This window comes from Pseudoalteromonas sp. CNAT2-18.1 (assembly GCF_022347865.1).
Classification (GTDB): Bacteria; Pseudomonadota; Gammaproteobacteria; order Enterobacterales; family Alteromonadaceae; genus Pseudoalteromonas; species Pseudoalteromonas ruthenica.
Window position 1 is genome coordinate 1 of sequence record NZ_JAKRFR010000004.1, and the last position, 57,671, is coordinate 57,671.

The window sequence follows — 57,671 nt, forward strand, 5'->3', positions numbered from 1 at the left end:
CCGATGATAGTGTGGGTTCGCCCATGTGAAAGTAGGTCATCACCAGGCTCCTAATTAGAGAAACCCGTTGCACCAGTGCAGCGGGTTTTTTTATACCTTTAGGCCAGGCTTCAGTCTTGCAACACCCCAGTCAGGATAAATCCTGACCTACAACACCGCACCCCAGTCAGGGTAAACCCCGACCTACAACACAGCATCACCCTTTACCACACTTGTAGGCAAGGCTTCAGCCTTGCAACACCCCAGTCAGGATAAATCCCGACCTACAACATAACTAAACATCAGAAAACCCCACACCCGTAGGCAAGGCTTCAGCCTTGCAGCATCTAGTCAGGGTAAGCCCTGACCTACAACAGAGCGAAACACCCATCACCACACCCGTAGGCAAGGCCTCAGCCTTGCATCACCTAGTCAGGATAAATCCTGACCTACAACACAGCACCCCAGTCAGGGTAAAACCCTGACCCACAAAAGAGCATCATCGGTCATCACACCTGTAGGCAAGGCTTTAGCCTTGCGTCATCCTAGTCAGGGTATAACCCTGACCTACAAATCTCGAGCCTGACCATACAATGTATAGACATCGATTTACGGGCATAAAAAAACCGCTAAAAAGCGGCTTTCTTGGTTAAAACAATAAGAGGGTTACTGTTCCCAATAGGCTTGCTCTAGGCAATCCTCGCGCTCCGGTAGACCCCGGGTTAAACGCGGCGAATGTTGTACTAGCACTTCATAACTTGCTCGGTTCGCATACTTACTGATCTGGGCTAAAGAAGAGTAAGTGATCGCTTGCTGACCATGCTTGGCTGAGTTTGGCACATTTAACTTGTGGTACTCATTGGCGCTAATATCATGCAGTACAGCAGCTAGCGCGCAATCACCGGCGCCATTGGTGTTCTTAATGCTATCTGGCCCACCCATAAATGGGGCGGTATGGCTATAAGCACGCACAGGCTGTTGGCAATCTTGCTTGCGCATGGCACGTGAAAACTCATAACGGTTAAAGTCAGCGATTGCACCTGGAAGGAGTGGGTACTCAGTGGCGCGTTTATGCTGATCATCAACATAGCCGGCCATAAACATACCTTTTTCACCGGCGGTACAAATCACAAAGTCGACCCATTCTAGGGCTTTGTCTGCCGCTAATAGTGGATCTTCAAAACCGGTAATCGCTAGGCCTTCTTCTTCGTTCATAGCAAGAATATCAACATGATCATTTACAAAGTTGGCCCACCATGTAGGGTCTTGCTCAATAAGAAACTTGGTGCCGAGCGTCAGCACCACTGGTACCCCGGCTTCGTTTGCGTACTTTACCGCTTGCATAGTGGCTTCGGTCATTGTTTCGTTGCCTTGCGTGCGCATAAGGTAGGCACTAATCACCAAAGCAGATGATTCTTGGATCAGGTTCTTATCTATGGACTCAGGGCGTAAGTGATTCATTAACCCTGCGCTGATGGCGAAGGTGCGTTCGCCACTTTCATCAATCAGCGTAAAGCAACGGCCTATGGGGCCATCTACAGGTTGCAGATAATTAAGGTCTACACGGCTTGAGGTGTTACATAAAAAGCGATAAGCATAACTACCAATTTTGATATTTTCGCTCATTACGCCAAGTAGCACCGAACGATCATCAGCCAGCACTGAGTAGTTGTGCATGGTATTGCCTACGGTGCCGCCAGCAAACTCATAATCAACCATGTCGTTGAGCTTGAGCCGATCATAGAGGGCATTGGTAACGTCACTGTCAATAACCTGTGACATGCCACGCTGCAGCCCGAATTCATCTAAGAATGCCTGATCGACCTTGGCTTCAATATCCACTACGATCTGATCTATGCCTACAATGTAGCTGCGCTTCAACCGCGATTCGGGGTTGATTTGATTAGTAAGTGGATCTTTATCTTCCACCGGGAAATAATGTTTATGTCTTCGGCGACCAGGAAACTTCATGACTTACCCGTTTTCGGTGTCCATAGAACAAAAAAAGCGGCGAATTATAGCTTAATTTTGGGTGTGCAGGCTATGGTACGAACCATAAAATCCGCTAAATAGTGAGAATGTGTTAATACTAGACTCAGAAAATTCTAATAATGAGTGTAAAGCATAGTCGGGAATTTGCTGATGTTAGCGAGAGGATTCGCCGCGCACTTGCCGATATTGCTTGGTATAATTGCTGTTCCTAAGTAGTTAAAAGATACCCTATGACCGAGCTAAATGACGAATACTGGATGGCGAAAGCCTTAGCCTGTGCCGATAAGGCCGAGCAACTAGGTGAGATCCCAGTCGGTGCTGTACTAGTCAAAGATGGTGAGCTAATTGCCGAGGGCTGGAATCAATCGATCACCCTTAACGACCCGTCGGCCCATGCTGAAATGATGGCGGTGCGTGCAGCTGGAGTGGCCCTTAATAACTATCGGCTTATTGACTGCACTTTGTACGTCACGCTGGAGCCATGCTCAATGTGTGCTGGTTTACTCGTTCATAGTCGCATTGCGCGGCTAGTCTTTGGTGCCAATGATTTAAAAACGGGTTCTGCGGGGTCTATTATGAACCTAGTGCAGGAGCCTCGGCTTAATCATCAAGTTGAAGTCACCAAAGGGGTGCTTGAGCAGCAGTGTGCAACTAAGTTATCTGCGTTTTTTAAGCGACGTCGGCAAGAGCATAAGGAGAGAAAAAAGGCGCGTCAGCAACGCCAGGGGGAAGGGGGTTAGGCCTCCGCCAAGCGTTGCTTTTCTAGTTCTTCCATTTGTTGCATAGCAAACAAGCGGCGACGCCACAAAATCTTATTGTGGGTATTTTTACGGGTTACTCGACGACGATTAGTCGATGAAAATAGTACATTTCGCTTAAAGCGATGCGTTCTACGGCGTTTTAGCATAGTGTATTCTCCTTGAAAGTGTGAGAGGGGAGAGCTGCCAATAAAAACACGATTAAATGACAGTTTTATGGCGTTCCGGCCGATTCTTCCTTGGCGCTAGCGTTGTTGGCCACCAAAGCATCGTTTTCATCTAACCATACTAGGGTGTCGTAGTAGCGCCGAATATTGTCTACGTAAGTTACCGCTACGTCTCCGCGCGCATAACCGTATTTAGTTGTACGATAATAGCGTTTCTTGATCAACAGCGGTAGATATTTTTTCACATCGGCCCACTTGTCTTTATCGTCACCGGCCCGTTCGGTTAGGATCCGCGCATCATTTACATGGCCCCAGCCGACATTATATGACGCTAAGGCAAACCAAGTACGGTCAGGTTGGGCAATACGATCAGGTATGCGTTCAATAAGATAACGTAAGTACTCGGCACCGCCGCGAATATTCTGTTCTGGTTTGAGACGACTGGTAACGCCCACCTGTTTTGCCGTTGGTAAAGTCAGCATCATAATACCGCGTACCCCAGTGGGTGATTTTGCCAAGGGGTCCCACATAGATTCTTGATAACTGAGTGCAGCCAGCAAGCGCCAGTCTAACTCTTGTGCATATTGCTTAAACCAAGGCATATAAGTCGGTAAGGTATCGGCAACGGCTTCAATAAATGCCAAGGTGTTAACATAGTTAAACTGGCGTACGTGGCCAAAGTACTTCTCTTCTAAAGCATAAAGGCGCTTGTTCGCTTTCGCTTCACCGAAAAATTCCACTACCAAGGCATAGAGTGAGTCGTCGTTATCTTGGCGCAGTACCCAGCCAATTGGGTCATTACGGGTCACGGAAAAGCCGATGCTCAGATTCGGGTGGTAACGGCGAAACAGTGCCAAGGCGTGGGAGTCGGCAATGGTGTAGTCGATATCGCCGTCGATAATGGCTTGCAGTAACTCTGCTTCATCCATTTCATCGGTTTCATTCCAACTCAGTTGAGGGTACTGTTTTTTATACCGATGTAGAGTTTGCGAGTGGCTGCTGCGGGCCAGTACCGTTAAGTTGCCCTCTAAGTCATCAAAGTCGCGCGGCCGGACTCGACCTTGTTTGTAAACCAGCTTTTGACTAATGATGCGGTAACTGGGGCCAAAGCGGTACAGCTCGGCACGACTTGGAGTGTAGCCAATGCCCGATGCGACCAGGTCCAATGAGCCATTATCAAGGCGCTGAAACATATCGTTAAGGCTAAAGAACGGCACGATATCCAGCTCTACGCCTAGGTAGTTAGCAAAATCTTGGGCAAGTTCGTATTCAAACCCTTGCTCCCCTTGAGGGGCTTGGTAATAATTGCTGGCACCGGCTAGGGTGCCCACGCGCAACGTGTTGCTTTGATGAATACGCTCTAATTGGCTAGGTTTTTGCGGCTCACTGCAGCCTACGAGTACCCAGATACTCACAATTAACCAAACGAATCTCACGGCTTGCCCCTTTACCCCGATACCACCACTTATAACAAAACCAAGGCTTGGCGTCACCTCTACTTTAGCCATACAAAGTGAGGCTTATAACGATTCCCTGCAATAGCGGACAATCGTCCTTGCCAGCGGCCCTTTAGCTCGCATTTTTAACTAAATTAAGTATAATGCGCGGCAACTGTCGTTCAATCCTTAACCCCGGATGATATTACCTATGTTAATCCTGCGTGGTGCGCCAGCACTTTCCGATTTTCGTGTTCAAAAAGTGCTTACTCAATGTAAGCAAGCCAACCTTCCTGTAGCAAACGTCTACGCCGAATTTATGCACTTTGCTGATGTCACAGCAGCACTGAATTCTGACGAGCACAGCAAGCTGGAAAAGCTGCTTACTTATGGGCCGCATATTCCTGAACATGAGCCCCAAGGGACACTTATTTTAGTTACCCCGCGTCCAGGCACAATTTCGCCATGGGCGTCTAAGGCCACCGACATTGCTCACAATTGTGGATTAACTCAGGTACATCGTATCGAGCGCGGCATCGCCTATTATGTTGAAGGTGATTTGAGTGTTTGCCAGCTTAACGATGTGGCCGCCTTACTACACGATCGCATGACCGAAGCAACGCACCGCGATATGGATGATGCCGCGAAACTGTTTCGTACCGATGAGCCGCGAGCCATGTCATCGGTGGACATCCTTGGCGGAGGCCGTGAGGCGCTAGCTAAAGCGAATGTTGAACAAGGCTTTGCCCTTGCAGACGACGAGATTGATTATCTGGTAGAGAACTTCCAAAAACTCGGTCGTAACCCGAACGACATTGAATTGTTTATGTTCGCGCAGGCGAACTCAGAGCATTGCCGTCACAAAATCTTTAACGCTGATTGGACCATTGACGGCACAGAGCAGCCTAAATCGCTGTTCAAAATGATCAAAAACACCTACGAGCAAAATAGCGTCAACGTATTATCTGCATACAAAGACAATGCAGCGGTGATGAAAGGCTCAGTGGCCGGTCGTTTCTTTCCTGATTTTAGTGGTGAATACACGTATCACCAAGAAAACATCGAAATTTTGATGAAGGTTGAAACCCACAACCACCCAACCGCGATTTCGCCATTCTCCGGGGCATCAACGGGCTCGGGCGGTGAAATCCGTGATGAAGGTGCTACAGGCCGAGGCTCTAAGCCAAAAGCTGGTTTGGTAGGCTTTAGCGTATCTAACCTACGCATTCCAGGTTTTGAACAACCATGGGAGAGCGAATACGGTAAACCAGGGCGCATTGTTGAAGCGCTGGATATCATGATTGATGGCCCGCTAGGCGGCGCCGCGTTTAACAATGAGTTTGGTCGTCCTAACCTACTGGGTTACTTCCGTACCTATGAAGAGCGAGTTAATAGCCACAATGGCGAGGAAGTGCGCGGTTACCACAAGCCGATTATGATTGCCGGTGGTTTAGGTAACATTCGTACTGATCATGTACAAAAAGGCGAGATCCCGGTAGGCGCGAAGCTTATTGTGTTGGGCGGCCCGGCAATGAACATTGGCTTGGGAGGCGGAGCGGCTTCGTCCATGGCTTCAGGACAGTCCAATGAAGATCTCGACTTTGCTTCGGTACAACGTGAAAACCCAGAAATGGAACGTCGCTGTCAAGAAGTCATCGATAAATGCTGGCAGCTAGGCGATGACAATCCGATTGCTTTTATCCACGATGTGGGCGCCGGTGGTCTGTCAAATGCCTTCCCTGAATTAGTGGACGATGGCGGCCGAGGGGGCGATTTTGAATTGCGTAATGTGCCAAACGATGAGCCCGGTATGGCGCCGCATGAGATTTGGTGTAATGAATCACAAGAGCGTTACGTGCTGGCGGTAGCAGAAGAAAACTTCGCTCGCTTTGAGCAAATATGTCAACGTGAACGCGCTGAGTACGCAGTCATCGGTACTGCGACCGAAGATCGTCACTTACGGGTTTCTGACTCGCACTTCAACAATAACCCAGTGGATCTGCCGCTTGATGTGTTATTGGGTAAAGCGCCGAAAATGCACCGTGATGTCAGCACCAAGCAAGCTCAGGGTGAAGCGCTTAATACCAACGCGATTACCGTACAAGACGCAGTGCAACGACTACTGCGCTTGCCAGCAGTTGCTGAAAAAACCTTCTTAATCACCATTGGCGACCGCTCCGTAACCGGTTTGGTTGCCCGTGACCAAATGGTTGGCCCTTGGCAGGTGCCGGTGGCCAACTGTGCCGTGACAGCTGCTGCGTACGACACCTATCATGGTGAGGCCATGTCTATGGGTGAGCGCACACCTGCGGCGCTGCTTAATTATGGTGCTTCAGCGCGTTTAGCGGTCGCCGAGTCTCTGACAAATATTGCCTGTGCTGATATTGGCTCATTGAATAACATTAAGCTATCAGCAAACTGGATGGCGGCAGCCGGGCACCCCGGTGAAGACGCTGGTTTATATGAAGCGGTTAAGGCCGTGGGTGAAGAGCTGTGTCCAGCCCTGGGCTTAACCATCCCGGTAGGCAAAGACTCAATGTCGATGAAGACCACATGGCAAGATAATGGTGAAGATAAAGCCGTGACTGCGCCACTGTCTTTGGTAATCACTGCGTTTGGTCGTGTTGAAGACATTCGTAAAACAGTCACGCCACAGCTGCGCACCGATAAAGGCGATTCAACGCTCTTGCTTATCGACTTGGGTGCTGGTCAAAACCGCATGGGGGCATCAAGCTTGGCGCAGGTTTACAAGCAACTGGGTGACAAAACCCCAGATGTTGATAGCCCAGAACTATTAAAAGGCTTCTTCGAAGCGATGCAAGCGCTGGTAAGCGAAGAAAAACTACTGGCTTACCATGACCGCTCCGACGGTGGTTTATTCGTAACTGCTGCGGAGATGGCCTTCGCGGGTCACACTGGCGTAACGCTAGAGCTAGACGCGTTAGCGGGGTCTGATTTAGAGGTTCTATTCAACGAAGAGCTGGGTGCCGTTATTCAGGTTCGCAATGATGACCTAGACGCGGTGAAGGCTATCCTTGCCGAAAACGGTCTTGCTGCGCTAAGCCATGAAATTGGTACGTTGAACGATGCTGATCAGCTGATTATTAACCGTGGTGGTCATGCACTAGTGGATAATAGCCGTACCGAGCTGCGTTTAGCGTGGGCGGAAACCACTTATCAAATGCAGTCTTTGCGTGATAACCCAGCCTGTGCTCGCCAAGAGCATGATGCCAAAGCTGATGCCAATGACCCAGGTCTTAACGTGAAGCTGAGCTTCGACATTAATGAAGATGTCGCCGCGCCTTATATTGCCACTGGCGCTAAGCCACAAATGGCTATCTTGCGTGAGCAAGGCGTTAACTCACACGTTGAGATGGCGGCGGCATTTAACCGTGCAGGCTTTGCCGCCGTTGACGTACACATGAGTGACATTCTAGAGGGGCGCTTAACGCTAGAGCAATTCAAAGGCCTTGTGGCGTGCGGTGGCTTCTCCTATGGTGACGTACTCGGGGCCGGTGAAGGCTGGGCGAAGTCCATTCTCTTTAATGACATGGCACGCGAGCAGTTCCAAGGCTTCTTCGAGCGTCAAGATACCTTCAGTTTGGGTGTGTGTAATGGCTGTCAGATGCTATCAACATTGCGTGAGCTGATCCCAGGCACGGAGCATTGGCCACGTTTCGTGACCAACCAAAGCGAGCGTTTTGAAGCGCGTGCGACCTTGGTCGAAGTACAAGACAGCCCATCGGTGTTCTTCAGCGGTATGGCGGGTTCACGTATGCCAATTGCGGTGTCACACGGTGAAGGCCGTGCCGAATTTGCAAATGAGGCGGCTATTCAAACTGCAGTGAACTCGGGTACTGTGGCGGTGAAATACGTAGATAACTACGGTAACCCAACTATGCAATATCCGGCGAACCCCAATGGTTCACCAGAGGCGATCTCGGGTATGACCTCTACAGATGGTCGTGCTACGGTGATGATGCCACACCCAGAGCGGGTATTCCGCGCGGTAGCGAACTCATGGCACCCAGATGAGTGGCAAGAAGACAGCCCATGGATGCGCATGTTCCGTAACGCGCGCAAGCACATTGGCTAACTATATAGTGCTTATCCAATCTAAAAAGGCTGCCTTGGCAGCCTTTTTTGTTGCTCTTATTGATGTGTTCCAATCAGCTGCGCTTCATGAGAAACTTTTAAAATGATCACCTACCATTTGCCGCTTTAAGGAAAACTATGCTGCGCAAGCTGTTGATTGGATTAGCAGTGATAGGGCTCACTCTAGCTACCGCCTACTTATTTCGCATTGAGCTCACCTTTATGGTAGCGAAACAGTACTTTGATGCCGATGAAGCAGAGTTAACCTGTGCTGATTGGCAATGGGGGAGTGGGCTGACCACAATCACAGTCAATAAGTTATGTGTAGGTTATCGCCAGCATCGGCTTGTTATTGAGCAGGCGCGAATCACACCGCAGCATATCGATATTGAAAAAGCAGCCCTAACCCTGGCTAAGCAACAAACTCAACCATCCAGTGGTACTGGTAAACCTCAGGCGCTTAATTTGCCGCTGACAGACAGTCGTCCGTTGGTAACTGTTGAATCCCTTTCCGTGTACACGCCTTATGCCGCTGCGCCTGTGCGTATGACGGTAAGTGAGCCGCAACTCAATCAGTGGGTGTTAAATGGTGATATAGCCGGTGATATCGCCTTAACCTCGCAGCATATCGACTATGAACTGCATGCCAATCAAGCCTTAAGAGCCCAGCTTATGGCTGTGGCCGAGCCATTACTCATGCGCTTTAATATCTCTCAGTGGGCATTGCCGGAGCTACAAGTACAAGGGCGCTATTACGGAAACCGCATCGATAACCAGATCACTATTGCCAGCCAAGCTACTTGGCAACATACGCCTTGCCCGGTGCAGGTGAGTAGCCAGGGTCGCATCGAGGTGCGCTCCAAGAATATGCGTCGCTTTAGCTTAGACACCAGTGCACTGACAACGCAATTGCGAGCGCAGGCTCAATGTGACTATCAAGCCAGCCTAAAACCCTATTTCCCAGAGCTGCTCAAGGGGTCATGGCAGCTAACGTTGGCCGAACCAAGGGTGAGTATAGATAAAAGCGAGGTGGAGCTAGCGCAAGTGCTGCTTACGCATAACAGCGAACAGACTAAAGTGGGTGTCCGCTTAGAGGCGCCGCGTGCCAATTGGCGCACAGCACAGGTGGCTGCCGAGTATGCTTTACAGCTAGAAACCCAGTCGTTAGGGCGGCTTAGTGTTTCGGGGCAGGCAACTGAGCAGCGCATTAGCGGCGCCTTTAAAGGCCAGATAGCCGCGCCGGTGGCTGAAAACGTGCATGTTGCCCCCGTAAGTGCCACTGGCGAGTTCGATCATAACTTTGCTGGGGCTACTGCGCTGCATGGGCAACTGAAAACTGCACAGTTAACAATGGCGCCTTATTCTGGCGAACAGGTAGCGGTTACTGTTGATGCCACTATCAGCGCAGATAACTCGATTTCAGCGCGCTTGGAGACCGTTGCAGCTGTTGCGGCGAATGCTGATATTAAACTCCTTGATGTCGAGCAAAATTATCAGGTACAGGCAGACTTGGGGGCAGGGCGGCGCAGCGCTCAGGTTAAGGTGCAAAGCCGTATTGGGCAACTAGATTCTGCGCAGCTGAGGTTAAGTGAGCTCAGCGTTGATAGTCGAGTTGATATTGCTCGCAGCATTGATGGTGAGCACCTTATCTCATGGCAGCAGGCGCAAGCTTTGGTTAAGCACAGTTGGCAAGAAACGGCTTTTCCTATCACCGTGGTATTGCCGCCGACGCCTTTGCCTTCATTGCAAGCCATTGCCAGTCAATTGGCTCCCGAGTTGTCACTGACCGCCGGCACACTCAGTGCTCAATTGCACGGGGATGCCCGCCTTCAGCGTATGCAATGGCAGCTAGATGTGGACGACGCCAGCGTGCTTTATCAGAGTTACTTAGCCGAAAATATCAATACGTCGCCGCAAGGACAATGGAATTCAGGGCAACTTCAGCTCGATGATACTAGCTTTACTATATCCCAACTACGCGCTGGACCGGTGTTGTCACAGGTGCAAGGGCTCTGGGGTTATGACCAAGATGCCTACCTCAAAGAGGTGCAGGCCGAGGTGTTAGGTGGCACTTTGTCGCTGGATAAACTTTATGTGACTGGGCTAACGAAGCGTCGTGCTCTCACCTTAGTTGAGATAGCACAAATTAATGCCCAAAGCCTACTGGCGCTAGAGCCACAGCAGGGCATTGAGATCACAGGGGTATTGGCAGCAAAACTACCAATACGGTTAGAGGAGCAGGGAGTCAGTGTCGAAAATGGCCGTATTTATTCGCAAGCTCCGGGTAAATTGACGATTAAAGATAACGCTGCCTTCGATGCGGTGAAAGCACAGCAGGCAGAGCTTGGGCCGATGCTGGGCATGTTGGAAAACTTAGATATCAACAGCATCAACGCCGATGTTGATTTAAAAACCGATGGTTGGTTAACCATGGCGATGCAATTAAAAGGGGAAAATCCCGAGCACCAGCAAGCTGTAAATTTTAACTATAATCATCAAGAAAATATCTATACCCTATTTAAGGCGCTGCGCTTAAGTGATGAAATCACTAAGAAAGTGGAGCAAGAGTATCAAGCGAAGGAGTAAGCGAATGAGCAAACTATCGCTGGTGGCGGTGGTCGCTATGTTAACTTTAATGGGATGCACCCATAAGGTTGAGGTAGAGAGTAAAGAGCCAATCACCATCAACCTAAATGTCAAAGTCGATCATGAGATCCGCGTCAAAGTGGATAAAGAACTCGACGAATTATTCAGCGATGACAGCGAGCTTTTCTAGGAGGGGTTATGAAACTAGTTAAATGGAGTATGTTAGTCAGTGCCGCCATGTTGGCCTTCAGTGCCTGGGCGCTAACTTTAGACCAAGCTAAGGCGCAAGGTATCGTCGGCGAAACCAGCAACGGCTATTTAGCCTTAGTACAAAATAACAGTGAGGCGCAAAAGCTAATTGCCGAGATTAACGCTAAGCGTAAAGCCAAGTATTTATCATTGGCGAAGAAAAATGGTATCAGTTTGAGCCAAGTGGAGGCGTTAGCAGGCGCCAAAGCTATCGAAAAAACGACCGCAGGGCATATGGTTAAAGTCGACGGCCAGTGGCGTAAAAAGTAGCACTAGGGTGAGCACAGTGCAGTAGCACGCTGCACTTTTTGCCGCTCAAAATGCCCAGCGCTATCAGTAGGTATAGCACTGGGCGGGCAAAAGAAAGGTAAACTAGGCGATTTGTCGTTCTGCCAAGCTCAGCTCCATGGTGGCTTTAAGCAAACGATACAGGTTGATGGATGCATCGATTTCCTGTTTACGGTTCGTCAGTGACTCGATATTCAACCCCAGCGGCACATCCAGATGGGCGCAGCTACGTAAGATCAAATCTAAGTTTTCGCGGCAGATGCGCACCGACTCACTCAAGGTGTTTTCGGCATCAAGCATGCGCCACTTAGTAGCCTCAGGCACGGAAATCCCCAACCACTGCATAAAATCCAGCGTTTTTTCACCGCCACAAGGGGTGAAGGTTAAAATAATACGCTGTGGCGAGAGCCCTTGCTGGCGGCAGCTGCGGGCATAACTGGTGATTAGATCAATAGTCGCTTGCGCATCATAAACCGCCTGGGAGATAAAAAACTGACACCCTTGCGCCGTTTTGGTCAGTAAGCGCTCATGTTCATTACGCTTATTAGCGTGGCGCTCGGCAATGGTCACGCCGCCTAAAAAGAAGTCCTGGTGATGAGCGGCAATCTGGGTGTAGGCATCATTTAAGCTTAGCTTGATATCCCCTTGTGACGACGGACTTCCGACTAAGACTAAGTTATTTAAATCATGGTCATTGGCGGTGCTATCAAGCCATTGATTAAATTCATCCTGATTGCGCTGAGCTACACTTTTATAGGTGATCACATCGGCGCGTGATAAGCGCCGCAATAACTGGCCATAATCACGTGGGTCAATGGTGTGTTTGAATGGGAAGGGGCGCGGCGTACTGATGCGGCTGCTCTCGTCCTGAATGTCATAAACCACCACACCGTCATATTCAATTTCGTGTAAACGGCCAAGCAACTTTTCGGCAATTGCGCGCATTGCGACTTCATCAGTATCTGCTTTAGGTGGCGTAGTGCCAATTAAATACACGCCCTGACGGGGGTCCTCTATTTTTTCTCGCAGTGATAAAGCCATGGTTCTCATCCCCAGCAATTGACAATGAAATAACTATAGCAGCCATTTAGACGTCTAAATAGCTTTTTATAATGAAACTTACTCAACTCGAGTGAATTTGCTTCAAGTTAAACCGTTACTCAGCATGATCTGATCGTTATACCCATTATGTCGTGGCTGACATATTTGTTTACAGCAAAGTGACGCCCCTAAGGTGCGTTTGCGATGTGATTTATTGCATAATGAGGAAGCTAAAAAACAACAAAATATCAAGGTTGAAGATGAAACTTTCTCTATTAGCGACAGGTGTCGCCTTCGCGCTCACTCTTGGCGGTTGCCAAAGCACGCAAACGACGACCAGCACTCCAACGGCTGCTGAGGCCGCGGCACAGTCACAAGCGGTGTTCTCCCAAGACTATGTACTTGAAGAGCTTGATAATGGCCTGCGAGTCATGGTGGTGAAAACAGACTACCCCGATGTCGTATCATTACAAATCCCGGTGTCCGTAGGCTCACGTAATGAGGTGGAACCAGGAAAAACCGGCTTTGCACACTTCTTTGAACACATGATGTTCAAAGGCTCTGAGAAATTTCCTGCACACGTATATGCAGATATCTTGAAAAACTCCGGGGTCGATAATCGCGCCTACACCACGAATGATTACACCAATTATCACCTTAACTTCTCCAAAGAGCACCTCGATAAGGTGCTAGAAATTGAAGCGGATATCTTCCAAAACTTGAGTTACAGTGAAGAGCAATTCCGTACCGAAGCGCTGACCGTCAAAGGCGAATACTTAAAGAATAATGCCAGTCCTATCCGTAAGTTATTAGCGGCAGTGCGTAATGAGGCCTTTGATAAGCATACCTATAAACACACCACCATGGGCTTTTTTGCCGACATTGAAGCCATGCCGGACCAAAGTGAATATGGGCAAACCTTTTTCGAGCGCTTTTATAAGCCGGAATATGTTTCTTTGGTAATCGTCGGTGATGTTGACCCGCAAGCGACCATTGCGATGGTGAAAAAGCACTGGGGCAATTGGCAGCAAGGGGATTATCAAGCCGATATTCCTGTTGAACCGCAACAACAGGCGCCTCGTTATGTGCATGAGCAATACGAAGGGCTACCCGGACACTGGTTATTAGTATCATACAAAGGTGCAGCGTGGCAGCCGCAGAAAAAAGACCGCGCGGCGCTTGATTTACTCTCTCAACTATACTTTTCTGAGAACTCAGATTTGTATCAAGAGCTGGTTGTTGATAAACAAATTGCTAGCCAAATGTTCACCTACAACCCGGAAACCAAAGATCCAGGCTTGATGCATGTGTTTGTGAAGGTGGATGATGAGCAGCACCTCACCACCGTGCGCGATGCTATCAACCGCACTTATGCTAAGGCACGTACAGAGTTGGTCGATGAAAGCCGACTACAAGCCTTGAAATCGCACCAAAAATATAGCTTTATTAATAGCTTAGATTCATCACAAAGCATCGCCTCAACCCTTGCGCGGTACATGCATTTCGAGCGTGACCCTGAGGTGATCAACAGCTTGTATGCCACTGCCGATAACATTAGTACCGAAGATATTCGCACTATGGCGAATAAGTACTTTGTCGATAATAACCGCACCACGGTGACGATGTCGGCTAGTGAGTCGGTCGCAGGCTTTGCCAACGAGGTGCGCCTTGATGCTTTAGTCGCTGAGCATCAAAGTAAACCTACCGAGCGCCATTTCACCGTGCTCGATAACACGAATAGTTCGCCGCTGGTGGATGTTAACTGGTTATTCTACACCGGCGCGGCTGCCGACCCAGAGGGCAAAAAAGGTCTGGCGGCACTGACTGCGGCAATGATTGCCAAAGGCGGCAGTGAGTCACAAAGCTATAAAGATATTCAAAAGGCTTTATATCCCATGGCAGGGAGCTTTAGCTATCAAATTGACAAGGAAATGATGTCGTTTCGTGGCCGTATTCACAAAGACAATGCTGATAAATGGTATGCCTTGGTGAGCGAGCAATTGCTAAACCCTGGGTTTCGCGAAGACGATTTCCAGCGGCTGCAAAAGGAGCTTGTCGATAGCATTAAATCGGGCTTAAAAGCGTCTAATGATGAGGAGCTGGGCAAGGAGGTACTGTATAGCAAGCTGTATCAAGGCCACCCCTATGAAAGTTATAATTACGGCGACTTATCTGATCTGGAGAATATTACCTTAGCGGATGTGCGGGCCTTTTATCAGCAACAGCTGACCCAAAGTAAACTGCACTTGGGTATTACTGGAGCCATGCCAGAAGAGCTGAAAATGCAGCTGTTAACGGACCTACAGGGCTTACCAAAAGGTGAACAACGCCGCCTTAATGTGCCTGATGCTCCAGCGCTTGATGGGCGTTACGCGACTATTGTCGAAAAGTCGGCAAAATCAACGGCAGTGTCGTTTGGCTTCCCTATTGATACCACGCGATCGCATAAAGACTGGACAGCATTATGGTTAGTGCGTTCATACTTAGGTGAGCACCGTAACTCGAACGCCCAGTTATTCCAGCGTATTCGTCAGGTTCGGGGGATGAACTATGGCGACTATGCCTACATCGAGTACTTCCCTCGAGGTATGTTCCAAACTAAACCGGATGCCAACCTAGGGCGTTCTGAGCAAATCTTCCAGGTATGGTTAAGGCCGCTGCGCTCAAATAACGATGCTCACTTTGCTACTCGCACCGCTTTATTCGAGCTCGATAAACTCATTGCCAATGGCATGAGTGAAGCGGACTTTGAAGCAACGCGAAACTTCTTAAGTAACTATGTGCCGCAACTGGTAGCCAGCCAAGACCGACAGCTAGGCTATGCCCTAGATAGTCGTTTTTACGACACCGATAACTTTGTCGACTATGTGCGTGAGCAGCTCAGTAGCCTAAGCGTCGAAGATGTAAATCGGGTGATCAGTGAGAATCTACAAAGCGACAATATGCACTATGTGTTTGTTACTGGAGATGGCGCCGATATGCAGCAACGATTGGCCTCGGAGCAGGAATCACCGCTGCAGTACAACACTGAGAAACCGCAATCGCTGCTTGACGAAGACAAGCAAATTCAAAGCTACCCTTTGCGTATTCCCGCTGAGAATATAGAGGTGTTGGCGGTCGATAGCGTCTTTGAATAAGCATTAATCTGCACGAAAAGCCGCTGTTGATGAGCGGCTTTTTTATTGCTGTGTTTCTGCTATGGTTATGAGCGACAACTCATTTGTATGCCATGGAGGGAGAAAATGTCAGCCAAGCTATTATTGGGGCCTATTCTTGGCCTTGAATCAGATACCCTATACACCTTTGTCTTTGTGACCGATAACAATGTGCAGCAATGTCATGTTGCGGTGGAGGGGCATAACCTAGAGGCGGTTGAAATCGGTTCCCTCAGTGCGGGGAAGGTATGGAAAGCCCGTATCGAACTTGAAACCACAGGTTACCTGGATTACCGCATTACTATCCACGGCGAGGACGCCGCAGACCAACAAGGCCAACAGCTGTGGACATTTTACGTGCCTGAGCAGGGAGAAAAGCCGCGCCTAGCCTATGCCTCATGTAATGGTTTTTCCGATTATAAGATGATGAATGCCACAGAAAAACCTTACTATTTATGGCGTGAAATGCATGCACAACACCAGCAGGCGCCATTTTCACTGCTGTTAATGGGAGGCGATCAGGTTTACGCTGACTCCATATGGTCTCAAGTCCCCACATTACAGCGTTGGAATGAACTTGATAAAGAGCAGAAAATAACGCGCCAAGTTAGCAAAGAGATGCGCAATCAAGTGACGCGATTTTATAGCCAACTGTATTTGGCTCGCTGGAATAAAGCGCCAATGGCGGCGATGCTGGCTTCAGTGCCATCGTTAATGATGTGGGATGATCACGATATTTTCGATGGCTGGGGGAGTTACCCTGATGATTTGCAGAGTTGCCCCGTGTATCAGTGTATCTATGAGGCGGCGCGTGAGGTGTTCACTTTGTTGCAATTACGCGGCAGCGATAACCACGGTTTACTTGCCGGTGAACAAGGTTGTGACTTTTCATTTGCGCTGAGATTTCGCGATTACCATATTTTGGCCCTGGATAACCGCTCTGAGCGCAGTTTGAGCCAAGTGATGTCGGATACTTGTTGGGCCCATGTCACCGATTACCTCGATAGCCAATGCCAACAAGGAGATTTGTTGGTGATGACCGCTGTGCCTGTGGTCTATCGTGATTTTTCTTTCGCTGAGCGTGCGGTCGATGCCACCCCTTGGCAAGAAGAGCTGACTGATGATTTAAAAGATCATTGGCGGGCAAAAGAGCATGAAGGGGAGCGCGCTCGTTTAATTATGCGACTCATTGATAATGCCAAGCAACGTCAAGGCAAAACCGTGTTGCTGTCGGGGGATGTGCATGTGGGGGCTCTGGGAGTGATCAGGGCGCCACAATCTCAAGGCGTGGTGAAAATTCACCAAGTGGTGTCCTCGGGGATTGTGCACCCGGCGCCGACCTTTATGCAGTGGCTCGGGATTTGTGCGATCACCAATGACGATTTGGAATACATTGATGAAGGGGAGCAAATTACGGCTTCCATGCTGCGCCCATTTGGCTCAGCAAAGTACATTCGCGCTCGTAATTTTGTGTCCATGTGCCAAGGTGATGACGGCAAACTATGGGTCAACTGGCTCATTGAAGGCAAAGATAAGCCGAGTTATCCCATTAACTAGAGAGTAAAAAGGCCTCTTTAGGTAGGCCTTTTTTAACTACTTTTTGGCTTTGATTTTAGCCTTGGCTTTTTTGCGCTTAGCTTTGATCTTGGCCGGATCTTTTTTCTTTTTCGGTGGCAACTTAGGCTCTTTATGTTGTGGCTCTAAGCCCTTTATTTTGCGCCGTTTCAGTACTTGATCGGTATAACGCTCTATTTTGCCAACCATGGCCACATCATGGGCCTCAACTAAGGAAATTGCGGTGCCTTTTTTACCTGCACGGGCCGTGCGGCCAATGCGGTGCACGTATACATCGGCCGTGCGTGGCATATCAAAGTTGATGACATGGCTGATATCGCTGACATCAATGCCGCGTGCGGCGACATCTGTGGCCACCAAAATATTAGTGCGACCACTGTGAAAGCTAGCCATGGCTGCCATGCGTTTATCCTGTGGCATCTCGCCACGTAGCCATGTGGTTTTTATATCATTAGTATAAAGCTCGCCCACTAACTTTTCTAAACGCTCGCGGGTTTTTACAAACACCACGGCCTTTTCCACATCACTTTGTTTCAATAGATGGGTCAGTAGTGCCAACTTGTGCTCGTAATCATCGGCCAAGTGAACCCATTGTAAGATCTTGCCGCGCTCGCGACGCGAGGGCGAAGCTTCAAGTTTAGCGGGCTCATTAAGGATTCGCTCGGAGAACTTTTCTACTGCTTCGCCTTCCAAGGTGGCCGAAAATAGCAGACATTGGCGTCGGTTTTTGGCTTCCTCACAGATGCGCAGCATTTCTTTGCGAAAGCCCATATCTAGCATGCGATCGGCTTCATCGAGGATCAACATTTCCACATCCTCGGCGTGGAAGTTTTCGGTATCCAAATACTCCATTAATCGTCCAGGAGTGGCAATCAGCACATCATTGTTCTTTTCAAAGATTTCTTTATGACTGCCGTAGTTGATGCCGCCGGTCACCACGCCAATTTTTAGGTGCGTGTGGGCTGCGAGCTTTTCACACTGCTCATGGACTTGGTAAGCAAGTTCGCGCGTTGGTGCCATGATCAGCACGCGAGCGAAACCTGGGTTACGACGCGGGTGGTCGAGTAAGTATTGAATTGCAGGGATCAAGAACGCTGCCGTTTTCCCTGTGCCCGTTGGTGCACCCGCAAGTACGTCGCGACCATCAAGGGCCTCTGGGATGGCGAGCTGTTGGATGCTGGTGGCTTTGCTAAAGCCCATGGCATCAATGGCTTTTAAAAGCGCGGCATCAAGATCAAAATCGGCAAATTGCATAAAGGAGTCAAAATGAAGGACAATTGCGTTAATTATACGTGGCACATACACAAACACAAAGGGCAAAAGTGGCAGGATTTAACTTTAAACGCTTCTCCATCGCACAAGACAACGTCGCCATGAAGGTCTCAACCGATGGCATCTTGCTCGGTGCATGGGCCGATGTCAGCCAGGCGCGGCGTATATTGGATGTGGGCACGGGCACAGGGCTACTGGCGTTAATGGCTAAGCAGCGGACGCCCGACGCGTGGGTGCTCGGCATTGATATTGAACCGGATGCTTGCACTCAAGCGCAGCTTAATGTCGCTGTGAGCCCTTGGCCTGAGGTGGCTATAAGCCGCTGTGATGCTAATACCTTCACGCCCGAGCAAGCGGTTGATTTAGTGATCAGTAATCCACCGTATTTCGATAATGCCCTTAAAGCCGGAAGCGACAAACGCACGTTGGCGCGTCATACCGATAGTTTACCTTTTAGTGAACTACTGGGTGTGTGGCAGCGAGCCAGCCACAGCCAGACTGAATTGGCGGTGATTCTGCCACTATCTGGCGCCGAGCAATTAAATCAATTGGTGCTGCAACAAGGGGGGTATTTACGCCGTTGTTGTCGAGTGAAAACCACCGCCACTAAAGCCGTAACGCGCTGTTTAATGCAGTGGAGCTGGCAGCCAAGTGATTGTCACTATAGCGAGCTGGTGATCCATCAAGGCGATGATTACAGCGCCGAGTATCGCGCATTGTGCAAGGATTTTTACCTGCGTTTTTGATTTTTCAGCGCCTTTGTCTCGGTAATGAATACGTATTCAATTGCCACAGTGATGCGCTCAGTCTAGTGTTAAATTTTTGTAAATTAAGCGCAGGCTAATAACGAAAATGAGACACACTATGACAACTAAAACCCTCCTCGCTGCGAGCCTCTCGTTAGGTCTTGCAATCCCGACGACAAGTCATGCCGCCCCGACCACCTTTGTTCACTTGTTTGAATGGAGTTGGTCGGACATCGCTCAAGAATGTGAGCAGTTCTTAGGCCCCAAAGGCTACGCTGCCGTGCAGGTGTCACCGCCCAATGAGCATATCCAAGGCAGCCAATGGTGGACTCGCTACCAACCGGTCAGTTATGAGCTCTCCAGTCGCGGTGGCAATCGCAGCGAGTTCATTGATATGGTCCAGCGTTGTGGCGAGGCCGGCGTGGATATCTATGTTGATACCCTGATTAATCACATGGCGGCGGGCAGTGGTGTTGGCACGGCAGGACACAGCTATGGGGATAAATATTTCCCAGATTACAGCCCACAAGACTTCCATACTAGCTGCGCTATCAATCCTGAAGATTATGGCAATGACCGTTGGCGCGTGCAGCATTGTGAATTGGTGGGCCTCGCGGACCTAGACACCGATGCCGAGTATGTGCAAAACACCTTAGCCAATTACATTAACTCACTGCAAAGCCTAGGGGTGAAAGGGTTTCGTTTTGATGCTGCGAAACATGTTGCAGCAGATGATATTGCCAGCTTGATGAGCAAGGTGGTAGGCAACCCGGTGGTATTCCAAGAGGTGATTGATCAAGGCGGTGAAGCTGTCAGCGCTTCGGAATATCTGGCCACAGGCTTGGTCACCGAATTTAAATACAGCACCGAGCTTGGCAACACCTTTCGCAATGGCAAACTCGCCTGGTTGAGTAATTTTGGTGAAGGGTGGGGGTTTATGCCGAGCTCCTCAGCAGTGGTGTTCGTCGATAATCACGACAACCAGCGTGGTCACGGTGGGGGCGGTAATGTAATCACCTATGCCGATGGCCGTTTATATGATTTAGCGAACGTATTTATGCTTGCCTATCCCTATGGTTACCCTAAGGTGATGTCGAGTTATGACTATCACGGCGATACCGATGCTGGCGGGCCCAGTGTGCCGGTGCATAATAACGGCGAGTTAGAATGCTTTGGCAGCAACTGGCAGTGCGAACACCGGTGGTCTTATATCGCCGGTGGCGTGGATTTTCGCAATAACACCACCGAGCACTGGCAAGTGACGCAGTGGTGGGATAATGGCAATAACCAAATAGCCTTTGGCCGGGCGGATGCCGGGCATGTGGCCATTAATAAGGAAGAGTTCGCGTTGCAGGCGACGATCGCCACTGACATGGCTCCAGGACGCTATTGCAATGTACTTAAAGGTACGCTGAGTGAAGATGGCAGTCGCTGTAGCGCTGAGGTCATTACCGTACAATCCGATGGCACTATTAACCTTGATGTGGCCCCTTGGGATGCGATGGCTATTCATCATCAAGCCAAATTACCTGCCGTCGATGACGGTGACTGGCAGCGTACGGTGATCTTTATCAAGGCAGCCACCGCAAGCGGCGAGGATCTATTTCTACGCGGCGGCATTGACCACCACTATGCCAACACCACACAAGGGCGCGATTGCCAAACTAGTAACTACCAATGTGCCATGCCTATTCGTCACAACAACCTACGGAATACCACCACAGCGCCGTGGAAAATCAATGATAACTACCTTGATTGGTATGGTACTGAGGCGGGGCAAAGCAGTGATGCTCCCGGCAGTGCGACCGACTGGACCACCGACCTTTGGCCCAGCGACTGGGGCACTGAACGCACCGTGATTGTTGATGGTTATGGAGTGACAGCGCTTAATACGTGGGGGCCGCATTATTGGATGCTGGATGTTGAGATGGATTGCAGCCGCGCGGTAAATGGCTGGTTTGAAATTAAAGCCTTTGTGCGCAATGGCCAAGGCTGGGAGGGAGATATTAACCAGCCGAATAGCCCTTATGCGAGCGCAAATCATTTTGCACAATGTGGCAAAATAAACACCTTTGAATTCAATAGCGATACCGCACTCATACAAAGTTTTTAGCCTTTATTACCCAAGTCAGGAGCGGATAAATCACCCTGACTTGGGTTAGTGGTAATGCTTTGTTCCTGTTGTATTTAAATCTAACCTCACCTTAAATTTGCGTGCGGCAATAGCTACGCTGCACTGGGCAGGTTTGTAATTGCTTAAGCGCTGCTAGCATCATTTTTACAGGCACAACAATAAAGTAGACGGAGGCAACAATCACCATAATGGGGTCGGCGTAGGCCGCATACACACTTAAATCGAAATAAGTGAGCAGGGCTGCGATGAAAAATCCGGCGATAACCGCAGCGCTGATCACCGCATCCATAAACCATTGCTTGGTTTCAGCTATTACCAAAGCAGATGCACTAGCTTGGGCTTTAATCACTGTGTAAGCACCTATACAAGCAAGCAGGTTGATGACACCAAATAGCAGTGCGGCCGAAGTATTGATAGTGCGACCACCATCCATCATAGCCAGCAGGGCAGAGATAAAAGACACACTGCACATCAGTGCGATAACAAACCCCTTAAAAGCAATAACAATGGAGGGTAAGCGCTGACTTAATAAGGCACGTCGCTGAGAGCTTAGCGAATTTAGATAGGCGGCGGTAAGCAGTGAGATAGCCGTTAATAACACACTGACAAGGGAGTAAGCACCGTCAAATAAAATCACCAAGGAGTCTAACCATAGACCCAAAATGAGGCCTAATAAGGCTAGTAAAAGCGCGCTTATGCAAGAAAACAGCAATAGCTTCTGAGTATTTAAAGGAGACATCATAAACCACCTCACAATGGGAATGTGTTCAATAGCAATTAACAACTTGCTGCCAGTGTAATGTCATAGAACTCACTTCCAAAGCCGCTGAGCGACGATATTTACGTCGCTGAAAAGGCATAAACTTGCTATGGTAAATAAAACCAGCAAGATATCTGCGGCACGGTATGAAAGTCAGTCAAATTGAAATATTTCTCGCTATTAGCGAATCGGGCTCGATTGCAGAGGCGGCGCGACGAATTGGCAAAAGCCGCACGACGTTAAGCTCGGCACTCACCGCCCTTGAGGATGAACTTGGCGTTGAGCTGCTCACTCGCACCGGTAATCAAGTCTCGTTAACGAATATTGGTGAAGTGATTAAAAATGACTGTGAACGCTTGGCGATGATCGCCAACGACATCACCGGTCGCTGTCATCAGCACTTGCAAGGCGTTGAAGCCTCGCTGCGCATTGCCCGTGACGATGCTCTCCCTGAGGCTTATTGGCGACAACTGATTCATGAAATGAGCAGACAATTTCCTAGTATTAGCGTTTCTGTGTATATGGCGCCGCCGCCGGAGCTCAACGATATGGTGGAGCAAGGGGTCGTCGATATTGCTTATTGTTTGTTACCCCAAAGCCAGCAACTAACAAGTAGCCATCAAGTCAAGCTAGGTGAGATTCGTATGATGACCGTGGCCAGCAAAGCCCACCCGCTCACGACACTCAGCCAAGTAGTTAAAGCCGACCTGTCCAGGTATACCGAATTTGCGTTAGCAACTATTGATGAAACGGGGCTGCATGCGGTTACTCCAGTCTCAGGAAATTACATCGCGTTGCCTTTTTATGAGCACCTGCGCAATGCCGTGCTTGATGGCACCGGCTTTGCCAGTGTGCCCTCGGTTTTAATTAATCCCTATTTACGCGACGGCAGTGTTAAAGTTTTGAAGTACGATCAAGCGATGACATCGCAGGCCTATGGCATGATTCAAACCCGCTATAGCCAGCTTGGTCGGCTAAGCCAGTGGCTAGCGCAACAAATTGCTGCCTACCTGAGTGAATCTTAGCGGCAGGTTGAGAAAGCAAATAAGGTTATAACGCGCTGTACTCATTCATGATTTGCTCTATCCAAGTAGCAATGCGTTCATCACTTTTATCGTACTGGCTGTCCTCATCTAGCGCTAGGCCAACGAAGTGAGATTGATCCTCTGTTAATGCTTTAGACGCTTCGAACTCATAGTCATCGCCATTGGGCCATTGGCCAATAAAGTGCACACCTTGTGGCTTAATTTCGTCGTGGAGCATACCCAGTGCATCTTGGAACCACTGGCCATAACCTTGCTGATCGCCCATTCCGAAAAGTGCGATCACTTTGCCACTCAAATTGACGCCACTGATATCATCCCAGTGCGACTCCCAATCCTCTTGGATTTCACCAAAGTCCCATGTTGATATCCCGAAGATTAGAAATTCGTAATCTTCAGCTTTTTTCAAAGGCTCATCTTGGATGTTGTATAAGTCCACCACCTCAGCACCAATGATGTCGCGGATTTTTTCCGCTGCTATTTCGGTGTAGCAGGTAGTCGAGCCATAAAATAAACCAATCTTCATAATCGCCGTACAACTGAGTGAGTAATGGCCGCAGTTTAACGTATCGGCTCGCGACTATCTATGGCGTGCTTTATGATATGATGGCAAATAGGTAAATACACACTAAGCGCCTTACTTGTGAACAAGCAACCAATACACAGCGATAATATCGAGCATATAGAAATGTTCTTAGATGCGTTATATCTGGAGCAGGGTAGTAGTGAGAATACGCTGTCTGCTTATCGCACGGATCTTGTTAAGTTCAGCGAGTTTATAGCGCCGCAAGCGCTGTTGGCAATTGATAGCACCGACGTAGAACACTACTTAGCCTATCGTGTAGACAAAGGCCTTAGTCCGCGTAGTACGGCACGGAGTATCAGTGCACTAAAGCGCTTTTATCAATACCAGGTGCAAGAAAAGCGTTTGCCCAGCTCCCCTATGGAAACCATATCTCGGCCTAAACCAAGCCAGTCATTGCCTAAAACGCTAAGCGAAACAGACGTTGAAGCTCTCCTAGCAGCACCAGATTGTGATGAGGCGATGGGCCTTAGAGACCGCGCAATGTTAGAGCTTCTTTATGCTACAGGCCTGCGTGTCAGCGAGCTGATAGGCTTACGCATGGAGCATGTTAATCAGCGTCAGGCGGTGGTGTTTGTAAAAGGTAAGGGGAACAAAGAACGTCTAGTGCCTATGGGGGAGGAGGCACTGTTGTGGCTAGAGCGCTATTTAAAGTACGCGCGCCCATCATTGGTTAAGCTCGCTACTGACTTTGTATTTGTCTCTAAGCGGGGTATTGGCATGACGCGGCAAACCTTTTGGCATCGCATTAAACACTATGCTATGTTGGCGAACATTAAATCAGATTTGTCCCCGCATACCCTACGTCATGCATTTGCAACACATTTGTTGAATCATGGAGCTGACTTACGGGTTGTACAAATGATGTTAGGGCACAGTGACTTGTCGACCACACAAATTTATACTCATGTGGCGAATGAAAGGTTAAAATCGGTCCATGCTGAACATCACCCCCGTGCCTAGGCAACAGGTTAAATTGCTCAGGTGCTGGAATTTATTTGTATAAGCGCGGTCTAGTTTATTGTGCAAGAAGCAGTTAGAGATTTTATTATGAAAAAATTAGTTGTTGCGCTGGCGTTTGCTGGTGCCAGTACCGGAGCGTTTGCTCAAGGCGTTAGTGTAGAGCCGCAAGACACCATGCAGCAGCAGGTGAGTGTGATCCAAAGCAAGCTGGCAGAGCTTGGGGTGAATGTAAAGCAAGTGCATCCAAGTCCGGTGCAAGGTTTACAGGAAGTGATCACCGATAAGGGCGTGTTTTATGCCAGTGCTGACGGCCGTTATCTTGTGCAAGGTACGATGATTGACCTTGTTAACCGTGAAAACTTAACAGAACGTGCACTGAGTCATGTGCGCCTTGAAGGTGTCGCACAATACCAGAACTCAATGATCACCTATAAAGCAGATAACGAAAAAGGCAAGATCACCGTCTTTACCGATATCACTTGTGGCTACTGCCGTAAGTTACACCGTGAGCTGGATGACTACCTAGATGCTGGCATTACCGTGCAGTATCTGGCATTTCCGCGTGGCGGACTGCGTGGCTCTGGGTACACCGACCTGATGAATGTGTGGTGTGCTGATAACAAGCAAGAGGCACTGACGGAAGCAAAAGCAGGTGAAAAACCAGAAAAAATTGAAAACTGTAACGCACCGGTGGCAGAGCACTACCAATTAGGGCAAAGCTTTGGTATCAGCGGTACTCCAGCCATTATTTTATCTGATGGCAGCATGATCCCAGGTTATCAGCCTGCGGCTGCAATTAGCTCAGCGATTGATGAGTTAAATAATAACAAATCTTAATGTAGAATGGGCCGCATCTAACGACGGCCCTTTTTTTGGAGTTTGCCTTGCAGGCGCATACCACCATAATGGCTCGCCCGCGAGTCGATGACAGCCACCTAAGCGATAAGCTTCACCCCGTTATTCGTCAAATCTATGCCTCTCGTGGCGTCAATAGTGATGAGCAAATAGATAACCGTGCCAATACCTTGCACGATTTCCGGCTATTTAAAGACATTGAATTAGCAGCAGAAATACTCAGCGACAGTCTACAGCGCCAAGACAAGGTGCTGATTGTCGGAGATTTTGATGCTGATGGTGCCACCAGTACTGCCACCTTAATGCAAGGCTTGGGTATGTTTGGGTTTAGCCAATTGGATTACCTGGTGCCGGACCGTTTTAACTTTGGCTATGGGCTAAGTGTGGAGTTGGCAGAGCATATTGTCGCCATGGCTCCTGATTTGGTGATCACCGTCGATAGTGGTATTTCGTGCTTAAAAGGTATCGAGCGCGTCAAAGCTGCCGGTATTAAGGTCATTGTCACCGACCACCATTTACAAGGTGAACAATTACCCAACGCTGATGCTATTGTTAACCCCAATCGTCACGATTGTACTTTCCCATCAAAATCGATAGCCGGTGTTGGTGTGGCTTTTTATGTGCTTATTGCATTGCGCCATACGCTGCGTGAGCGTCGTTATTTTAATGAGCAGCGTCCTGAGCCGAATTTAGCCAACCTCCTCGATCTTGTAGCCCTCGGCACGGTTGCCGATGTGGTGGCGCTGGATGCGAATAATCGCACCTTGGTGCATCAAGGGCTGGCGCGCATCCGCAGTGGTAAGACTCGCCCCGGTATCGAAGCGCTGGTTGATGTGGCACGGCGCACGCAAGCGCGTTTAAGCGCCTCAGATTTTGGCTTTGCTCTAGCGCCACGGTTAAATGCGGCAGGTCGATTAGATGATATGAGCTTAGGCATTGCTTGTTTGCTATCACCGGATATTAATCACGCTCGGCGCATAGCCGGTGAACTGGATATGCTTAATGCCGAGCGCAAAGAAATAGAGCAGGGCATGCAACAAGAAGCGCAAGCGGCGCTGGCTAAACTTTCTTTAACAAGTGCGCAAACACCCGATGCGTTATGTCTGTACCAGTCCGATTGGCACCAAGGTGTGATTGGTATTCTCGCCGGGCGTTTAAAAGAGCACTATCACCGCCCCACGGCGATTTTTGCCGCCGGAGATAATGGCCTATTGAAAGGGTCTTGTCGCTCCATTGATGGCGTGCATATGCGTGATGTGTTGGCGCATATCGACGGTCAATACCCAGGGCTGATTGCTAAATTCGGCGGCCACGCCATGGCTGCGGGGTTAAGTATTGAGGAAGCGCGATTCAACGAGTTTCAACAAGCCTTTGCGCAAGAGATAGGTAAAGTGCTTACCGAAGAAGCGAAGGAATGTATTTTACTCACTGATGGTGAACTGCCCAGTGATTGTTTGAATATGGAGTTTGCTGAGTTGCTGCGTCAAAGTGGGCCTTTTGGTCAGCATTTTCCAGAGCCCATTTTTGAGCATACCTTTGAGTTGCTGCAACAGCGCGTTGTTGGTGATAAACACCTTAAGCTAGTGCTGCGCCATAGCAGCGGCCGAGTGCTTGATGCTATCGCTTTTAATGTCGATGTACGCGCTTGGCCTGATACCCAAGTGCGTTATGTGCACCTAGCTTACCAGCTCGACATTAATGAATTTCGTGGCCAATTTTCTTTGCAGTTGATCGTTCGAGAGCTGCAAAAACAATAGCCACAGCAAGTTAGCGTAGAGCAAATAAAATTAGATAAAATCATGTGAAAGCGCTAATAAATGCAGCAGTTTTTTGCTAAAATCGAGCGCTTTTATTGATGCGCCGAATTCTCAGTATACTTGAAGTGTAAATGCTTACATCAAGATGGCTAAAGAGATAGACCTTGGCGCCACCATCATTTTGCGGAGTGACATGCATGTTTGAAGTGAATCCTGTGATTAATCAAATCAAGGAAATTCGCGAGCGCACAGAGCTTCTTCGGGGGTATCTTTGACTACGCTCTTAAGAAAGAGCGCTTAGAAGAAGTGAATGCTGAACTCGAAGACCCAGCAGTGTGGAATGAACCTGAAAAAGCCCAGGCTTTAGGTAAAGAAAAAGCCAGTCTTGAGGTGATTGTTGAGACTATCGGCAAGCTTGAAGACGGTACTGACGATGTCGAAGGGCTGGTGGAGTTGGCTGTTGAGGCTGAAGATCAAGAGACCTTCGAAGAAGCCCAAGCTGAACTTGAAGAACTCAATGCCCACCTTGAAAAACTCGAGTTCCGTCGTATGTTTAGTGGCGATCAAGACGCTAACGATGCGTACTTAGACTTGCAAGCGGGTTCGGGTGGTACAGAAGCACAAGATTGGTGCAACATGTTATTGCGCATGTACTTGCGTTGGGCTGAGGCGAAAGGCTTTAAGGCTGAAATCGTTGAAGCAACTGACGGCGATGTGGCCGGTATTAAAGGCGCTACAGTAAAAATTAGCGGTGAATATGCCTATGGCTGGCTGCGCACGGAAACAGGCGTGCACCGTTTAGTCCGTAAGAGTCCTTTCGATTCTGGCGGACGCCGCCATACCTCGTTTGCCTCAGCGTTTGTTTACCCAGAGATTGACGACAATATCGAAATCGATATCAATCCAGCCGATTTACGCATTGATGTATATCGGGCTTCGGGGGCTGGGGGTCAGCACGTTAACCGGACAGAGTCAGCGGTGCGAATTACCCACTTGCCAACCAATACCGTGGTACAGTGCCAAAATGACCGCTCGCAGCACAAAAACAAAGACCAAGCGATGAAACAGTTAAAAGCAAAACTGTTTGAGCTGGAGTTGAAAAAGCAAAACGCTGAGAAGCAAGCGCAAGAAGAAGCAAAGTCAGACATCGGTTGGGGCTCGCAAATTCGCTCCTACGTACTTGATGACTCACGCATCAAAGATTTGCGCACCGGTGTTGAGAACCGCAATACCCAAGCGGTACTCGATGGAGACCTTGATAAATTTATTGAAGCAAGCCTTAAATCAGGCCTGTAATGTAACGCCAAACCAATAGAGCTAGAAAATGACAGATCAAATTCAAGACGAAAATAAACTAATTGCTGAGCGTCGTGCCAAGCTCGACGCCATTCGCGAAAACTGCAGTGCTAACGGCCACCCAAATGGTTTCCGTCGAAAACATTACACTGCTGATCTTCAAGCCGAGTTTGGCGACAAGTCGAAAGAAGAATTAGTTGAGCTTGATCATCAGGTGGCCGTTGCTGGGCGTATTCTTGCTAAGCGTGGTCCATTTATGGTGTTGCAAGACATGAAAGGTCGCGTACAAGCCTACGCTTCAAAAGATGTACAAAAAGATCTTAAAGCTAAATATGGGCAACTAGATATCGGCGATATTATTGGCGTTGCTGGACCTTTGCATAAATCAGGCAAGGGTGACCTCTATGTTGATATGCATGAGTACGAGTTACTGACTAAGTCTTTACGTCCGTTGCCAGAGAAATTCCATGGCTTGTCTGATCAGGAAACCAAATATCGCCAGCGTTACGTTGACTTGATCACCAACATGGATACGCGTGAGACTTTCCGCGTTCGCTCGAAGATCATAGAGGGGATCCGTCGCTTCTTGGCTGAGCGTGATTTTATGGAAGTAGAAACCCCTATGCTGCAGGTCATCCCTGGTGGTGCAACAGCGCGTCCGTTTGTGACTCATCACAACGCGTTAGACATCGATATGTATTTGCGTATCGCTCCTGAGCTTTACTTAAAGCGTTTGGTCGTCGGTGGTTTTGACCGGGTATTTGAGATTAACCGCAACTTCCGTAACGAAGGGTTATCAACACGCCATAATCCTGAATTCACCATGATCGAGTTCTATCAGGCCTATGCTGATTACAATGATCTAATGAACTTGACCGAAGATATGCTGCGCACCGTAGCGCAAGACGTATTGGGTACCACCACTATCGTCAATACTACTAAGAATGACGACGGTGAAGTAATCGACAGTGTAGAATATGACTTTGGTCAGCCATTTACGCGTTTGAGCATGGCCGATGCAATCATCAAGTACAACCCTGATTTTGACGCTCAGGTATTTGCAGACCCTGAAAATCACCTAGAGCAGTTGATTGCCTATGCCAAGCAAGTTCATGTCAAGATCCCTGACAACTGTGTATGGGGCGCGGGCAAGTACATGTGTGAAATCTTTGAAGAAACAGCAGAACACCAGTTGATTCAACCGACTTTCATTACCGAATACCCATGGGAAGTTTCACCATTGGCACGTCGTAACGATGCTAACCCATTCGTTACCGACCGGTTTGAGTTCTTCGTCGGTGGACGTGAATTAGCCAACGGCTTCTCTGAGCTTAATGATGCTGAAGACCAAGCCGCTCGTTTTGCTCGTCAAGTTGAAGAAAAAGATGCCGGTGATGATGAAGCCATGCACTTCGATGATGACTATATTCGTGCACTTGAATATGGTTTGCCACCGACAGCAGGTGAGGGCATCGGTATTGATCGTCTAGTTATGTTGTTTACTGACTCGCCGACGATTAAAGACGTTATTTTGTTCCCGCATATGCGCCCTGAACAAGAGTAACAGCTTAAATTGTTTAAAAAACGCGGCCTTAGTGCCGCGTTTTTTGTACCTCTTGTGTGCGATATGTCTCAAAAAGTCCCTCGTCCCCTCGCAATTGAGTCCCTGTTTTCTGTATTGTTGTTTATTAAACTCATGATATATATAGATTTTTAATTTCAGCTTTAATTAAGCTGTGATTTGCCACGCTATTATTTGTAAGTCCTTAGGCTAATATTTAGGCGTAGTCGATGCGCTAAATAAAATTAAAAGGGAGTGTGGCAAATGGAAAACGACGATTTTTTACCAGAAATTCCAGTGGATAAGAAGCGCCAAGCTTATTACCGCGAGTGTATTCGCGAGTTTGAATTACTCGGATATCGCGACCAGTTTCTACGCGAAATTAGCGAGGATTTAGAAGCCGTCGAGAGAATGCAGAGTGATAAGCCAACAAGCGATCAATAGTGCTTATTTTTAGATGTTTAACGCCTCAAAAATGGCCCTTAAGGGTCATTTTTTATGCCTTTTTAGCGGTTGTGGGCAAAGTCTGAGCAGATGGATTGATTTTGCTATAAAAGTGTTTGACATATTTGCTCAGACCTTTATTATACGCCCCACAAAGACGGAGAGGTGGCCGAGTGGCTGAAGGCGCTCCCCTGCTAAGGGAGTATAGGGTTTGTAGCCCTATCGAGGGTTCGAATCCCTCCTTCTCCGCCATTTATTTTAAATGGCTTTCTTTGTTTATAGATACGGACGCATAGCTCAGCTGGATAGAGTACCTGGCTACGAACCAGGCGGTCGGAGGTTCGAATCCTCCTGCGTCCGCCATCTTCCTTCAAGATGGTCTAATATCTATAAATCACTTTTATGTACCGGACGCATAGCTCAGCTGGATAGAGTACCTGGCTACGAACCAGGCGGTCGGAGGTTCGAATCCTCCTGCGTCCGCCATCATTTAAGTGATAAATTCAGAACGTAAGTTCACACATATAACGGACGCATAGCTCAGCTGGATAGAGTACCTGGCTACGAACCAGGCGGTCGGAGGTTCGAATCCTCCTGCGTCCGCCACTTCCTTTAAAGAGAAGTGATAATAAACCAACGAAAGTTGGTTTTTTTGTGCTTGAAATTTGATGTAAGCATACGGATGCGAACCTCTGAGGTTCGTTGATTACCAATTCTGGCCTGCACCCGCCACTTCCTATAAAGAGAAGTGTTAATAAACCAGCGAAAGTTGGTTTTTTTGTGCCTGAAATATAACCCTCTACTCTCTATTTGATAGTTAAACCGCTCAGCTATTTACCCACCGGTTTATCTCACGTTGTAGGTCAGACTTCAGTCTGACAATTTCGTCGTCCTGCACCCGCCACTTCCTTTAAAAGGGAAGTGATAATAAACCAATGTGAGTTGGTTCTTTTGTGCCTGAAATATAACCCTCGACTCTTTATTTGATAGTTAAACCGCTCAGCTATTTACCCATCGGTTTATCTCACGTTGTAGGTCAGACTTCAGTCTGACAATGTCGCCGTCTTGCACCCGCCACTTCCTTTAAAGAGAAGTGATAACAAACCAACGATAAGTTGGTTTTTTTATGCCCGCAATATAACCCTCTACTCTTTAGTTGATAGTTAAGCCGCTCAGCTATTTATCCATCGGTCTATCCCATGTTGTAGGTCAGACTTCAGTCTGAGGATTTCATCGTCTTGCACCCGCTACTTCCTTTAAAGAGAAGTGATAACAAACCAACGATAAGTTAGTTTTTTTATGCCTGAGGTATAACCTCTACTCTTTTTTTTGATCCGAGAATCCAGCCATTTTTTTAGCATGCATGTTATGGCCTACTTTTGTTTACAAAAGCTTGCCCTCATACCAGCTATAAACTTGATAGCAAAATAGCCTTTATAACTAAATACCGTGTCATCAATTGCTAGCCATAGGAATGATTGATAACTTATTGGTTGAGTATATAGAAATATTTAGTAGATAGTTATAGCTTCTAGCTGAACTGATACTAAGGCAAGGAGGCATTCTTGAACAATAAAGAAAAAATAGCGGTGTTCATTGATGCTGATAACGCACCGGCGAAAAAGATAAACAAAATTCTCTCCGAGTTAGCGCGTTACGGTGTTGTAAATATTCGCAAAGCTTACGGTAACTGGAAGAGCCAAAACCTAAAAGCATGGGAAGACGTTCTTCATGAATTTGCTATACAGCCAATTCAGCAATTTGACTTAACTAAAGGTAAGAACGCGACTGACATGGCATTAGTTGTTGATGTTATGGATGTTTTATATACGAAGGATATTGATATTATTTGCCTAGTATCTTCAGATTGTGATTTTACGCCATTGGTTACGAGGGCGCTTGCTGATGGTAAGTTTTTAATCGGTTTTGGAGAGCGCAAAGCTCCGCTAGCATTTGTGAATAGTTGTTCTCGCTTTCTCTACTTAGATGGTGATAACGAAAAAGAAACTCCCGTTCAAAAACAGAAAAAAAATATAAAGAGCGATACAAAGCTAATCAATCTATTAAGGCAAGCAATAGAGGCCGTAGAAGAAGATAATGGTTGGGCTATGCTAGGGCCGATAGGAACTCACATATCAAATCATGCTTCTTTTGATCAAAGAAACTATGGTTTTTCAAAGCTAAGTGACTTATTTATGGCCATAGACCTGTTTGAAATGAAAAAGACAAATGGCTCAGTACTTTGGGTTAGAGATAAAAAAAGAGCGAAGCAAGTCAGCAAGTTACTGAAAGCGATTACAAGCTAAAGTGAGAATAGGAGGATATTTGATGCCCCTGCAAAATAAAGTAGATCCATGGGGAAACTTGGTGGCGGTTAAAGCTAGAGGGGAGTATTTGGGGAATCGAGGAATATTGCATGATAAAGAAAAGAATATTCTAAAGCCTTGGGCGCATAAAAAGTGGGTAATATGCGAACTTAGCTTTAAGGGTATTAAAAGACGTTTATTTAGCGATAACAAGTATTCCGAATTATTCTTTTTAGATGAAGCGACTGCTCTAGCGGCAGGGCATAAACCTTGTGCTCATTGCCGGAGAGCTCGTTACTCTGAATTTAAGAAGTTTTGGCGGCAGGCCAATGGTTTAAGCGAGCTTGAATCACTCTCATCTGAACAAATGGATAGTCAGTTACATAAAGAAAGAGTCAGTTCAGAGCGAACAAAGAAGACATTTGAAGCGAGCTATGGAAGTCTCCCAGATGGAACATTTATCGAGTTGAATAACGGAGCACACCTTGTCTGGGAAAATAATATCTATAGATGGTCGTATCAGGGCTACTCCCGAGTAGAAGACAGCATAGCTAAGAATCAGTTAGTAAAAGTTATCACCCCAAAAACAATTGTTCGCATGTATTCATCTGGTTTTAAACCTTTAATACATAAATCAATACGTGATGTACAGTTAGGTTAATTTTTTTGACTTTTGAATCGCAGTGGTGCGCTTGGTATCTGAGTACACTTAAACCTGCTACTACTTATTCTTGAGATATAATCGGCAGAATGAAAAGTGAACTTTCAAGTGCTAGTGACAGAAGAAAACCTTACCTAGAAGAAAGGAGCTTTCGCACACTGAATTTAAGGAGGTGTACACTTTTGCTTGGAGGTCTGCATCTCCTTCACTTCTTTTGAAGAGGAGGTCATATGAAGTCACTTAGAATTCTAGATTGTACTTGCTTCTCTTTACTTAATAGTTAAACCGCTCAGCTATCTGTCCATCGGTTAATCTCACGTTGTAGGTCAGACTTCAGTCTGACAATTTCGCCGTCCTGCACTGTTTTCTTCCTTTATCTACCTTTTGTCTCAATGCGAAAATGGCGCGTCAGGTGGGATTGTGCTCTTGCTTGTTTGTCACCTACCTATGTCAATAAACTAAAGCTTCGCTCCAAAGTTATTGCCTAGAGCAGGTTACAGCTCGTTAAGGCTAAATTGAAATCATGACCCATCGACGATTTATTGTTAAAAGGAATAAAGTATTCCTTTTTGTTGTTTGTTTTTATAATATTTTGATAGGATGAATTTAAGCCATTTTTTTAATCTGTGACGGTTGCGCCCAATCGGCGCGCTATCAAGGTGATGCGGAGCATAACAATGACAAAAACCCCGGTATCGATAGTGTGTGCGTTAGTTTTAGGTTGTACCTTAGGTGCAGGGCAAAGTGCTGCCCAGCAAAGTATTGCCCAACAAAGCAATTACGCCCCTTTTGTAAGTGATGTGCCTTTAGTTCAGCAACCTATGCTTAATCCTGAATTTTGGTTGCAACGCCAAAGTGATAGTAAGCCGCTGATGTCGCAGTCGCAAATCCAAGCCTTCAATCGCAGCCTCATCAATAATAACCCTTACATTATCGATCCCCTAGCAATGCCTGATACGCTCTCTGCTAAGGCGTTACGCAGTTATATTAGTAACACCAGTAGCACGCCTTCAAGTCCTCGCTTTTATGTTGATGGCAAGCAACTTGATCGGGCCGATTTTGCGCGTTATCACGCCAATACCAATATTGATGCTGTGACTGATAGTAACCCGGTGCGCTTTGGACTGATTGTTGAGCGCACCTCATTGCGTACCTTCCCAACCGCCGACAGGGTGTTAAACAGTGAAATGGATATCGACTTAGATCGCTTTCAAGAAACCGGGGCGTTTCCGGCGGAGCCTGTCGCTGTATTGCATGAAAGTGCTGATGGTCAGTGGTATTTGGTGGCAGCCTATAACTATACCGCTTGGGTCAAACGCTCCGCAGTGGCGGTAGGTGATAAGAACCGCATCCGTACCTTCACTCAAGCTGATGATTTTATCGTAGTGACCGGTGATAAAGTAGAAACCACCTATGTTCCTAATGAGCCTCGTGTTTCCGAGGTACAATTGGATATGGGTGTACGCTTGCCGCTAGCCCCAAAAGAGCAGGTTAAGCACCTAACTCATGGGCAAAATAGCTTTGCCAGTTATATTGTGACATTGCCTGTGCGCAATGACGATGGCACCTTGAGCTTTGCTCAAGGCTTAATACCGCGCAGTGCTGATGTGCATTTAGGTTATTTGCCGCTCACTGCGCACCATTTAATAGCCCAAGGGTTTAAGTTTTTAGGCGAGCGCTACGGCTGGGGGCATGACTATAATGCCCGTGACTGTACCGGCTTTGTCGGTGAAATTTATAAGGCCTTTGGCGTGTGGATGCCGCGAAATTCATCGTGGCAAGGTAAAACCGATTACGGCCACAACTGGCGCTTTGATAAAGACAGCACAGAGGCACAAAAGCGCGAGGTTATCGCGCAAATGCAGGTGGGCGACCTTATTTACATCCCTGGCCATGTGATGATGTATATTGGTTCATACCAAGGCCAACCTTATGTCATTCACGATGTGAAAGGTCTAGGTTATATCAAGCAAAATGGCGAGTTTTACGATGGCGAGCTCAATGGCGTGTCGGTAACGCCCCTATTACCCTTGCACCTAAATAGCACCACTTCTTACCTTGAGCGCACCTATGCGATTAAGCGCATTGCTCAAGGAGCAGAGCAATGATCATTCAGTCTGTGCATTTTGCACGCTTATCGGTGCCATTACATACGCCATTTAAAACGGCGCTGCGCACGGTGACGCATATTGATGACCTAGTGCTGATTATTGACACTCGATGTGGCCGCCGAGGTTATGGTAGTGCACCCTCAACGCCTGTTATCACCGGCGACACCCATCAGTCGATATTAAGTGTTATCGAGCAGGTCCTTCAACATCAGCTTATTGGCCAGCACATACAAGATATCAATCGCTTATGTGATGACCTAGCGGCGGCAGTGGTGGGTAATTATTCCGCTAAAGCGGCGTGTGAAATCGCCCTCTATGATTTATGGAGCCAAAGCTTAGGTGTGCCGCTTTATCAGGCTCTGGGAGGGCACCAAAGTGAACTGAAAACCGACGTCACCATCAGTGTAGATAGCATAGATAAAATGCTCAGCGACTGTGATAAGGCACTGAGTAACGGTTTTGATGTGCTTAAAATTAAAATTGGCAATGAGCTTGAGCAAGACATTAAGCGGGTACAGGCCATCGCTGCTCATGTCGATAGCAAAGCGTCTTTACGTTTAGATGTGAATCAAGGCTGGGATGCCAAGCAAAGCGTGCGTGCACTGCAAGCAATTGAAAGCCAAGGTATTGTACTGGAATTGGTCGAGCAACCCGTACCAGCTCATGATATTGATGGCCTGTGCTACATCAGTGAGCGCGTGCAATCGAAGATTATGGCCGACGAAAGCGCCTTTTCTGCTAAACAAGTGCTTACCCTATTGGCGCGCGGCGCCGTTGATATCATTAATATTAAATTGATGAAAAGTGGCGGTTTAAGCCGTGCAATCCGCATTGGCGAGGTTGCGGCAACTTATGACTGCCCTTGCATGATTGGCTGCATGCTAGAGGGCAGTATTGCAGTGTCGGCAGCGGCTCACCTGGCTGCAGCAAAGACACGGCAAATCAGTCTCATTGATTTAGATGGTCCGGCTCTGGGGCAATATGACCCCATCCAGGGTGGGGCGACGTTTTCGGGCCCACTGATTAGCCTTAATCAAACAGCCGGGCTTGGTATAGCGGCGATAGACGGCCTTATCGAACTAGCTGATGGAGTATGGCAATGAATAACACATTACAAAGCTTAATACTGCTAATAAGTACCTTAATTAGCGGTGGCGCCGCATCAAAGCCACAACCCATTGCACTGAACAACCAGCAATTGGTGGTGGTGGTAACTGACTCATGGACCGATATACAAGGCGACATGCTCTTATTTGAGCGCAGCGAACAAAAGCGCTGGCAGAGGGTGAGCGAGCCCAGTGCCGTGGTCATTGGTCGTACTGGATTGGCCTGGGGCCTGGGTCTGCACCCCGCACAACCAGGTCAACAAAAAGTCGAAGGCGATGGTAAAGCACCCGCCGGGATATTTGCTTTAGGTGAGGCCTTTGGTTACTTACCGTCGCTGAAAACCGGGCTTGAATACCAGGCCATGGATGCCGGCGATTACTGTATAGACGTTAAAGGCTCGCCCTATTATAACCAGATGGTCAATACGCGGGAGGTGGGGAGCCAGGCCGTTGAAGGCTCATCTGAAGCCATGCGTCGAGATATACATAGCCAAGATGAGCTATACAAAAAAGGCGTTATCGTTGCGCATAACCCTGACAATATAGATGGGGCCGGCAGTTGTATCTTTATGCACTTGTGGCGTGCCGCAGATAAGCCCACAGCAGGGTGTACGGCAATGGACGAGGCGGATATGGACCGTTTACTAGCCTGGCTCGATAAACGCAAACATCCGCTGATGGTGATTCTACCGCGTGTGGAATATGCTCTCAAACGTGCACACTGGCAACTGCCAGCACTGCCACGATAGGCGTATACGGTTATGAATGCGCATTATCAACCTCTAGATTGGCTGGTCTTTGCCGCCTATGCCTTACTTATCGGCGCCACCGCTTGGTGGTTTAACCGCAAAAAAGCCACCACTAGCTCAGAGTATTTCCTCGGTGGTAATGCGATGCCGACGTGGATGGTGGCTGTCTCGGTGTTGGCCACCTCGCAGTCGGCGGCGACCTTTATCGGCGGTCCAGACCAAGGTTATCAGGGGGATTTATCCTATTTAGCGACCAACATTGGCGCCTTTATCGCCGCTATCATTGTTGCCAAGGTGCTGATCCCGCGCTTTTATCGCTACCGAGTGTACACCGTGTACGAGTTGCTGGAGCAGCAAATTGGCCCCAAAGCCAAACGCAGTGCGGGCTTAATGTATTTATTTGGGCGCGTGTTTGCCAGTGGCGCGCGGCTGTATATGGCGGCCATTGCCGTGGCGATGATTCTTTATGGCAATATTGCCGCTAGCAGTGTGATCATGGCCACCTTAGTGCTGGTTTTGGTGGGCTTGCTGTACACCGTGTTTGGCGGCATCCGTACAGTGATCTACTCAGATGTGATCCAATGTGCCGTTTACACCGGCGCTGCCCTATGCGTCATTGTGAGTTTATGGCTGGCGATCCCAGCCGACTTCAGCACCGTGATTGAAGCGTTGCAAAACCCCGCCCCCGGGCAGCCTTCGAAGCTAGCACTGCTAAAGTTTGAACTCGATTTTAGTGCCAGCGGGGTATTTAATATATGGTCGGTGTTTACTGGCTTTGTGCTGCTCAATATTGCCGCCTTTGGTCTTGACCAAGATATGACCCAGCGGGTGCTCACCTGTAAAGACGCTAAATCAGGTAGTCGTGCGATGCTATTGTCCATCGCTTTGGTGGTGCCGGTGATGTTGCTGTTTATTATTATTGGTTTGCTGTTGTTTGTTTTCTACCAACGTCCAGACATTATGGCGCAAGGGGGGGCTAGCCAAGACGTGGGGCAGTTCCAAGGTGAGAAAATCACGGTGTTTATGCACTATGTACTTAACGAGATCCCCGCAGGAGTGAGGGGGTTGGTTACCATAGGTATTATTGCGGCGGCCATTTCTACGTTGAACTCTGGGCTAAGCTCAATGGCATCGGTATTAGTGCAAGATTTATATAAACCTTGGCGGCAAAAACGCAAACCAGATCAACACGATAGTCACTATGTGGTGGCCGGACGCTGGGCCATGTTAGTGGTGTCTCTGGCGCTGGGAGGGATGGCGGTTATTTGCTATTTTTGGCAGCAGTACTCGCAAATGCCGTTATTAAAATTTGCCCTCAGCGTCATGGTGTTCTCTTATTCCGGATTATTAGGGGTGTACATTAATTCGGTGTTTTTCCATCGCGGCAGCGAGTCATCGGTATTAGCGGCACTGGTTATTGGCTTTGTCGCCACCTTATTGATGCAGCCTTATGTGCAAGCGGCGCTATTGCCAAACGCTTGGCACTTTAACCTCGGATTTACTTGGCAGTTGTGTTTAGGCACCTTACTTGCCATGTTAGTGTGTGCTTTGGGGCGCCCCAATAGGCGGAGCAGCCATGAATAATTATGTGTTAGCGGTTGATGGCGGCGGCAGCAAAACCGCCCTAGCAGTATTTAATCGCAATGGCGAAGTGATTGCTTTTGAAAAAGGTGCAGGGAGCTCATTGAGTTACGATTTACAGTTGAGCTGTGAGTGTATGATGCAGCAAGTGGCAAGCATTATGAACACTACAGCCATACCGGCGCATCATACCCAGTGTATAATAGGTGTTGCTGGCGCTGGGAATCCGTATAATCGAGCCGCATTGCTGCAGCGTTTAAAGACATTCGCTTTTGCTGATACCCGAGTGACCTCGGATGCCGTGACCGCTGCCCTGGGCGCTAATTTAGGTGCGCCGGTGGCTTGCGTGGCATTAGGGACCGGCTCGGTGGGGGCGCGTTTAGATAGCCATGGCCAGTTACAGCTCGTCGGCGGCTGGGGATTTACACTGGGCGATGGTGGCAGCGGAGCGCGATTAGGGGCCATGGCGGTACAAGCACTGATGCAGGCAGTAGACAGGCAGCAGCCGCTACATGGGCTGATAGCCACTATAGCTAAAGAGGTGGGGGAGACCCGGGCCGAAATCAGTGCTTGGGTGCGCCAAGTGACAGCCCAGGAGTTTGCCACACTCAGCGAGCGAGTATGGCCGCACGCTAATCATTGCCCCATTGCTACGGAGATCCTTGCTCGGCATAAAAGCGCGGTGCTGCAGCTTATTGCTGATACTCGCCAAGATACTGAGCTTCCGGTGATGTTACTGGGTGGACTGGCAAACAAAAGCAAGCAGTTACTAAGCGACAGCGAACAACGAATTATTATGCCAGCACGCGGCAATGCCTTAGATGGCGCCTGGGTGCTGGCAACACAGAATATACAAGTGGAATAACTACATGAGTTTACTGGATGATCAACGATCGAAATTATTACATGAGCTAAATAGCATCGTGTCGGAAGGGCAAAACCCCGAGACCCTCGATATCGATTTATTAGCGACAGACGATATCTTGTATAAGCTCAATGATGAAGACCACAAGGTTGCTCCAGCAGTACGCGCCATTATCCCAGATATTGCTAAAGCCGTGGATGCGATTGTGCATGCCTTTAGCAAAGGAGCGCGGCTTATCTATATTGGTGCGGGCACCAGCGGTCGGTTAGGTATTCTTGATGCATCCGAATGTCCGCCGACATTCAGTGTTGACCCAAGCCAAGTGGTGGGCATTATTGCCGGTGGCGCTAAAGCGATTCAAACCGCTGTCGAAGGAGCCGAGGATAATGCCGAACAAGCCATCGCCGATCTTAAAGCGCATAACCTGTGCGCCGACGATGTGTTAGTGGGTATTGCCGCCAGTGGCCGCACTCCCTATGTGGTATCGGCACTGAATTATGCCCGGCAATTAGGGTGTGTGACAGCGGGGATCAGCTGCTCGCCCAATGCCCCAGTCCTTGAAGCCGCACAGATCCCATTGGGGGCAATCGTAGGCCCAGAAGCGCTTGCCGGTTCTACTCGATTGAAATCAGGCTCGGCACAAAAGCTTATTCTTAACATGTTAACGACAGCAAGTATGATCCGCAGCGGCAAGGTGTATCGCAACCTGATGGTCGATGTTAATGCCAGTAATGACAAGCTCAAAGCGCGCGCGGTACGCATTGTCATGCAGGCGACAGAGTGCACCGCAGAGCAGGCGGCTGAAGCCTTGATGCGCAGCGAGCACAGCGCCAAACTCGCGATTTTGATGCTGCTCAGCGGCGTTGATGCGCGCCAGGGTAAAAGCATGCTAGCCAAGCAACAAGGCTTTTTACGTGCCGCCGTGCAAGGTAAAGATCATGATTAGAGCGTTGGCGCTGATACTGGCCTGCACCGTCGCGCTTATGGGCTGCGCGCAGACACACAAGGAGGACGGCGCAATTCGCGTGGGCGCTGAACAATTCGGCAAATATGCTCCCTTACTTGCAGGCAAGCGTGTTGGCCTAGTGGTGAATCAAACCTCGCGGGTACAAGACAGCCACTTGGTTGACTTTTTGCTGGCGCAGCAGGTAAATGTAACCACTATTTTCGCGCCTGAGCACGGCTTTCGTGGCGATCATGATGCCGGAGCCCATGTGCAATCTGGCGTAGATGCACGCACCGGTATCCCCATCGTTTCCATTTATGGCGCCAATAAGCAGCCTGCTGCGCAAGAGATGGCAGACATCGATGTGGTGGTGTTTGATATTCAAGATGTCGGGGTGCGATTCTACACCTATATCAGCTCCATGCACTATATGATGCAGGCCAGTGCTGATGCGGGGGTTGAGTTTATTGTTTTAGACCGGCCGAATCCGAATATTGCCTATGTTGATGGGCCCATTCTCGACCCTGACTTTCGCTCCTTTGTGGGTATGCATCCCATTCCCATTTTACATGGTATGACTGTGGGCGAGTTGGCACAGATGATTTTAGGAGAGGGCTGGCTTAACAGTGATGCGCAGCTACAGCTTAGTGTGGTGCCGGTGGCGCACTATAATCGCACTATGAAGTATTCGTTGCCCCTCAAGCCGAGTCCTAATTTGCCAAACGACCAAGCCGTTGGCTTGTATCCATCATTGTGTTTTTTCGAGGCGACTCCGGTGAGCATCGGCCGAGGCACTGACTTCCCATTTCAAGTGATGGGCCATGACAGTGTCGCATTAGGCGATTTTGCTTTTCGCCCCCGTAGCATTGTTGGCGCGGCGGCATCACCGAAGTTACAGGGTAAGCTCGTCAAAGGCGTCGACTTGCGACAAAGCTCTGTGCGTGGTTTGGATTTGACGTGGTTGATTAGCGCTCAGCGGCAATTTGCGCAAGCGCAGCAGGTGCTATTTACCCGCCCTGACTTTATGGACAAACTTGCCGGTACCGATAAGTTGCGTCAGGCCATTACTGAGGGGCACAGTAGCGAACAAATAAAGCAAAGTTGGCAGCAACCCTTGCAGCAGTTTAAACGCCAGCGTGCTCCATACCTACTTTATCCTTGAATTTATTGCATATTCGTTGAGTTCTTGTACCTTTTTTAGGTTAGGCATGATACACAGTTGTTGGCAAACAATAACAAGGGATCAATCATGCCTAAACGCTTTCTATTGTTTATGGCCGCCGTTACCACGGCGCCCGTGTTCGCGGTGCAATGTGATTTGGCTGGGCCGCAGTCACCGCGCGATATTCACCTTAGCGAGGGGAGTAATCCGGTGCACTTTGCATCAGCTCCTAACTATAATGAGCTCAACCTTTGTAATATCCATTTCCATAAAAATGCTGAGCATCGCGCCGCAGCCTTTTCGGTGACCGCTCACTCCAGCCCAGCGAACACTGGCTATCAGTGCCAATTGAGTAAAGCGCTCGCTGAGCACGAAAAAAAGCCATTGCTTACGCCGGCCTGTGATGGTCTACAAAGTGGCGATACCATTGAGGTGCACTGGGTGTATAGTTCGGCGCGGGTTTCACCTGGGCCAGGCTTGGGTAGTTGCGTCAGTACCGCTAGCGCGAACCCCAATTTGCGCGTTGAAGCCCAAGTATTCACCCTGGTGAATGACAGCGGCGCCTTAAACTTTACCGAGATGACGCGCATCGTCCAGCGTCACGGCCGTTACCAGAGCAATGAAATTCCACACGACAGTGGCGAGCCGGTGCGCTACCTCGGGTCCACCACCGGGCCCAGTTACTCGCAACATCAATGCTCGCCTTATCAGGTGAGCTGGTCGGTGCGTCCGGATTGTCGCAAGCTTGATATTCATAGCTTGGCTAAGTGGTGTGAGGAGAACCCCTTTAACGAGCATCAGGCGCACGGGGTGCGCCAACTAGTGATTGATAGGCAGCAGTTATCAACGATTGATGATTAACTTTCGCGGAACGCTTTAACCACATCGTTAGAGTGTTCCAGCAACTTACGCCCTGGACGTGTGGCTTGCGTCAACGCGATAAAGACAATATCGATAACAAAGTCTTGCGCGGTTCGCGCCAAAATCGACGATAAGCGAATAGACTCTTCCTCAGCGACGGAGTAAAGATTAACGGTGGCGCAATCGGCCACTGGGTTGGCGCCAAACTTAGTGACGGCGATCACTGGGCAGCCATTGGCTTTGGCCTGACTGGCTGCTTCTGCTACTTCGCGGGTTTTCCCGGACTCACTGATAGCGACGACTAAATCGTCTTTGCCTAGGGTTGAGACGTAGGCCAGCTGTGCATGACCATCGGCATCGGCGATAGCGGCAATGCCCAGCTTTTGCAATTTAAAAGCAAAGTCTTTGGCCACCAATGCCGAGCCACCGAGACCACATAAAGCCACACGCTTCGCGTTTTTTAACAAGCTGACCGCTTGTTCAACCGCTTCAGCCTCATTGAGGTTTTTAGTTTCACTCAGGACCGCCATTTTACTGCTGAGCAGCTTTTCTGCTATTTGCTCTAGGCTATCATTTAAGGTGATTTTACCGTGCAGCTTAGGTGCGGGGGTTTCGGTGTTTAGGGCATCAATTACCGCGAGCTTAAAGGCCGGAAAGCCTTTATAACCGAGCTTTTGAGCAAACTTCACAACGCTGGACTGACTAACACCAACCACCTTGGCCAGCTCAATAGAGGAGAGGTCGCGAATGGCATTAGCAGAATTAAGGGTAAAGTCTGCTAATTTTGCTTCACTGCTAGAAAACGATTTACGCAGTGCTTTGATTTTTACAAATGTCGACATAAGAAGGTACTTTATTGTTAGATTATATTGGTGCTAATGAGCGCTTATGGGCTCATCTAGTGCACACTTACAACGACGTTAATTACAGTGTAACCTGATATTCCTACACAAAGGAATAAATAATTTGATATACACTAGTACCTATATCTTTACTTTGGCAACCTTACAAACGGCCATAACCGAACACAATTTCAATGTTTGAATATTATTTTCATCTATTTTTAATTGAGCGAAATAAAATATTATTATACTGTGGTCATTATTTGTATTAACCCAGTGCCTAGGAGCAGGCGGGCTGCAAAACATAATGTAGGCTGATATGAATTTTCCATACTTTGATACGCCAATGCGAACGTGTTTAGTGCTGCTAATGTGCATGGCTTCCCTTAGTTGCGTTAACCACTACCCCATGAAGCCGTCACACAATTATTCAAAACGCATTAAGTTTTTGGTGATGCATTATACCGCCATTGATTATCAAAAGTCGGAGCGGGTATTGGTTGATGAAGGCGGGCTCAGTGCCCATTATCTGGTGCCACAAAGTGGCGATGCGAGTTATCAGCGCAGCGAGCTTGAGGTGGTGCAATTGGTGGCTGAGCAAGATAGAGCTTGGCATGCCGGTAACAGTTTTTGGCAAGGTCGCAGCGATTTAAACGATCATTCCATTGGTATTGAAGTGGTGAATGTACCGCGCTGTGCTGCGGCTGAGCGCACCGCCAAGGCCGCAGCAGGGCAAGAGCAAAAGCTGTGCATGTACCCCGATTACGACCCACAACAGGTGCAGTTATTGATTGCCCTGAGCCAAGATATTCTTGCCCGTAACCCGGATATTGGACCAACACAAGTTGTCGGTCACTCCGATATTGCGCCTGGGCGCAAAAGCGATCCAGGCCCGCGCTTCCCTTGGTATCAATTATATAAAGCCGGCGTCGGCGCTTGGTACAAACAAGCGGATGTCGAGCATTATTGGCAGCACTTCAGTACCGCAGCGCCGACGACCGCCTTGATGCAGCAAGCACTGCGTGATTATGGCTATGGTGTTGACGTTAGCGGCCAGCTAGATAGAAAAACGGTAGCAGTTATCAAAGCCTTCCAGGCTCACTTTCTGCCGTGGCAGGTGCATGGCCAAGCGGATGGCAAAACGGCAGCGGTGTTGTTTGCCTTATTACACCGCTATAAACCGGATAAAGCCCAAGCACGTTTTCGTGACTATCAGGCCTTGAATACAGCGCAGCCAGCACCCAGTAAACCTTTGGGTCATGAGCAGCTATTGGCGAGCTATCCCGCAAAGGCGCTGAGCTCGCGAAAAGATGTCAACAACAAGTACCGCTTTAAGGCGTACCAAGGCCGTGGCGAGATCATTATTGATAACGTGAATGCCGTTGCTGCTGAGCTTGTCGTCAATGGCCAAACTCTGAATATCGCAAAGCCTCTAACGGCGGATACCCAATACCGTTATTCGCTTAGTAAGCGCACCCGCACCGGGGTGAATAGTTTGCATATTAAGTCGGTAACACCAGAAGATGCGCAACTGCATATTCGTATTCCTGCGCCAGTGTTAACGCAGCGCCCAACACCTAAACGTTTCGAACAGGTTGATGCGCTGATTAATGCTGAAATTGAGCAAGGGTTTCCCGGAGCCGTGTTGGCGGTCGTGCACCAAGGGGAATTGGTTAAGCTTTCGGCTTACGGTGAGGCGCGTAAATATCATGATGGCGGCGAGATGATGGCCACACCGCAGCCCATGCAAACCGATACCTTGTTTGATATTGCCTCGAACACGAAAATGTTTGCCACAAACCTGGCGTTGATGCATTTGGTATCGCAAGGGCACTTGGATGTCTCATTGCCGGTGAGTTTTTATTTGCCCGAATATCGCGGTCAAAGGCGGGAGTTACGGCTAGTCAGTGATTTACTCGAACACAGCGCTGGCTACCCTGCCGTGGTGGACTTTCACCGTCGTGATAACCAGCTTGGCGAGCAATTCTATTCGATTAGTAGCGATTGGACCAAGCAGCTTATTGTCCAAGGAGTGCCTTTCACGGCGATGCGCAAGCAACGCCACCTGTACAGTGATATTGACTATATGTTGTTAGGGTTGCTGGTGGAACGTATCAGCGGTATGCCCTTAGATGCGTATGTTGAAAGCCGGCTCTATGCGCCCCTTGGGATCACCTCAATGATGTTTAACCCGCTGCAAAAAGGGGTGTTAGCACAGCAAATTGCAGCCACCGAAATTCAGGGAAATACGCGGGGTGGGCGGGTGCACTTCGAGGGCGTGCGCGATTACGTATTACAAGGTGAGGTGCATGATGAAAAAGCTTTCTACTCACTTGCTGGGGTCGCAGGCCATGCTGGGCTATTCGCCGATGCCAAAAGCCTAGCGCAATTGTGTCAGCTACTGCTTAATCGCGGCACTTACGGTGAAAAACAGCTATTTACTGCGTCGGTGCTGGATCAGTTTACTAAACCGAGTAGGAGCGACGAAAGTTATGGCTTGGGTTGGCGCCGAGCGGGAAATGGCGCGCGTAAATGGCACTTTGGCCCTTATGCCAGTGCGCAAGCGTATGGACACACAGGCTGGACAGGCACAGTGACGGTTATCGACCCAGAGTATGATTTAGCCATAGTGCTGCTGACCAACGCCCGGCATAGCCCGGTGATGGGCACTGAGCAGCAGTATCAATTTGTGGGTAAACAGTTTGAGACCGGCCAATATGGTTCGGTGGTCACTCGCGTTTACGAGGCTATACTTGGATTGTAGTGAACGTTAACGACTAACACAGGATGCCCCTGCCAGGGCACCTGACCCAAATGGCATCGTTTAGATGCCATTTTCTTTTTCCTTTAGCGCTGCAGTCATTTGCTAATTCAATGCATTCGTTATTAAATAACTGGCTAATTATTTTACTTACCCAAGGAAGAGACATGCCGTTTAGGGTTGCATGTAAGTCCAGTCTGTTCGCTATTTATGAGCCGCGTGGGCCGGAGATAGGATGACTAAACTTTCACACTGGCTGTTATTAATGTTGCCGCTGTTCGCGCACGGCGCAGAGCTGCGCCCCTTTACCACTGATGGTTGTAGCTTGTTCCCCGATGGTACCCTAACAAACAGCGTTAAGTGGCAGCATTGTTGTATTAGCCATGACTTGGCCTATTGGCAGGGTGGAACTCAGACACAGCGCGATGCCGCTGATGCTGCATTAGCGCAGTGTGTGCGCGATTTAGATGAGCCTGCAATCGCTACTTTGATGCATATCGGCGTTCAGCTCGGTGGTGGGCCACTTTATCCAACTTGGTATCGCTGGGGCTATGGCTGGCCTTATGTTCGCAGCTATGGAGCATTAACGATTGACGAACAACAGCAGGTGCAAAAGCGATTGGCAGAGTTAGTGCCAGACTCACTACCTAAAGATCCCTCCGATGAGGAGCGACCATGACCGAGAAATTTGCACGGCATTTGGGGATTGTTCTGGGCGCTCTGTATGGCCTCGGCTTTCGGCTGTTATGGGAAGTAGAAGCGCTACAATCACTGGGGAGTTTGGTGACCCTGTCGTTTATGTTCTTAGTCCCTTTTGTGATCGGGTTTATTCGTATTTATTGTCAAGGTAGGGTCACTCCTTCGCTGTCTTATACAAAAATGATTACCCTAGCGTGGCAGCCTATTTTTGTATTTTTATTAGTCAGTGTCGTGACCTTATTGGAAGGCAGTATTTGCGTGGCCATGGCGTTACCCGCGTTTATGTTATGCGCGAGCCTAGGCGGATTGGCGGCAGGGTTATGTGTGCGCTTGATGCATCGTAAAAAGCGTGGCGCCTTATTCAGCATCGTCGTTTTACCTGTGATTGTTGCCCCGCTAGAGTTGCACTTTTTAACTCGTTCAGCCACCTATGTGATTGAAGACAGTATTGATATTAACGCTCCAGCGGCAGCGGTTTGGCGACAACTGGCAACGGTATCAACGATTGAGAGTAATGAGTTACCCACCACCTTCGCATCACTCATTGGCGTACCTAAGCCCATCGCTGCTGATATGTCTGGTCAAGGTGTGGGCGCTGTGCGTACCAGTCACTGGCAAAAGCAGGTGCAATTTAATGAAGTGATCACTTCATGGGTAGAAAATCAGCAAATGACCTATCGTTTTGATATTGATCCAGAGCGTATCCCTGATAACGCCTTGGATAAACATGTAAAACTTGGTGGCGAGTACTTTGCCCCACTTGATGGTGGTTATTTTATAGAAGTACTTGATAGTAAAAGAAGTCGTTTAACGTTACGAACTCGCGTTGAAGACAACACTCATTTTGGCCTGTATTCGCGCCTATGGGGAGAAGTCATTTTTCATGATTTTCATACTTCATTGCTACAGCTTATGAAAACCAGAGCGCAAGCTGATTTTGCTGAACATCAAAGCTAAAAAAAGCGCCGCAGGCGGCGCTTTAAGTGGTTGCTGGGGGGAGCTTAGAACTCGACTTTGACCGACAGTTGAACTCGGCGAGGGCTATAGTATTGGCGCGGCTCAGCGAAGTTTTCGTCATCAAAATAGGGGTTGTTGTTATACCCAGTTTGACGGTCAAAAACATTGAAAATATCGGCGCGAAATTGCATCGCCACATCGTTATACACCGTGAATTCTTGAGTGTAATTGAGGTCTAACTGCCAATGACTGGCGCTACGGCGACTGCCAGCGGGCTCGGCATAGCGGCTGGTATCGCTAGCATAACCGTAGGGGGTGCCATGCCACTTTTCCCAAGGCTTACCGGATTGAAACACAAAATAGGCACCGACGTTCGCATCCCAAGGGGTGGTGTAATAGCCGTAGACTTTGAATAAGTGTGGCTTATCCCCGGCTAGGGTGCCATAGCGGTAATCCCAAGGGTAACGGCCGCGACCGTCACCATAAAATGACGAACCGACGAAGTTATTGGCATCGTTGGTCGCAGTGGTGTTGTCTTGGTCAAAATTACCGTAGTAATGACTCCACACATAGGAGGCGTTGACATAGGTGTTATCGCCCATGTATTCAGCTTCAAGACTGGCTTCCCAGTATTTGGTTTCGCCTCCCGGCACTTCGGCGATAACATAAGAAGAGCCACCAATTTCCTCGCGAATGGCATCGAGGTTATCAATGAAGAGTCCTTGCTCGGCGATATCGGCAGGAATGCCTGGCACATCAAGGCCACTGTAATCGGTTAATCTGGCGTTATTGGGCATATCTTCCCAAAAGTGCATGCCTCGGCGGTGACGCACATGGGCGCGTACCACCAAGTCACTGCCAATGTATTTGGTTGTGCCCACGGTGAACTCATTAATACGCCGTGGTTTTAAGCCTTTTTCGAACGCTTTACCTGATGAGCCACCGCGTGGCTCGGCATAAATAATATTGCCATTGCTATCGAATTCGATTTCTTGCTCGCCACGGGTATTACGGTCCCACGATGCAGCACGAGCCAGTGAGCTGGTATCGGGGTTATACATGGCAAAGTTGGCAAATACCGAGTCTTCGCCTGCATAATGCCACGTGACGCCGAGGCGGGGTTGCACCATATCGGCCCAGTCGGTCTGGTACATTTGATATTTATTACCCGGGGCTAATTCATACCCAGAAACCGTTCCTGACTTTGCTCTTAACCCTTGGCCATAGTAGGTATCTTGGCTGAACATAACGCCAATGTTGTAGGTCCAATCGCCGATTTCAATGGTATCGTTAATTTCAAAGTTAAGGGTTTCGGTGCTCGAGATAATAGATGGCACCGTATCGCCTTGGTTATCAACTAGGCTCATTTGCTCAACGAAGGCGCGGTAAATCACCGGTGTGCTACTGCCTTGCTCTAAGCTTTCGTCCAAGCCGCCAACGTATTCAATACGGCCCCAGCCGTTTGACAAGCGTGTGAGTACTTCCTCACCTTCAGACCATTGGCCACCGAAGTGCAGAGTGTGATAGCTGTCGCCCCAACTAAATTCATGGTCGAGCTCGAGCTCGAAGGAGTCGCGGTAGAAGTCTTGGCTATCATAGCGATAATACGCACCAACACCGCCGCCGCCTTTTTTGACACCATTTTCGCTGTATCCATATTGTTCAATAAGCGTATTCGCGGCACTATTAAAAGCGGCTATTTGCTCTGCGGTGTAGCCTGAGTCAGCATCCAGTGGTGTGGGGACACTAAAGTAACCCATTTGCTCAAGGTTATTGATATCGAGTTGCGCCGATAGCGAAGGCTGCACGCTAAGTTCAGTATCAGGGCGTGAGCCGCTTTCTAGCTCAAATTTACTGTATTGAAACGAGAGTGTGGTGGCCGAGCCGATCAGCCACGAGCCATCAACAGTGAAAATATCTTGGTCGGTTTGTCCGCCCACCGAGACGCTGTCGGCTTCAAACTGACCGATGGAGTCGCCCTCAAGGGTTTTCTCTGACATCCGCTGCGAGATATTAAACAGCAAGTCGTCAGTGGGGGCCCAGGTCAGCTTGCCAAAGTACTCATCGCGCACGCTCTTATAATTTTTGACCTCGCCATAAGCGGTGCCCTTGTTGCTGCGCTCTTCCTCCGGGCGGTAGTAAGAAGTGTAGAAATACAGTGTATCTTCAATCAGCGGGCCGCCTAGGCTGGCAGTCAGCCAGCTTTTATCGAGCTCATAACTTTCCTCACCAACAGGGCTCGCTACGAGGCTTTTGGGCTGCACTTTATATTCTACGCCACCGCGAAATTCGTCGGTGCCAGATTTCGACACGGTATTGATAGCAAAGCCCCCGGAGCGGTTAAAATCCACAGCCTTAGCGCCGCCGCGATCCATGGTTACGTACTCAATATCATGCGTCGAGGGCTCGGAGGCGAGGTTGCCGAACATCGGCAATGAGACATTGACGCCGTCGAAACCATAAGAGTTATCGACCCCAGACCCGCCAGCTGAGGGGCCAAGGATGGAGTTTTCAGAAAGCTCGACACCGGGGACCAATTTCAGTAGATCGCGATAATCTTGGCCGATGGGGACGCCTTCAATGGCGCTTTCTCCTAAGGAGTTGGTTAACGATGAATTACCCTGGCGGTATAGCCGGCTGCCAGTAACGGTGATCACTTCGGTGTTGCTGCCGGTCATGCTTAGCGCCACATCCACCTTTGAGGTTTGCTCCAAGAGCACTTGTACCGTCATACGCTGACTGGCACCGTCTTTATTGGTAAAGGTCAGCTCGTAAGTACCCGGTTTGAGTTGCGGGAGGTCATAGCTACCATCTGCTCGGGTTACGGCTCGTCGCGGTTTTGGCATGACGTTACTGGTGGCGATGACTGTGACTCCGGCCATGGATTGGTCGGTTTGCTCGGCAATCACCTTGCCTTTGATGCCACCGGTGAGCGCCGCCAGCGCTGGGGCGCTAACAAAGGCTGCAGCGATTAAAGTGGAAGTGAGTGCCGTTTTTGGTGCGCGCAGCGCCAGGCCAGTAGCCTGTGTTAACGCGCTAAGGCTAAACCCGGATGTGATCTGTTTCATTGTATCCCCGTCCTTATAATAAATTATTTATCGGTTGGACTTTTTACCCTGTGATGTATAAGAGCAACGTCAAATGTTGCTTAACTATTAAACAAGTGTTGCCATCATTAATCAAGAATAAAATTTTCTAACTATTCTTTAAAGCAAAAATAAAATATATAAAAGGAGTGGCGCTTAAGCACCTGAGGTGCCCCTGGGCTTCTGTAGGTTATCTATATAAAAGTTATAAGTATGAATTGATTAGAGCCAAGTAGACTTGGCTCTAAGGCTATAACCAAGAGGGCAGGGAATCCATGGCAATAAGAGTATCGTAATCGATACGCTCGCGAATAATACTGTATTGATCATCCTTTACCAGTACTTCTGGAGCATTAAGGCGGGAATTGTAATGTGAGGCCATCACTGCACCATAGGCGCCTGCGCCCATAATCGCTACCAAATCGCCACTTTGGCACTGGCCAATGGTGCGGCCTTTGGCAAAAGTGTCCCCCGTTTCACACACCGGACCGACAATATCATAAGTGACCTTTTGCGTTTGCTCGGTGACCGTGACAATGTGATGATAGGCATCGTACATACTGGGGCGAATAAGGTCATTCATGGCCGCATCTAAAATTAAAAAGTGACGCTGTTGTCCGGTTTTCACATACTCTACACGCGACACTAACACCCCGGCATTGCCAAGTATTGAACGCCCTGGCTCGACGATGATTTTGCAACCAAGGTGGCCTAAATGGGCTTTGGCAAAGCTAGCATAGGTGGTGATATCTGGCTCTTGGGATTGCTCTCCATAGTTGATCCCAAGCCCGCCGCCAATATCGATGACCTGAATATCAATACCGTGATGCTGCAGGCTAGTCACCAGGTCAGCAACTTTACTAAAGGCCTGGTCAAACGGGGTCAGCTCGGTTAACTGCGAGCCGATATGTACGTCAACACCACTCACCTCAATGCCCGGCAGGCTAGCGGCCCGTTGATACAGCGCAGGAGCTAAGTCGATGGCAATACCGAACTTATTCTCGGCCATTCCCGTGGTGATTTTGGCATGGGTCTTGGCTTCAACATCCGGGTTAACACGAATCGAGACCCGCGCGCGTTTGCCCATGCTGTGCGCTTGTTCGCTGATGCGCATCAGCTCCGGTTCGGATTCTACGTTGAACTGTAAAATGTCCTGCGCCAAAGCGTAGCGTATTTCAGCAACACTTTTGCCTACGCCGGCAAAGACGATTTTATCAGCGCTGATCCCGGCGGCTAGGGCACGCCGTATTTCGCCTTCAGAGACGGTGTCGGCACCGGCGCCTAAACGCGCTAAGGTCGCTAATATTGCCTGATTGGAGTTGGCTTTTACGGCATAACAAATTAAGCTATCCAACCCTGCAAATGCGTCACTGTAGCGCTGGTAATTGCTGGCAATCGCTTTACTGGAATAACAGTAAAAGGGCGTTGGCACCTGCTGAGCAAGCGCTTCTATAGCAAGGCCTTCGACTTGCATTTGCTGACCCACGTAGGGGAAGTAGGGAAGTGGATGCATAACTAAAAAATTACAGTAAATTTAAAATTAATTGAATAATCTATGCTCATTTGCAAGACTATTCAAGCTTTATAAGAACAAGGATAACAACATGTCTTGGTATTCCATTTTGCCGCCGTTGATTGCCATTGCAATCGTATTTTGGCGCAAAGAGGTTATAATGGCGCTGTTAGTCGCGGTGGCCTCTTCGGAGTTTTTGCTTGCACTCCAGGGTGACGGTAACACACTTTTCTTCACTTTCATTAATACTATAGAACGTGTGGTGGCAACGGCGTCCTCTGCGGGGAATAGTCGCGTGCTGTTATTCAGTATTCTTATCGGTGCACTGCTTGCCTACATTCGCGAGTCTGGCGGGGTGGCGGCAACCGTAAACCTGTTAATAGGCAAAGGGGTGGCAAAGTCAAAGCGGCAGGTGGGCTTTTTGACCATGTTTTCCGGTATTGCCGTATTTATCGAGTCAAACCTCAGTGTCTTAACTGCGGGGATCCTCTCACGCGGCCTATTCGATAAATTTAAAATGAGCCGGGCGCGTCTGGCCTATATTATTGATAGCACCAGTGCCCCAGTGTGTATTTTAATTCTGCTTAATGGCTGGGGCGCTTATGTGCTTGGACTGATAGAAAACTATGAGCTGGAGCAGTCTGCGGTGTCTATCTTATGGGGCAGCATAGGTTATAACTTTTATGCCATTATCGCCTTATTGATCGTGGCCTACACTATCGCCTTCGATAAAGTACACGGACCAATGAAAGTGGCCGAGCAAAAGCTAGAGCGCCTAGAGGTTAACGAAACAGCGGACAAAGGTACTAAAGCACGCTTTATGTTGGTGCCCTTGGCGACATTGATAGTTTCTATGGTTGGCTTTATGTTCTGGACTGGTAATGGTGATATTGCCAGCGGCAGTGGCTCGAAATCAGTGTTGTATGCGACTATTTTGGCCTGTGTTGTTGCTTATTTATTACTCAGTACAAGTCGCCAATTCAGCCATCATCAATTGGTGGACATGGGCTTTAAAGGTATGGGCGAGTTATTGCCATTGGTGGCGATTGTTTTGCTATCGATGACCTTGGGCGCGAGTTTAAAAGAGCTCGGTACAGGGGTGTTTGTTGCTTCATTGGTAGGCGATTACCTGCCGTTGGTATTGGTGGTGCCAATGCTGTTTGTAACCGGCGCGGTGATCTCCTTTACCACCGGCACCTCGTGGGGCACCTTTGCTATTTTAATACCCATAGGTGTGCCGCTGATCCAAGCGTTAGGATTACCACCTTCACTGGTGATAGCCGCTATTTTAGGGGGTGGCGTGTTCGGCGATCACTGCTCACCAATTTCTGATACCAGTGCGGTGTCTGCCATTGCTTCGGGCTCCGATCTGCTTACTCACGTAAAAACGCAAATGCCTTATGCTTTATTCGGCGGTGCGTTAACTTTTATTGCTTACCTGTTGGTGAGTTTCATCGTTATTTAACAACTAGGCCCATAGCCGATGACTGTGGGCCAGTGTTTATCCATAAGTGATAGTACTTTGCTCGCAGCGCTTGTTATAATCGCTGCGTTTTTATATCTGTGGTTGCCCTTATGAAGTTACAGCAAATCGATAAAGCGCGTTATAGAAAGCATTTAAACCGAGTTTTAGCTGCCTGTATTGGTGCCTTGGTCTTGGGGAGTCTCGGAATTGCGCGATTACTGATTATCGCTTTTCCCAGTGCATCCGGCAGTCATTTTCACTGGAACTTGCTCGGCGTGATTATCACCTGTGCGGCCATTGCCTTGGTGCTTAAACGTGTGCAACACCACCCGTATTTGCGAGAAGTGCTGTATGTATGGCATTTAAAACAGGCGCTGAATCAGATCACGCGCCGCCTGCGTAAAATTAAGGCGGCGGCGGAGCTAGGCAATGTCGAGGCCATGCATGCCTTGCAGTTCAGTTACTCTGGTTCGCGCCAGCTTTGGCAACTTGACGATAACACCATCACCATGGACGAATTAGCACTGGAGCAGGCCAAATTGGACACCTTAGCCGAACGTTACCAAGTAGAGCCCAGCGCGGAGCGTTATCACAGCAGCACCCTTAAGCAATTTTAAGCTTGGCTAAGCACACTTAGGTGTGCCTGCTTGGCCTACCTTGCGAAGCGCTAATAGCAGTGCGTTAATAATTGCACACAGTGCCCAAATAGCCCACCAAGGGGTATCCCAAGCAAAGGTATAACGCAGCAAAGCCAGTACCGCGAAATAGCTAATCACCGAATACTGTAACCACAGGCCAAGCTGGTGGCTGAAGTGTGTTGGCGCATAAAGCACAGCTTTGCGGCCAAGGTGTAAGCTAGCGACTGCCAAGAGCGCGACCACCAGACCCACTATCATAAATGACAACCACACCATCCACTGCGCCCAGTCGATAACTTGTGCAGATTTAGCCGGCCCCGACCATAGTGCATCCCAACTAACAGTAATGATCAGTGCCGCACTCAGTAATTTGGGGTCTATACTAGGGGCGTGCTCGCTATTGCTGCGATACTCACTGAGCAAGTAATAACCTACAAATATGAATGCGATAACTCCGACAATTGGAGTGAGTACGGGGACTTGCTGCACGCTAAAATAAGCCGCGAGGTAACCAAGCATAGGAAACACCGTATGTGTTAGTGTGACCCCCGCTATCCAAGTGAATACGCTGCGCCGATTCGTGAGTTGTTTGGCTTGGGTTAGGGTGGCGATGGCGACATCAGCACCAATTCCTAAGCCCATGAGCAGACTTGCTAATACAAAAGCTTCTATGGGTGTGCCCATCACTCACTCTCCTGAACAGTGGGCGTGCGGGCTTCATCGCGTCGCTGAGCATGCTCCCAGTCTAGGCGCATATCCCATATGTACCGATGTTGCTCTTCGAGTGGCGCCTGGGATTCATCTACTTGCTGTAATACGTTAGTGGCCTTGGCAATGGTTGCATCACGGCCAAATAAATAGCTCTGCTCAGCGACAATTGTGCGATACGCTTTATTTAGGTCCAGTGCTCGGCGCGGTGAGGGAGTGATCAACTCGTAAATACTGTCGATGGCTGTCACCTTGGCTTTATTCACACTGCCATCTGAGTTGAACCAACGTCGCAGCATTTCTTTGTTCTGTCGGAATTCATCGCCACCTCCCACTCGTTGAAGGTAAGTTAAAAACTCGCCTTGGGTTTCACCAATGTTGGGTGCATCGTGCATACTTGCCAAGTTTATATAGCCCCAACCTTCTCGTCCTGTGACTTTGCGTGGAAAGGAAAAGGTTTGATCAAACGTCGCTCCCACGGTTTTATGGCAGCCATTGCAAAATGCCATTTCCTGAATGTCTTGGTGGCGTAGTTGCCCTTGCTCATCTTCGATATAGCCATTGATGGTCCACCCAAACATATTATTAATGCCTTTATCACCCAATGGTCGAGTGCGTGGCAGTTTCTCGAAGTGCTTCTCTTTCGCCTCACTGTAATAGAAAGAGGCCAAGCGTGCTTTTGATTTAAAGTTGTGTTTGCGCATGTAGCGTACTTCTTTCATGCGTGGTGCATTATAAATACGCCCTTGTGGGTCCACGCCAATGTAACGCACGGTGTGTAAAAACTCAGTCTCTTGAGGGTAGAGCTGGTAAGCCAATTCGATATCTTGGGCATCGCCTAAGTAGTGACTGCGTTTGCTAATAGCGTGTATTTGCTTTTCGAGCCGGTTGTTGCCGTTAAGATCTACTCCGACCGCTTGCTCGGAGATAGAAGGCGTACTCAATTGCTCTAAGCCCTTAATGGCCATCTCCACTAAGCTGAGGTTGGCAATGTATACATCTTGATTATATTGCCCGTTAAGTTCACGAAAGGGGGCACCAAGGCGGATCATCACATCACCGGTGGAGCCGTTGGTGGGCCAAAAGGTGCTAGGGAAGGGCTTGTAATTAAACGCAACCCAGTGGCTCTTGTCGCGAGCAAAACCAAGCTCATCAAAGGCTTGCTGCGGATAAGCAAGGTTTTGAATATGCGCTATTTCACCTTGCCACTCGCTGTCTGCCTGCAGTTTTTCAATAAATGGCGAATAGTTATCTTCATTAATCCACTGCTTTATTTCTTCATCGGAAATAGATGCGATCATCTCACTGCGGTCAATAAATAAATTACGCCAATGATTCTTCATTCCCAAATCCGAGAACTGGTATTCACCTTGCAAATTACCATCATTCATTTGGTTCGGACGTTTGCTGTCTTGGCGGTCTGTCTGATGACAGGCGTAGCAGGGGTTATGTTTACCTTGTGTTTTAGTGTAGCACTGCGGCGGGATCACCGACTCAGGGTTATACACTGCACCATGCTTTAAATAGGCGGTTGCAGGAATTTGCTCTGTGGGCTGGTAGGCAAAGTCTGCGCTCTCACTGGTAGTTGTAGTCGTTGATAATGGTTGCGTACGCTGTTGTTCCGAGCATGCACACAGCAAAACAGCCAGTGCAAGGGCCAGCGCCGAGTTAAGTTTCATCATAATGGCACACCGATGGGAAGTTATGGATAAATGAGGGGGCAGCCCCCTCATAGAGTGCGAGGATTAGTTGCCCGCTGGGTCGTACAACCAAAGGGTGTTGTTTTCTTGGAATCCATCCTCACCGATGATCACGCGACCATCGCGCATGACAATGGTGTTATCTGGTTGTGATAACTGCTCTACGTCACAACGTGCTGCGCCATCAAGACTGCGGCGATAGGTGGAACCCATTACCAC

At 48.7% G+C, this 57,671-nt stretch carries 44 protein-coding genes and 4 tRNA genes (1 of these 48 running past the window's edge); 35 read left to right on the forward strand and 13 right to left on the reverse strand.

Annotated elements, in window-relative coordinates; translation table 11 throughout:
* Nucleotides 1–645 precede the first annotated feature (645 nt).
* Nucleotides 646–1,950, reverse strand: coding sequence for an inosine/guanosine kinase (locus MHM94_RS09300; RefSeq protein ID WP_022944734.1), 1,305 nt, complete (start codon nucleotides 1,948–1,950; stop codon nucleotides 646–648).
* 251 nt (nucleotides 1,951–2,201) lie between these two features.
* Between MHM94_RS09300 and tadA the strand changes: the two genes are divergently transcribed.
* Nucleotides 2,202–2,711: a tRNA adenosine(34) deaminase TadA gene (tadA, locus tag MHM94_RS09305; protein WP_053910643.1), complete on the forward strand. Its 510-nt coding sequence runs from the start codon at nucleotides 2,202–2,204 to the stop codon at nucleotides 2,709–2,711.
* On the opposite strand, the gene MHM94_RS09310 is transcribed toward tadA, so the two are convergent.
* Together MHM94_RS09310 and mltF are read right to left on the reverse strand one after the other, a co-directional pair.
* Nucleotides 2,708–2,878: a hypothetical protein gene (locus MHM94_RS09310; RefSeq protein ID WP_022944732.1), complete on the reverse strand. Its 171-nt coding sequence runs from the start codon at nucleotides 2,876–2,878 to the stop codon at nucleotides 2,708–2,710. The genes tadA and MHM94_RS09310 overlap by 4 nt on opposite strands.
* Before the next feature lie 65 nt (nucleotides 2,879–2,943).
* A complete protein-coding gene (mltF, locus tag MHM94_RS09315) occupies nucleotides 2,944–4,332 on the reverse strand; it encodes a membrane-bound lytic murein transglycosylase MltF (RefSeq protein ID WP_045980668.1) in 1,389 nt (462 codons plus the stop codon).
* Between the two features lie 211 nt (nucleotides 4,333–4,543).
* Between mltF and purL the strand changes: the two genes are divergently transcribed.
* From purL to MHM94_RS09335, 4 genes are all read left to right on the forward strand, one after another.
* Nucleotides 4,544–8,428 (forward strand): phosphoribosylformylglycinamidine synthase, encoded by a 3,885-nt coding sequence (gene purL / locus MHM94_RS09320; RefSeq protein WP_235419802.1) that lies wholly within the window; start codon nucleotides 4,544–4,546, stop codon nucleotides 8,426–8,428.
* Between the two features lie 137 nt (nucleotides 8,429–8,565).
* Nucleotides 8,566–11,013, forward strand: coding sequence for a YdbH domain-containing protein (locus tag MHM94_RS09325; protein ID WP_235419803.1), 2,448 nt, complete (start codon nucleotides 8,566–8,568; stop codon nucleotides 11,011–11,013).
* A 4-nt stretch (nucleotides 11,014–11,017) separates the two neighbouring features.
* A complete protein-coding gene (locus MHM94_RS09330) occupies nucleotides 11,018–11,203 on the forward strand; it encodes a YnbE family lipoprotein (RefSeq protein WP_022944728.1) in 186 nt (61 codons plus the stop codon).
* An 8-nt stretch (nucleotides 11,204–11,211) separates the two neighbouring features.
* On the forward strand, nucleotides 11,212–11,532 hold the full coding sequence (locus MHM94_RS09335) for a YdbL family protein (protein WP_022944727.1): 321 nt from the start codon (nucleotides 11,212–11,214) through the stop codon (nucleotides 11,530–11,532).
* Between the two features lie 102 nt (nucleotides 11,533–11,634).
* Here the strand turns inward: MHM94_RS09335 and MHM94_RS09340 are convergent, their stop codons facing one another.
* A complete protein-coding gene (locus MHM94_RS09340; protein ID WP_053910646.1) occupies nucleotides 11,635–12,591 on the reverse strand; it encodes a hypothetical protein in 957 nt (318 codons plus the stop codon).
* A 260-nt stretch (nucleotides 12,592–12,851) separates the two neighbouring features.
* Here MHM94_RS09340 and MHM94_RS09345 point away from each other — a divergent pair, with 260 nt between their 5' ends.
* Nucleotides 12,852–15,728: a M16 family metallopeptidase gene (locus MHM94_RS09345; protein ID WP_235419804.1), complete on the forward strand. Its 2,877-nt coding sequence runs from the start codon at nucleotides 12,852–12,854 to the stop codon at nucleotides 15,726–15,728.
* 105 nt (nucleotides 15,729–15,833) lie between these two features.
* Nucleotides 15,834–17,303: an alkaline phosphatase D family protein gene (locus MHM94_RS09350; protein WP_235419805.1), complete on the forward strand. Its 1,470-nt coding sequence runs from the start codon at nucleotides 15,834–15,836 to the stop codon at nucleotides 17,301–17,303.
* 36 nt (nucleotides 17,304–17,339) lie between these two features.
* Here MHM94_RS09350 and srmB read toward each other — a convergent pair whose 3' ends face one another.
* On the reverse strand, nucleotides 17,340–18,575 hold the full coding sequence (gene srmB, locus MHM94_RS09355) for an ATP-dependent RNA helicase SrmB (protein ID WP_045980670.1): 1,236 nt from the start codon (nucleotides 18,573–18,575) through the stop codon (nucleotides 17,340–17,342).
* Nucleotides 18,576–18,643: 68 nt separating this feature from the next.
* On the opposite strand from srmB, the gene MHM94_RS09360 reads away from it, so the two are divergent.
* On the forward strand, nucleotides 18,644–19,339 hold the full coding sequence (locus MHM94_RS09360; RefSeq protein ID WP_235419806.1) for a methyltransferase: 696 nt from the start codon (nucleotides 18,644–18,646) through the stop codon (nucleotides 19,337–19,339).
* A gap of 118 nt (nucleotides 19,340–19,457) precedes the next feature.
* Nucleotides 19,458–21,452, forward strand: a complete 1,995-nt coding sequence (locus MHM94_RS09365; protein WP_235419807.1) for an alpha-amylase family protein — start codon at nucleotides 19,458–19,460, stop codon at nucleotides 21,450–21,452.
* A 91-nt stretch (nucleotides 21,453–21,543) separates the two neighbouring features.
* On the opposite strand, the gene MHM94_RS09370 is transcribed toward MHM94_RS09365, so the two are convergent.
* The gene (locus tag MHM94_RS09370; protein ID WP_235419808.1) at nucleotides 21,544–22,215 is read right to left on the reverse strand and encodes a cation transporter; all 672 of its coding nucleotides are present in this window, start codon (nucleotides 22,213–22,215) and stop codon (nucleotides 21,544–21,546) included.
* Nucleotides 22,216–22,379: 164 nt separating this feature from the next.
* Between MHM94_RS09370 and MHM94_RS09375 the strand changes: the two genes are divergently transcribed.
* The gene (locus MHM94_RS09375) at nucleotides 22,380–23,258 is read left to right on the forward strand and encodes a LysR family transcriptional regulator (protein ID WP_138508949.1); all 879 of its coding nucleotides are present in this window, start codon (nucleotides 22,380–22,382) and stop codon (nucleotides 23,256–23,258) included.
* Nucleotides 23,259–23,283: 25 nt separating this feature from the next.
* Here the strand turns inward: MHM94_RS09375 and fldB are convergent, their stop codons facing one another.
* Nucleotides 23,284–23,802 (reverse strand): flavodoxin FldB, encoded by a 519-nt coding sequence (fldB, locus tag MHM94_RS09380; RefSeq protein WP_045980667.1) that lies wholly within the window; start codon nucleotides 23,800–23,802, stop codon nucleotides 23,284–23,286.
* A gap of 117 nt (nucleotides 23,803–23,919) precedes the next feature.
* Between fldB and xerD the strand changes: the two genes are divergently transcribed.
* The 20 genes from xerD to MHM94_RS09480 all read left to right on the forward strand — a co-directional run bounded on the left by xerD (nucleotide 23,920) and on the right by MHM94_RS09480 (nucleotide 43,083).
* A complete protein-coding gene (gene xerD, locus MHM94_RS09385) occupies nucleotides 23,920–24,822 on the forward strand; it encodes a site-specific tyrosine recombinase XerD (protein WP_022943332.1) in 903 nt (300 codons plus the stop codon).
* Between the two features lie 87 nt (nucleotides 24,823–24,909).
* Complete coding sequence (dsbC, locus tag MHM94_RS09390) at nucleotides 24,910–25,659, forward strand: bifunctional protein-disulfide isomerase/oxidoreductase DsbC (protein ID WP_235419809.1); 750 nt, start codon at nucleotides 24,910–24,912, stop codon at nucleotides 25,657–25,659.
* Between the two features lie 68 nt (nucleotides 25,660–25,727).
* On the forward strand, nucleotides 25,728–27,434 hold the full coding sequence (recJ, locus tag MHM94_RS09395; RefSeq protein WP_235419955.1) for a single-stranded-DNA-specific exonuclease RecJ: 1,707 nt from the start codon (nucleotides 25,728–25,730) through the stop codon (nucleotides 27,432–27,434).
* Between the two features lie 197 nt (nucleotides 27,435–27,631).
* A protein-coding gene (gene prfB, locus MHM94_RS09400; protein WP_100229275.1) for a peptide chain release factor 2 occupies nucleotides 27,632–28,730 on the forward strand; the annotation gives its coding sequence in 2 pieces (ribosomal slippage) (nucleotides 27,632–27,706 and nucleotides 27,708–28,730; 1,098 coding nt in all).
* Nucleotides 28,731–28,758: 28 nt separating this feature from the next.
* On the forward strand, nucleotides 28,759–30,294 hold the full coding sequence (gene lysS, locus MHM94_RS09405; RefSeq protein WP_022943328.1) for a lysine--tRNA ligase: 1,536 nt from the start codon (nucleotides 28,759–28,761) through the stop codon (nucleotides 30,292–30,294).
* Between the two features lie 261 nt (nucleotides 30,295–30,555).
* Nucleotides 30,556–30,735, forward strand: a complete 180-nt coding sequence (locus MHM94_RS09410; RefSeq protein WP_022943327.1) for a hypothetical protein — start codon at nucleotides 30,556–30,558, stop codon at nucleotides 30,733–30,735.
* A gap of 159 nt (nucleotides 30,736–30,894) precedes the next feature.
* Nucleotides 30,895–30,987, forward strand: a tRNA-Ser gene (locus MHM94_RS09415).
* A gap of 34 nt (nucleotides 30,988–31,021) precedes the next feature.
* A tRNA-Arg gene (locus MHM94_RS09420) sits at nucleotides 31,022–31,098 on the forward strand.
* A gap of 46 nt (nucleotides 31,099–31,144) precedes the next feature.
* Nucleotides 31,145–31,221 (forward strand) — tRNA-Arg (locus tag MHM94_RS09425).
* A gap of 43 nt (nucleotides 31,222–31,264) precedes the next feature.
* Nucleotides 31,265–31,341 (forward strand) — tRNA-Arg (locus MHM94_RS09430).
* Nucleotides 31,342–32,300: 959 nt separating this feature from the next.
* Nucleotides 32,301–33,041, forward strand: coding sequence for an NYN domain-containing protein (locus MHM94_RS09435; protein WP_235419810.1), 741 nt, complete (start codon nucleotides 32,301–32,303; stop codon nucleotides 33,039–33,041).
* Nucleotides 33,042–33,063: 22 nt separating this feature from the next.
* On the forward strand, nucleotides 33,064–33,702 hold the full coding sequence (locus tag MHM94_RS09440; protein ID WP_235419811.1) for a hypothetical protein: 639 nt from the start codon (nucleotides 33,064–33,066) through the stop codon (nucleotides 33,700–33,702).
* A 677-nt stretch (nucleotides 33,703–34,379) separates the two neighbouring features.
* On the forward strand, nucleotides 34,380–35,810 hold the full coding sequence (locus tag MHM94_RS09445; protein ID WP_235419812.1) for an SH3 domain-containing protein: 1,431 nt from the start codon (nucleotides 34,380–34,382) through the stop codon (nucleotides 35,808–35,810).
* On the forward strand, nucleotides 35,807–36,916 hold the full coding sequence (locus MHM94_RS09450) for a dipeptide epimerase (RefSeq protein WP_235419813.1): 1,110 nt from the start codon (nucleotides 35,807–35,809) through the stop codon (nucleotides 36,914–36,916). Before MHM94_RS09445 ends, MHM94_RS09450 begins: the two co-directional genes overlap by 4 nt.
* On the forward strand, nucleotides 36,913–37,668 hold the full coding sequence (locus MHM94_RS09455) for a L,D-transpeptidase family protein (protein WP_235419814.1): 756 nt from the start codon (nucleotides 36,913–36,915) through the stop codon (nucleotides 37,666–37,668). Before MHM94_RS09450 ends, MHM94_RS09455 begins: the two co-directional genes overlap by 4 nt.
* Nucleotides 37,669–37,680: 12 nt before the next feature.
* The gene (locus tag MHM94_RS09460; RefSeq protein ID WP_235419815.1) at nucleotides 37,681–39,252 is read left to right on the forward strand and encodes a sodium:solute symporter; all 1,572 of its coding nucleotides are present in this window, start codon (nucleotides 37,681–37,683) and stop codon (nucleotides 39,250–39,252) included.
* Nucleotides 39,245–40,114 carry a BadF/BadG/BcrA/BcrD ATPase family protein gene (locus tag MHM94_RS09465; protein ID WP_235419816.1) on the forward strand — a complete coding sequence of 290 codons (870 nt, stop codon included), beginning with the start codon at nucleotides 39,245–39,247 and terminating at the stop codon, nucleotides 40,112–40,114. Before MHM94_RS09460 ends, MHM94_RS09465 begins: the two co-directional genes overlap by 8 nt.
* 4 nt (nucleotides 40,115–40,118) lie before the next feature.
* Entirely contained in the window at nucleotides 40,119–41,060 is a 942-nt protein-coding gene (gene murQ / locus MHM94_RS09470; protein ID WP_130148921.1) for an N-acetylmuramic acid 6-phosphate etherase, read from the forward strand.
* Nucleotides 41,061–41,097: 37 nt separating this feature from the next.
* Nucleotides 41,098–42,222 (forward strand): DUF1343 domain-containing protein, encoded by a 1,125-nt coding sequence (locus tag MHM94_RS09475; protein WP_235419956.1) that lies wholly within the window; start codon nucleotides 41,098–41,100, stop codon nucleotides 42,220–42,222.
* 87 nt (nucleotides 42,223–42,309) lie between these two features.
* Nucleotides 42,310–43,083, forward strand: a complete 774-nt coding sequence (locus MHM94_RS09480) for a delta-class carbonic anhydrase (RefSeq protein ID WP_235419817.1) — start codon at nucleotides 42,310–42,312, stop codon at nucleotides 43,081–43,083.
* Here the strand turns inward: MHM94_RS09480 and MHM94_RS09485 are convergent.
* Nucleotides 43,080–43,925 carry an SIS domain-containing protein gene (locus MHM94_RS09485; RefSeq protein ID WP_022946440.1) on the reverse strand — a complete coding sequence of 282 codons (846 nt, stop codon included), beginning with the start codon at nucleotides 43,923–43,925 and terminating at the stop codon, nucleotides 43,080–43,082. The two genes, MHM94_RS09480 and MHM94_RS09485, sit on opposite strands and share 4 nt — an antisense overlap.
* 319 nt (nucleotides 43,926–44,244) lie before the next feature.
* Here MHM94_RS09485 and pbp4b point away from each other — a divergent pair, with 319 nt between their 5' ends.
* The 3 genes from pbp4b (at nucleotide 44,245) to MHM94_RS09500 (ending at nucleotide 48,342) form a co-directional block, all read left to right on the forward strand.
* Nucleotides 44,245–46,689 (forward strand): penicillin binding protein PBP4B, encoded by a 2,445-nt coding sequence (gene pbp4b / locus MHM94_RS09490; protein ID WP_235419818.1) that lies wholly within the window; start codon nucleotides 44,245–44,247, stop codon nucleotides 46,687–46,689.
* Between the two features lie 232 nt (nucleotides 46,690–46,921).
* A complete protein-coding gene (locus tag MHM94_RS09495; RefSeq protein WP_235419819.1) occupies nucleotides 46,922–47,365 on the forward strand; it encodes a hypothetical protein in 444 nt (147 codons plus the stop codon).
* Complete coding sequence (locus MHM94_RS09500; RefSeq protein WP_235419820.1) at nucleotides 47,362–48,342, forward strand: hypothetical protein; 981 nt, start codon at nucleotides 47,362–47,364, stop codon at nucleotides 48,340–48,342. The genes MHM94_RS09495 and MHM94_RS09500 overlap by 4 nt, the downstream gene beginning before the upstream one ends.
* Before the next feature lie 44 nt (nucleotides 48,343–48,386).
* On the opposite strand, the gene MHM94_RS09505 is transcribed toward MHM94_RS09500, so the two are convergent.
* Nucleotides 48,387–51,410 (reverse strand): carboxypeptidase regulatory-like domain-containing protein, encoded by a 3,024-nt coding sequence (locus MHM94_RS09505; RefSeq protein WP_235419821.1) that lies wholly within the window; start codon nucleotides 51,408–51,410, stop codon nucleotides 48,387–48,389.
* 268 nt (nucleotides 51,411–51,678) lie between these two features.
* Complete coding sequence (gene lysA / locus MHM94_RS09510; RefSeq protein ID WP_235419822.1) at nucleotides 51,679–52,941, reverse strand: diaminopimelate decarboxylase; 1,263 nt, start codon at nucleotides 52,939–52,941, stop codon at nucleotides 51,679–51,681.
* Nucleotides 52,942–53,032: 91 nt separating this feature from the next.
* On the opposite strand from lysA, the gene MHM94_RS09515 reads away from it, so the two are divergent.
* Together MHM94_RS09515 and MHM94_RS09520 are read left to right on the forward strand one after the other, a co-directional pair.
* The gene (locus MHM94_RS09515) at nucleotides 53,033–54,406 is read left to right on the forward strand and encodes a Na+/H+ antiporter NhaC family protein (protein WP_235419823.1); all 1,374 of its coding nucleotides are present in this window, start codon (nucleotides 53,033–53,035) and stop codon (nucleotides 54,404–54,406) included.
* A 110-nt stretch (nucleotides 54,407–54,516) separates the two neighbouring features.
* Nucleotides 54,517–55,023 carry a DUF3087 domain-containing protein gene (locus MHM94_RS09520; protein ID WP_235419824.1) on the forward strand — a complete coding sequence of 169 codons (507 nt, stop codon included), beginning with the start codon at nucleotides 54,517–54,519 and terminating at the stop codon, nucleotides 55,021–55,023.
* A gap of 6 nt (nucleotides 55,024–55,029) precedes the next feature.
* On the opposite strand, the gene MHM94_RS09525 is transcribed toward MHM94_RS09520, so the two are convergent.
* The 3 genes from MHM94_RS09525 to MHM94_RS09535 all read right to left on the reverse strand — a co-directional run.
* Nucleotides 55,030–55,728 carry a manganese efflux pump gene (locus MHM94_RS09525; RefSeq protein ID WP_235419825.1) on the reverse strand — a complete coding sequence of 233 codons (699 nt, stop codon included), beginning with the start codon at nucleotides 55,726–55,728 and terminating at the stop codon, nucleotides 55,030–55,032.
* Nucleotides 55,728–57,431 carry a hypothetical protein gene (locus MHM94_RS09530; RefSeq protein WP_235419957.1) on the reverse strand — a complete coding sequence of 568 codons (1,704 nt, stop codon included), beginning with the start codon at nucleotides 57,429–57,431 and terminating at the stop codon, nucleotides 55,728–55,730. The genes MHM94_RS09525 and MHM94_RS09530 overlap by 1 nt, the downstream gene beginning before the upstream one ends.
* Nucleotides 57,432–57,497: 66 nt before the next feature.
* Nucleotides 57,498–57,671: the final stretch of an alkaline phosphatase PhoX gene (locus MHM94_RS09535; protein WP_235419826.1), read on the reverse strand. It continues 1,686 nt past the right edge of the window; only the last 174 of its 1,860 coding nucleotides appear in the window; the start codon falls outside the window, past its right edge; it ends in the stop codon at nucleotides 57,498–57,500.

Bases quoted from the DNA above. Each gene is read 5' to 3' on its own strand.
- MHM94_RS09465 (WP_235419816.1), top strand. From the start codon at position 39,245: ATGAATAATTATGTGTTAGCGGTTGATGGCGGCGGCAGCAAAACCGCC.
- MHM94_RS09450 (WP_235419813.1), top strand. From the start codon at position 35,807: ATGATCATTCAGTCTGTGCATTTTGCACGCTTATCGGTGCCATTACAT.
- MHM94_RS09350 (WP_235419805.1), top strand. From the start codon at position 15,834: ATGTCAGCCAAGCTATTATTGGGGCCTATTCTTGGCCTTGAATCAGAT.
- MHM94_RS09530 (WP_235419957.1), bottom strand. From the start codon at position 57,431: ATGAAACTTAACTCGGCGCTGGCCCTTGCACTGGCTGTTTTGCTGTGT.
- MHM94_RS09335 (WP_022944727.1), top strand. From the start codon at position 11,212: ATGAAACTAGTTAAATGGAGTATGTTAGTCAGTGCCGCCATGTTGGCC.
- MHM94_RS09375 (WP_138508949.1), top strand. From the start codon at position 22,380: ATGAAAGTCAGTCAAATTGAAATATTTCTCGCTATTAGCGAATCGGGC.
- pbp4b (WP_235419818.1), top strand. From the start codon at position 44,245: ATGAATTTTCCATACTTTGATACGCCAATGCGAACGTGTTTAGTGCTG.
- MHM94_RS09365 (WP_235419807.1), top strand. From the start codon at position 19,458: ATGACAACTAAAACCCTCCTCGCTGCGAGCCTCTCGTTAGGTCTTGCA.
- MHM94_RS09475 (WP_235419956.1), top strand. From the start codon at position 41,098: ATGGGCTGCGCGCAGACACACAAGGAGGACGGCGCAATTCGCGTGGGC.
- MHM94_RS09515 (WP_235419823.1), top strand. From the start codon at position 53,033: ATGTCTTGGTATTCCATTTTGCCGCCGTTGATTGCCATTGCAATCGTA.
- tadA (WP_053910643.1), top strand. From the start codon at position 2,202: ATGACCGAGCTAAATGACGAATACTGGATGGCGAAAGCCTTAGCCTGT.
- murQ (WP_130148921.1), top strand. From the start codon at position 40,119: ATGAGTTTACTGGATGATCAACGATCGAAATTATTACATGAGCTAAAT.
- MHM94_RS09525 (WP_235419825.1), bottom strand. From the start codon at position 55,728: ATGGGCACACCCATAGAAGCTTTTGTATTAGCAAGTCTGCTCATGGGC.
- MHM94_RS09520 (WP_235419824.1), top strand. From the start codon at position 54,517: ATGAAGTTACAGCAAATCGATAAAGCGCGTTATAGAAAGCATTTAAAC.
- MHM94_RS09480 (WP_235419817.1), top strand. From the start codon at position 42,310: ATGCCTAAACGCTTTCTATTGTTTATGGCCGCCGTTACCACGGCGCCC.
- MHM94_RS09460 (WP_235419815.1), top strand. From the start codon at position 37,681: ATGAATGCGCATTATCAACCTCTAGATTGGCTGGTCTTTGCCGCCTAT.
- lysA (WP_235419822.1), bottom strand. From the start codon at position 52,941: ATGCATCCACTTCCCTACTTCCCCTACGTGGGTCAGCAAATGCAAGTC.
- MHM94_RS09370 (WP_235419808.1), bottom strand. From the start codon at position 22,215: ATGATGTCTCCTTTAAATACTCAGAAGCTATTGCTGTTTTCTTGCATA.
- MHM94_RS09340 (WP_053910646.1), bottom strand. From the start codon at position 12,591: ATGGCTTTATCACTGCGAGAAAAAATAGAGGACCCCCGTCAGGGCGTG.
- MHM94_RS09300 (WP_022944734.1), bottom strand. From the start codon at position 1,950: ATGAAGTTTCCTGGTCGCCGAAGACATAAACATTATTTCCCGGTGGAA.
- MHM94_RS09410 (WP_022943327.1), top strand. From the start codon at position 30,556: ATGGAAAACGACGATTTTTTACCAGAAATTCCAGTGGATAAGAAGCGC.
- MHM94_RS09310 (WP_022944732.1), bottom strand. From the start codon at position 2,878: ATGCTAAAACGCCGTAGAACGCATCGCTTTAAGCGAAATGTACTATTT.
- MHM94_RS09445 (WP_235419812.1), top strand. From the start codon at position 34,380: ATGACAAAAACCCCGGTATCGATAGTGTGTGCGTTAGTTTTAGGTTGT.
- purL (WP_235419802.1), top strand. From the start codon at position 4,544: ATGTTAATCCTGCGTGGTGCGCCAGCACTTTCCGATTTTCGTGTTCAA.
- lysS (WP_022943328.1), top strand. From the start codon at position 28,759: ATGACAGATCAAATTCAAGACGAAAATAAACTAATTGCTGAGCGTCGT.
- MHM94_RS09325 (WP_235419803.1), top strand. From the start codon at position 8,566: ATGCTGCGCAAGCTGTTGATTGGATTAGCAGTGATAGGGCTCACTCTA.
- MHM94_RS09440 (WP_235419811.1), top strand. From the start codon at position 33,064: ATGCCCCTGCAAAATAAAGTAGATCCATGGGGAAACTTGGTGGCGGTT.
- MHM94_RS09485 (WP_022946440.1), bottom strand. From the start codon at position 43,925: ATGTCGACATTTGTAAAAATCAAAGCACTGCGTAAATCGTTTTCTAGC.
- dsbC (WP_235419809.1), top strand. From the start codon at position 24,910: ATGAAAAAATTAGTTGTTGCGCTGGCGTTTGCTGGTGCCAGTACCGGA.
- fldB (WP_045980667.1), bottom strand. From the start codon at position 23,802: ATGAAGATTGGTTTATTTTATGGCTCGACTACCTGCTACACCGAAATA.
- MHM94_RS09330 (WP_022944728.1), top strand. From the start codon at position 11,018: ATGAGCAAACTATCGCTGGTGGCGGTGGTCGCTATGTTAACTTTAATG.
- MHM94_RS09505 (WP_235419821.1), bottom strand. From the start codon at position 51,410: ATGAAACAGATCACATCCGGGTTTAGCCTTAGCGCGTTAACACAGGCT.
- MHM94_RS09500 (WP_235419820.1), top strand. From the start codon at position 47,362: ATGACCGAGAAATTTGCACGGCATTTGGGGATTGTTCTGGGCGCTCTG.
- MHM94_RS09495 (WP_235419819.1), top strand. From the start codon at position 46,922: ATGACTAAACTTTCACACTGGCTGTTATTAATGTTGCCGCTGTTCGCG.
- MHM94_RS09345 (WP_235419804.1), top strand. From the start codon at position 12,852: ATGAAACTTTCTCTATTAGCGACAGGTGTCGCCTTCGCGCTCACTCTT.
- srmB (WP_045980670.1), bottom strand. From the start codon at position 18,575: ATGCAATTTGCCGATTTTGATCTTGATGCCGCGCTTTTAAAAGCCATT.
- MHM94_RS09455 (WP_235419814.1), top strand. From the start codon at position 36,913: ATGAATAACACATTACAAAGCTTAATACTGCTAATAAGTACCTTAATT.
- recJ (WP_235419955.1), top strand. From the start codon at position 25,728: ATGGCTCGCCCGCGAGTCGATGACAGCCACCTAAGCGATAAGCTTCAC.